Origin of the sequence: Bradyrhizobium jicamae (assembly GCF_001440395.1) — a bacterium.
Classification (GTDB): domain Bacteria; phylum Pseudomonadota; class Alphaproteobacteria; order Rhizobiales; family Xanthobacteraceae; genus Bradyrhizobium; species Bradyrhizobium jicamae.
Genome location: NZ_LLXZ01000096.1, coordinates 1 through 57,671, shown reverse-complemented (window position 1 = coordinate 57,671; position 57,671 = coordinate 1). Strand labels below are relative to the sequence as shown.

The 57,671-nt window shown below is 58.3% G+C and carries 45 protein-coding genes and 5 pseudogenes (1 of these 50 running past the window's edge); 42 read left to right on the top strand and 8 right to left on the bottom strand.

All coding sequences use genetic code 11. The features are described from left to right. The 35 genes and pseudogenes from CQ12_RS15170 to CQ12_RS42270 form a co-directional block, all read left to right on the top strand. Positions 1–980: the 3' portion of an S-methyl thiohydantoin desulfurase family protein gene (locus CQ12_RS15170; RefSeq protein WP_057836112.1), read on the top strand. Its footprint begins 97 nt before the window's first position; 980 of the gene's 1,077 nt are visible here — the last part of the coding sequence; its start codon lies beyond the left edge, outside the window; it ends in the stop codon at positions 978–980. Then, positions 977–2,560: a hydantoinase/oxoprolinase N-terminal domain-containing protein gene (locus tag CQ12_RS15165; RefSeq protein WP_057836101.1), complete on the top strand. Its 1,584-nt coding sequence runs from the start codon at positions 977–979 to the stop codon at positions 2,558–2,560. Before CQ12_RS15170 ends, CQ12_RS15165 begins: the two co-directional genes overlap by 4 nt. Continuing rightward, positions 2,542–2,862, top strand: coding sequence for a hypothetical protein (locus CQ12_RS15160; RefSeq protein ID WP_057836100.1), 321 nt, complete (start codon positions 2,542–2,544; stop codon positions 2,860–2,862). Before CQ12_RS15165 ends, CQ12_RS15160 begins: the two co-directional genes overlap by 19 nt. Positions 2,863–2,924: 62 nt before the next feature. Beyond that, positions 2,925–3,965, top strand: a complete 1,041-nt coding sequence (locus tag CQ12_RS15155) for an LLM class flavin-dependent oxidoreductase (RefSeq protein WP_057836099.1) — start codon at positions 2,925–2,927, stop codon at positions 3,963–3,965. Further along, positions 3,962–4,837 (top strand): FAD binding domain-containing protein, encoded by an 876-nt coding sequence (locus tag CQ12_RS15150; protein ID WP_063799744.1) that lies wholly within the window; start codon positions 3,962–3,964, stop codon positions 4,835–4,837. Before CQ12_RS15155 ends, CQ12_RS15150 begins: the two co-directional genes overlap by 4 nt. Further along, entirely contained in the window at positions 4,834–5,328 is a 495-nt protein-coding gene (locus tag CQ12_RS15145) for a (2Fe-2S)-binding protein (protein ID WP_057836097.1), read from the top strand. Before CQ12_RS15150 ends, CQ12_RS15145 begins: the two co-directional genes overlap by 4 nt. Continuing rightward, a complete protein-coding gene (locus CQ12_RS15140) occupies positions 5,325–7,598 on the top strand; it encodes a xanthine dehydrogenase family protein molybdopterin-binding subunit (RefSeq protein WP_057836096.1) in 2,274 nt (757 codons plus the stop codon). The genes CQ12_RS15145 and CQ12_RS15140 overlap by 4 nt, the downstream gene beginning before the upstream one ends. Then, a complete protein-coding gene (locus CQ12_RS15135) occupies positions 7,595–7,828 on the top strand; it encodes a MoaD/ThiS family protein (RefSeq protein ID WP_057836095.1) in 234 nt (77 codons plus the stop codon). Before CQ12_RS15140 ends, CQ12_RS15135 begins: the two co-directional genes overlap by 4 nt. Positions 7,829–8,017: 189 nt before the next feature. Then, positions 8,018–8,680 carry an NADPH-dependent F420 reductase gene (gene npdG / locus CQ12_RS15130; protein ID WP_057836094.1) on the top strand — a complete coding sequence of 221 codons (663 nt, stop codon included), beginning with the start codon at positions 8,018–8,020 and terminating at the stop codon, positions 8,678–8,680. 29 nt (positions 8,681–8,709) lie between these two features. Further along, entirely contained in the window at positions 8,710–9,186 is a 477-nt protein-coding gene (locus CQ12_RS15125; protein ID WP_057836111.1) for an Lrp/AsnC family transcriptional regulator, read from the top strand. Positions 9,187–9,459: 273 nt separating this feature from the next. Continuing rightward, entirely contained in the window at positions 9,460–10,224 is a 765-nt protein-coding gene (cofE, locus tag CQ12_RS15120; protein ID WP_057836093.1) for a coenzyme F420-0:L-glutamate ligase, read from the top strand. After that, on the top strand, positions 10,221–11,231 hold the full coding sequence (cofD, locus tag CQ12_RS15115; protein WP_057836092.1) for a 2-phospho-L-lactate transferase: 1,011 nt from the start codon (positions 10,221–10,223) through the stop codon (positions 11,229–11,231). Before cofE ends, cofD begins: the two co-directional genes overlap by 4 nt. Beyond that, on the top strand, positions 11,228–11,965 hold the full coding sequence (gene cofC, locus CQ12_RS15110) for a 2-phospho-L-lactate guanylyltransferase (RefSeq protein WP_083519293.1): 738 nt from the start codon (positions 11,228–11,230) through the stop codon (positions 11,963–11,965). The genes cofD and cofC overlap by 4 nt, the downstream gene beginning before the upstream one ends. 43 nt (positions 11,966–12,008) lie before the next feature. Next, positions 12,009–14,468, top strand: coding sequence for a 5-amino-6-(D-ribitylamino)uracil--L-tyrosine 4-hydroxyphenyl transferase CofH (cofH, locus tag CQ12_RS15105; RefSeq protein ID WP_083519292.1), 2,460 nt, complete (start codon positions 12,009–12,011; stop codon positions 14,466–14,468). 563 nt (positions 14,469–15,031) lie between these two features. Continuing rightward, positions 15,032–15,541, top strand: coding sequence for a YybH family protein (locus CQ12_RS15100; RefSeq protein ID WP_057836091.1), 510 nt, complete (start codon positions 15,032–15,034; stop codon positions 15,539–15,541). Between the two features lie 189 nt (positions 15,542–15,730). Then, positions 15,731–16,516: an alpha/beta fold hydrolase gene (locus tag CQ12_RS15095; RefSeq protein WP_198164159.1), complete on the top strand. Its 786-nt coding sequence runs from the start codon at positions 15,731–15,733 to the stop codon at positions 16,514–16,516. Positions 16,517–16,518: 2 nt separating this feature from the next. After that, complete coding sequence (locus CQ12_RS15090) at positions 16,519–17,433, top strand: DUF1028 domain-containing protein (RefSeq protein WP_057836089.1); 915 nt, start codon at positions 16,519–16,521, stop codon at positions 17,431–17,433. A 210-nt stretch (positions 17,434–17,643) separates the two neighbouring features. Next, positions 17,644–18,378 carry a GntR family transcriptional regulator gene (locus CQ12_RS15085; RefSeq protein ID WP_057836110.1) on the top strand — a complete coding sequence of 245 codons (735 nt, stop codon included), beginning with the start codon at positions 17,644–17,646 and terminating at the stop codon, positions 18,376–18,378. Beyond that, entirely contained in the window at positions 18,375–19,163 is a 789-nt protein-coding gene (locus CQ12_RS15080; RefSeq protein WP_057836088.1) for an SDR family oxidoreductase, read from the top strand. The genes CQ12_RS15085 and CQ12_RS15080 overlap by 4 nt, the downstream gene beginning before the upstream one ends. 22 nt (positions 19,164–19,185) lie before the next feature. Further along, the gene (locus CQ12_RS15075; RefSeq protein WP_057836087.1) at positions 19,186–20,064 is read left to right on the top strand and encodes an SMP-30/gluconolactonase/LRE family protein; all 879 of its coding nucleotides are present in this window, start codon (positions 19,186–19,188) and stop codon (positions 20,062–20,064) included. A gap of 105 nt (positions 20,065–20,169) precedes the next feature. Further along, positions 20,170–21,102 carry a 3,5-dioxohexanoate:acetyl-CoA acetone transferase gene (kce, locus tag CQ12_RS15070; RefSeq protein WP_057836086.1) on the top strand — a complete coding sequence of 311 codons (933 nt, stop codon included), beginning with the start codon at positions 20,170–20,172 and terminating at the stop codon, positions 21,100–21,102. A 1,045-nt stretch (positions 21,103–22,147) separates the two neighbouring features. Beyond that, entirely contained in the window at positions 22,148–22,882 is a 735-nt protein-coding gene (locus CQ12_RS15065; RefSeq protein WP_198164157.1) for a GntR family transcriptional regulator, read from the top strand. Between the two features lie 214 nt (positions 22,883–23,096). Next, complete coding sequence (locus CQ12_RS15060; RefSeq protein ID WP_057836084.1) at positions 23,097–24,722, top strand: ABC transporter substrate-binding protein; 1,626 nt, start codon at positions 23,097–23,099, stop codon at positions 24,720–24,722. Positions 24,723–25,074: 352 nt separating this feature from the next. Continuing rightward, positions 25,075–26,130: an LLM class flavin-dependent oxidoreductase gene (locus CQ12_RS15055; RefSeq protein WP_057836083.1), complete on the top strand. Its 1,056-nt coding sequence runs from the start codon at positions 25,075–25,077 to the stop codon at positions 26,128–26,130. 343 nt (positions 26,131–26,473) lie between these two features. Then, a complete protein-coding gene (locus tag CQ12_RS15050) occupies positions 26,474–26,794 on the top strand; it encodes a hypothetical protein (RefSeq protein ID WP_057836082.1) in 321 nt (106 codons plus the stop codon). Continuing rightward, positions 26,791–27,573, top strand: a complete 783-nt coding sequence (locus CQ12_RS15045) for an SDR family NAD(P)-dependent oxidoreductase (RefSeq protein WP_057836081.1) — start codon at positions 26,791–26,793, stop codon at positions 27,571–27,573. The genes CQ12_RS15050 and CQ12_RS15045 overlap by 4 nt, the downstream gene beginning before the upstream one ends. A gap of 545 nt (positions 27,574–28,118) precedes the next feature. Next, positions 28,119–28,385 (top strand): hypothetical protein, encoded by a 267-nt coding sequence (locus CQ12_RS43770; RefSeq protein ID WP_157088232.1) that lies wholly within the window; start codon positions 28,119–28,121, stop codon positions 28,383–28,385. Continuing rightward, complete coding sequence (locus tag CQ12_RS15040; protein WP_057836080.1) at positions 28,382–29,641, top strand: Glu/Leu/Phe/Val family dehydrogenase; 1,260 nt, start codon at positions 28,382–28,384, stop codon at positions 29,639–29,641. Before CQ12_RS43770 ends, CQ12_RS15040 begins: the two co-directional genes overlap by 4 nt. A gap of 134 nt (positions 29,642–29,775) precedes the next feature. After that, a complete protein-coding gene (locus tag CQ12_RS47690; protein ID WP_083519290.1) occupies positions 29,776–30,309 on the top strand; it encodes a transposase in 534 nt (177 codons plus the stop codon). A gap of 16 nt (positions 30,310–30,325) precedes the next feature. Then, positions 30,326–30,853 (top strand): Lrp/AsnC family transcriptional regulator, encoded by a 528-nt coding sequence (locus tag CQ12_RS15035; RefSeq protein ID WP_057836079.1) that lies wholly within the window; start codon positions 30,326–30,328, stop codon positions 30,851–30,853. A gap of 837 nt (positions 30,854–31,690) precedes the next feature. After that, positions 31,691–31,870, top strand: a pseudogene (locus tag CQ12_RS46330) (transposase domain-containing protein); the annotation flags it as partial. An 8-nt stretch (positions 31,871–31,878) separates the two neighbouring features. Next, positions 31,879–32,108 (top strand): annotated as a pseudogene (locus CQ12_RS47685) (hypothetical protein). Between the two features lie 377 nt (positions 32,109–32,485). Then, positions 32,486–33,595, top strand: coding sequence for a hypothetical protein (locus CQ12_RS42275; RefSeq protein ID WP_347337428.1), 1,110 nt, complete (start codon positions 32,486–32,488; stop codon positions 33,593–33,595). 482 nt (positions 33,596–34,077) lie between these two features. Continuing rightward, a complete protein-coding gene (locus CQ12_RS15010; protein WP_057836074.1) occupies positions 34,078–34,764 on the top strand; it encodes an HAD family hydrolase in 687 nt (228 codons plus the stop codon). Beyond that, entirely contained in the window at positions 34,761–35,330 is a 570-nt protein-coding gene (locus CQ12_RS42270; protein ID WP_083519289.1) for an NAD(P)-dependent oxidoreductase, read from the top strand. Before CQ12_RS15010 ends, CQ12_RS42270 begins: the two co-directional genes overlap by 4 nt. Positions 35,331–36,319: 989 nt before the next feature. Here CQ12_RS42270 and ahpD read toward each other — a convergent pair. From ahpD to modA, 6 genes and pseudogenes are all read right to left on the bottom strand, one after another. Then, positions 36,320–36,865, bottom strand: coding sequence for an alkylhydroperoxidase, AhpD family (gene ahpD, locus CQ12_RS14995; RefSeq protein WP_057836071.1), 546 nt, complete (start codon positions 36,863–36,865; stop codon positions 36,320–36,322). Positions 36,866–36,871: 6 nt separating this feature from the next. Beyond that, the gene (locus tag CQ12_RS14990; protein WP_057836070.1) at positions 36,872–37,426 is read right to left on the bottom strand and encodes a peroxiredoxin; all 555 of its coding nucleotides are present in this window, start codon (positions 37,424–37,426) and stop codon (positions 36,872–36,874) included. Positions 37,427–37,790: 364 nt separating this feature from the next. Next, positions 37,791–38,450: pseudogene (locus tag CQ12_RS43765) on the bottom strand (DUF2478 domain-containing protein). A gap of 23 nt (positions 38,451–38,473) precedes the next feature. Then, the gene (gene modC, locus CQ12_RS14980; RefSeq protein WP_057836068.1) at positions 38,474–39,634 is read right to left on the bottom strand and encodes a molybdenum ABC transporter ATP-binding protein; all 1,161 of its coding nucleotides are present in this window, start codon (positions 39,632–39,634) and stop codon (positions 38,474–38,476) included. Next, positions 39,631–40,317, bottom strand: a complete 687-nt coding sequence (modB, locus tag CQ12_RS14975) for a molybdate ABC transporter permease subunit (RefSeq protein ID WP_057836109.1) — start codon at positions 40,315–40,317, stop codon at positions 39,631–39,633. The genes modC and modB overlap by 4 nt, the downstream gene beginning before the upstream one ends. A gap of 5 nt (positions 40,318–40,322) precedes the next feature. Beyond that, positions 40,323–41,072 (bottom strand): molybdate ABC transporter substrate-binding protein, encoded by a 750-nt coding sequence (modA, locus tag CQ12_RS14970; RefSeq protein WP_057836067.1) that lies wholly within the window; start codon positions 41,070–41,072, stop codon positions 40,323–40,325. Between the two features lie 1,550 nt (positions 41,073–42,622). Between modA and CQ12_RS14965 the strand changes: the two genes are divergently transcribed. Then, the gene (locus CQ12_RS14965) at positions 42,623–44,314 is read left to right on the top strand and encodes an outer membrane beta-barrel protein (RefSeq protein ID WP_063799742.1); all 1,692 of its coding nucleotides are present in this window, start codon (positions 42,623–42,625) and stop codon (positions 44,312–44,314) included. A 107-nt stretch (positions 44,315–44,421) separates the two neighbouring features. Then, positions 44,422–44,706 carry a hypothetical protein gene (locus tag CQ12_RS14960; RefSeq protein WP_157088229.1) on the top strand — a complete coding sequence of 95 codons (285 nt, stop codon included), beginning with the start codon at positions 44,422–44,424 and terminating at the stop codon, positions 44,704–44,706. Positions 44,707–45,251: 545 nt separating this feature from the next. Here CQ12_RS14960 and CQ12_RS45680 read toward each other — a convergent pair. Beyond that, positions 45,252–45,614, bottom strand: a complete 363-nt coding sequence (locus CQ12_RS45680; RefSeq protein ID WP_057836064.1) for an ABC transporter permease — start codon at positions 45,612–45,614, stop codon at positions 45,252–45,254. Positions 45,615–46,730: 1,116 nt separating this feature from the next. Between CQ12_RS45680 and CQ12_RS14950 the strand changes: the two genes are divergently transcribed. Then, positions 46,731–47,888 carry a TlpA disulfide reductase family protein gene (locus CQ12_RS14950; protein ID WP_157088228.1) on the top strand — a complete coding sequence of 386 codons (1,158 nt, stop codon included), beginning with the start codon at positions 46,731–46,733 and terminating at the stop codon, positions 47,886–47,888. A 1,467-nt stretch (positions 47,889–49,355) separates the two neighbouring features. Then, positions 49,356–49,518 (top strand): annotated as a pseudogene (locus CQ12_RS46325) (alanine dehydrogenase); the annotation flags it as partial. 963 nt (positions 49,519–50,481) lie between these two features. Here CQ12_RS46325 and CQ12_RS14940 read toward each other — a convergent pair. Next, positions 50,482–50,727 (bottom strand): hypothetical protein, encoded by a 246-nt coding sequence (locus CQ12_RS14940; protein WP_057836062.1) that lies wholly within the window; start codon positions 50,725–50,727, stop codon positions 50,482–50,484. Between the two features lie 2,426 nt (positions 50,728–53,153). Here CQ12_RS14940 and CQ12_RS14925 point away from each other — a divergent pair. The 3 genes and pseudogenes from CQ12_RS14925 to CQ12_RS42255 all read left to right on the top strand — a co-directional run. Continuing rightward, the gene (locus CQ12_RS14925) at positions 53,154–53,663 is read left to right on the top strand and encodes a hypothetical protein (protein ID WP_057836059.1); all 510 of its coding nucleotides are present in this window, start codon (positions 53,154–53,156) and stop codon (positions 53,661–53,663) included. A 108-nt stretch (positions 53,664–53,771) separates the two neighbouring features. Continuing rightward, positions 53,772–55,082, top strand: a complete 1,311-nt coding sequence (locus CQ12_RS14920; RefSeq protein ID WP_157088226.1) for a serine hydrolase — start codon at positions 53,772–53,774, stop codon at positions 55,080–55,082. A 2,447-nt stretch (positions 55,083–57,529) separates the two neighbouring features. After that, positions 57,530–57,671: pseudogene (locus CQ12_RS42255) on the top strand (alanine dehydrogenase); the annotation flags it as partial.

Sequence of the window (57,671 nt, the reverse complement as noted above, 5' to 3'; positions counted from 1 at the left end):
GTTTGCGTCGTTTCTATAATGATGGCGTGCGGATCGATCTGATTGATCCGGATGAGTTGGATGATGGCGATCCGATTGCGGTTGTCTCTGTCATGGGGGCGCCGCTTGTCTTCCAGGAGAGGTTGGTCGACAGCCGCCTGATCGCTCGTGCCGTTTCGGCAATGGAGGAACATATTGGCCGCAAATTCAAAGCCGTGATGCCGGTTGAGATCGGCGGTGGCAACGGGATGCAGTCCTTGCTTGCTGCCGTCCATCTCGGAATTCCGGTTGTGGACGCGGACGCGATGGGGCGGGCATACCCTGAAGCGCAGATGACCAGCTTTGCTGTCGGTAATCTCGCGCCTTATCCGCTGACCTCGATAGACCCGCGCGGCAACGAGGCCATCGTTGGCAAGACTGCATCCTGGAAATGGATGGAGCGCGTTAGTCGTAAGCTTTGCACTGAATTCGGTTCCATCGTTGCGACCTGCAAGGCCCCGCGCACTGGCGCGGAAGTCAAGGCGTGGGGAATTCCCCGCACAACATCAAAGGCGATCAACCTCGGACGGGCTGTTGCCGAGGCCAATCGGAAGCATCTCGATGCGATCGCGGCTATTCTAAAAGCCGAATCCGGCAAGCAGCTCTTCTTTGGCAAAGTCGTCGAGGTGGAGCGACGAACAACGGAGGGCTTTTTGCGCGGCCGCACGGTCATCGAGGGGCTTGGTGGCGATCAAGGTGCGCAGGTGCAGGTCGACTTCCAGAACGAGTGGATCGTCGTGTGGTGCTATGGGCAGCCCATCGTGTCAACACCCGACCTCATTTGCGTTCTCGATAGTGAATCCGGCGAAGCGATCGGAACGGAAACCATTCGTTACGGGCAGCGCGTGACGGTGATCGCGCTTCCAGCCTCTCCGGTCTTCCTTTCGCCGCGCGGCCTCGATCATGTCGGGCCCCGTGCCTTCGGTTATGACATCGATTTTAAGTCGGTATTTCGCTCATGAAACGCATAGGAATTGATGTGGGTGGCACCAACACGGATGCCGTACTGATCGCCGACGGGAAGGTCGTGCAGGGCGTGAAAGTCGCTACCACTCCCGACGTCACCAGCGGCGTCGCCGCGGCGATCGAAGCACTCGATACCGCCGTGGACCTTGGCGCGGGTGTCGATGCCTTGATGATCGGCACGACGCACTTCATCAATGCGGTCGTGCAGCGTCGGAATCTCACGAAGGTTGCGGTCATCCGCATTGCCCTTCCTGCCACGAGTGCTTTGCCGCCCTTCACCGACTGGCCCTCCGACCTGGCTGAACTTGCCAACGGTGGGGTCTGGCAGATCGAAGGAGGTCACGATTACGACGGGCGTAGGTTCGCGCCGCTCGATGTTGCGGCCGCGAGACAGATCGCCCGCGAGATCCGCGATCTCGGCCTGAAATATGTCGTGGTCAATGCGCTGTTCTCTCCTCTTGATCCCTCTGACGAAATGGCGATCGCCGCGATCATGCACGAGGAAATCCCGGATGTGTCAGTGACCTGCGCGCATCTTCTCGGCGGGATTGGGCTGCTTGAGCGCGAGAATGCGGCGATTCTGAATGCGTCTCTCATTGCCCTGGCAGAAGAGACAATCCACGCTTTTGAACAGGCGAAGTCGGAGGTGGGACTGTCGGCGCCTCTCTTCGTGACGCAAAACGATGGCACGGTGGCGGAAGCCGCCCGTGCTGCCGAGTACCCTGTGTTCAGCTTTGCCTCCGGTGCGACCAACTCGATGCGGGGCGCCGCCTATCTCTCCGGCTTGAAGGAAGCGGTGGTGGTCGACGTCGGCGGTACGACGGCAGATTTCGGCCATTTGCGCCAGGGCTTCCCACGCGAAGCCAACGCAGTCGTGCACGTCGGTGGGGTCAGAACGCTATTTCGAATGCCAGATCTCGTCTCCATCGGGCTTGGCGGTGGCAGCCATGTCGACCTCAACTCGGGCGCAATCGGTCCCCTCAGCGTCGGCTACCGCTTGTCCGACGAGGCGCTTGTGTTCGGTGGCAACAGGTTGACCGCGACCGACATCGGCGTCGCCGCCGGATTGATCGACCTTGGAGATCGCAAGCGCCTCGCGCACATCAGTGCTGATCAGGTGCGTAATGTGTTGCGCCGCTGCAAGGAGATGCTCGAAGAGAATGTCGATCGCATGAAGACCAGCGCCGGCGACGTCACCCTCATCGCCGTCGGTGGCGGAGCGTTTCTCGTCCCTGAAGAATTGCAGGGTGTCGGACGTGTTGTGCGCGTTCAGCATGGCGGTTGCGCCAACGCAGTGGGTGCGGCAATCGCTCAGGTGAGTGGCGAAGTCGATCAGGTGTTTCAGGGTGTGACTCGTAGCGAAGCGATCGCATCGGCGCGCAAGCTCGCAGAGGCTCGTGCAGTGGAGGCCGGCGCGGACTCCGAATCGCTCGCATTAATCGAGGCAGAGGACACGCCGATCGCCTATTTGCCCGGAAATGCAATGCGCGTTCGGGTCAAGATCGTAGGAGACATTCGATCAACACGTATTAGGAAATCCAACAAGGAGGAAGTCACATGCCAGTCCGCTTCTTGATTAGCACGCTCAAGGCCGGAGTCGATCCGGCCGAATACGAGACGTGGGTACGCGAACGCGACTACGCTCTCGTCCGTAGCCTCGAGAACTTCGTGAGCTACAAGGTGCACCGCATTCGGCCTCCCATCCAGGGTGCCGAAAATTCAGGCTGGCAATATGTCGAGCGGATCGAGGTGAAAAGCCTCGAGCAGCACGACAAGGACCTGGCCTCGCCGGCCGGCGTGAAGTTGCGCGAGGAGCTTTATGGCAAGTTTCTCGATCGCTCGAAGAACATCTATTTCGTCACCGACGAAATTGAATGACTTTATCGATCGGTTGAGATCTGCCTCACCCATGACGTAAGCGCCAACAGGAAACCCAAATAATGACGATCGATCTGCTAATCCTCGGCAACGCACCTATGGTCAAAATGCTTGATCGCGTGAAGCTCGCCGAGGCGAGCGGCTACGATACGGTCTGGCTTGCCGATGAACGGTTCTATCGGGAGGTCTATTCCTGCCTGAGCTATTTTGCTCAAAACACGTCCCGAGTGAGGCTCGGACCTTGTGTAACCGACCCCTATGCAAGGCACCCGGCCTTGACCGCCATGGCAATCGCGACACTTGACGAAATTTCCGACAAGCGCGCGATCCTCGGTATCGGCGCGGGCATATCGGGCTTCGCGGAGCTTGGCATCGATCGCAAAAAGCCCGCGCGTGCCATAAGCGAGGCGATCGAGGTCATTCGCAGGCTACTGCGTGGCGAGACCGTTACGTACGAGGGAGAGGTCATCCAGTTTAAGGAAGGCAAGCTGAACTTCGACCCGATCCGGGCGAATATTCCCATCTATGTGGGGAGCAACGGGCCGCTCGGTCAGCGGACCGCGGGCGCCGTCGCTGATGGCGCGCTCATGGAGGCAGGCGGCAACGCGGCGGAAGTAAAGGCATTTCGTGCGACATTGGATGATGGCGCCAGAAAAGCAGGCCGTGATCCCAAATCCGTCAAACTGATCGTCCGACTTAATGCTTGTATTGCCTCGGATGGCCAGGCTGCCCGTGATGCTCTGCGTCCGACCGTTGCGAGGTTGCTCGGCGCGGGTCGCCTTAAATTTGTGACAGCTGAACAGCAGGGCCTCACATTGCCGGACGACCTAGTCGCTTCCGTTCAGGGGGCGCACTACGCGTCTGGGGTGGCGCCCTATCTTCCTCTGTTGCCCCACGTAACCGATCGCCACGTCAACGCCTTCACTCTCGCCGGCAACGTCCAAGAAGTAACTGCGCGTGTGATCGAACTGCGTCAGGCCGGCGTCGACGGCATAATCATCATGCCTTTTGCCGCAGACGGAGGTTCAATTGAGGACACGATCGCCAAAATGGGGCGCGAGGTGTGGCCCGCAGTGCAAGTGGCAGAAGGGGCCAAGCCATGAGCTTTGATTTTCATCGGCCTGCGACGGTCACTGAAGCCGTCGATCTTGCTCAACGGTTGTTTCCGACAGCACGCTTTATTGCCGGTGGGAGTGACATAGTGATCCAAATCAATCGCAAGAAAATCGATCCCTCGCATTTGATCGATGTCGCTTGCCTGCCGGGCTTGTCGGGTATCGCCGAGACGTCAGACGAGTTCACGCTCGGCGCATTGACCAAGTACCACACTATCGAAACGCACCCTGCGTTTGCGGGCAGCCTTCGGGCGCTCATCGAGGCCGCGAGCGTGATTGGCGGACGTCAGGTCCAGAACATTGCAACCATCGGCGGCAATATCGTTAACGCATCGCCGGCCGCCGACTTTGTGCCCGTTTTGCTCGCGCTCGATGCCGTGCTCGACATCACAGGCCCGAACGGAAGCCGCTCTGTTCCCTTGCAGGACTTCATCGTTGGCCCGGGAAAAACCAGTCTGTTGCCGGTGGAGATCGTGACCAGCATCCGACTTGCCAAACTTCCCGCCAGGTCCGCGACTGCCTTCGTGAAGGAAGGACGCCGGCGAGCGATGGAGATTTCCGTCGTTTGTGTCGCTGCCTGTTTGACGCTCGAGGCCGGCGGCTCGCGCTGCGCTTCAGTTCGATTGGCTATCGGCGCCGCCGCCCCGAAGGTGTTCCGGGCGAAAGCGGCCGAGGCCTATCTGGAGGGCCAGCTTGCCGACCAAACCAGCTTTGCCGAGGCCGGAAAGCTCGCTGCCGAAGAGTGTGCGCCTATCTCTGACGTCCGCGCCTCGGCCGACTATCGCCGCCGGCTTGTTTCGATCATGGTCGAGCGCGCGCTAACGGCTTGTTTTGAGCGAACTGGGGAAGAACGCCGATGAACCGGAAGATCCTCAACATTGTTGTCAACGGCGAAAGCCACCAGGTGCTCATCGAGCCCCATTGGACCCTGCTACAGGTTTTGCGAAACGAGATCGGCATGATGGGGACCAAGGAGAACTGCCTCGAAGCCGAGTGCGGCGTCTGTACGGTACTGCTTGACGGAAAGGCAGTAAATTCCTGCATCCTGCTCGCGGGCCAGGTCGAGGGATGCTCGATCACCACAATCGAAGGCATCGGCGATCCCGAGCATCTGCATCCGCTGCAGCAGACATTCATCGAGTGCGGTGCCGTGCAGTGCGGCTATTGCATTCCCGGAATGATTCTGACTGCAAAGTCGTTCCTCGATGAAAATCCCGGCAGTCGGCCCTCGCGGGACGAAATCAGGGAAGCAATCGCTGGCACCCTGTGCCGTTGTACGGGCTACAGCAAGATCATCGACGCGGTGGCCACCGCGGCAGAACGCATGGCAATCTCGGGAGGCAGCCAATGAACGCACAGAATCATAGCGTCGCCGGTCGTCGACTCCCCCGCCTCGATGGCGTCGGCAAAGTCACGGGAAAGCACGTTTATGCCGCGGACTTCAAGCTGCCTGGCATGCTCTATGGCAAGGTTCTACGCAGTCCTCGAGCGCACGCGCTCATCAAAAAGATCGATACCTCACGAGCTGCATCAATTCATGGCGTGCGGGGTATCATCACGTCGGCCGACATACCGGCGATTCGTTACGGGACGGCCGTACGCGACACGACCGTGTTCGCAGTCGATCGCGTTCTGTTTGTGGGACATGCGATTGCAGCCGTTGCCGCGACTTCGCTCGAGATTGCCGAGCGTGCGCTCGAGGCCATTGAGGTCGAATACGAAAATTTGCCGACGCTGTTCGACCCGGAAGAGGCTCTCAATAGCAATATCCGCATCCATCCAAATTGGGAAACCTACAAAGCGCTCCCGATCATTGCGAGAAGCGGCAATATCGCAGGCCAAGCGCGTATCCGTGTCGGTGATGTCGAGGCGGCGTTCGCAAAATCTTACAAGGTCTACGAGCATCGGTTCACAACGGCTTTGCAGCATCCCGGATACACCGAGCCCCGCGTCGCGACCGCCGACTGGGACGCAAATGGTAACGTGACGGTATGGTGTAACACGCAATTGCCGTTCGATACCCAAAATACGTTGGCCGAAATCCTAGATCTCCCATCCGCGCGCGTCCGCGTCACCGTGCCTGGTATCGGCGGCGGGTTCGGCGGCAAGCTCAGAATCGGCGTCGAGCACTTTGCCGCTCTTTTGGCGCGAAAGACCGCGCGCCCGATCAAGGTTATGTCGACGAGCGAGGAAGAGCTTACAGCCGCGCTGCCCCGGCAGGCCTCCGTTGTTCTGGTTAAGACGGGTGTCGACAAGGACGGGCACCTCTTGGCGCGAAGCGGCAAGATCATCGTGGATTGCGGCGCCTATGCGGGCTCGGGGCCGGGCACAGCTGCAATCTCGCTCCAAGTGATGGCAGGTCCTTACAAAACCGGCGCGCTCGAGCTGGAAGGCATCGCCGTCTACACGAACAAGGTTCATTCGGGCTCTTTCCGCGCCCCTGCTGGCCCGATGGCAAACTTCGCCATGGAATGCCAGATGGACATGATCGCGAAGGATCTCGGATTGGATCCTCTCGAAATTCGCCTGCGGAACGTCGTTAAGGAAGGCGACCCAGGTCCTTCTGGCGAAATCCACAAGTCGGTGAGCATCGAGGAATGCCTGCGCAAGGCGGCGAATGCGATCGGCTGGCACGATCGCAAGCCGGAGCCGGGACGCGGCAAGGGCATTGCTTGCAGCTGGTGGATGACGACGGGTGGTTCGTCCGGTGTCTACGTAAAGATCAACCCGGACGGAACAGCCACCCTGGTGAGCGGCGCCGTCGAAATCGGCACGGGCGCCATCACCGGAGCCGCGCAAATCTTGGCCGAGGAGCTGTCGCTTGATCTCACCGACGTCAATGCGACTGGTGTGGACACCCAAGCCGCGCCATTTGACTACGGCGCTCAGGGGAGCCGTACTGCGTTTTCGGTCGGAAATGCGTGCCTTGCGGCCGCCGCCGAGTTACGGCGTCAGATGTTTGAACTTGCGGCCAAGCAGCTCGATGCGCCGATTGAGGGTATGAGTCTGCAAGACAAGCATGTAATTGCCGGCAACAAGTCGATTTCGATTGCGGAACTGGCGCGGATCTCGCGTCTTGCAGGCGGTGGACTCATCGCGCATGGCACGGCCATTTCGCCCGCGCCGCCCTATGACCCAACGCGCGTTCAGAATCATCCGCTCCCGGTCTGGAATACTCCAAGCTATCACGCGCATGCCGTCGACCTGTCGGTCGATCAAGCGACCGGAAAGGTGACTATCAACCGTTATGTGGTGGCGCAGGACGTAGGCTATGCGATCAACCCAACCTATATCGAGGGCCAAATCGAGGGCGGAGTGGCACAAGGTATCGGCCAGGCGCTGTCGGAAGAGATTGTTTATCAGGATGGTCGTGTCATGAATGCGAACCTGACCGACTACAAGATGCCAACAGCGATGGATGTCCCGGAGATCGAGAGCATCATCGTCGAATGCCGCTCGGCTGCTGGTCCTTACGGCGCCAAAGGGGTCGGCGAGCCACCCTGCATCGAGCCTCCGGCGGCAATCGGCAATGCGATCGCAGCGGCGACGGGCTGTTGGCCGAATTCGCTGCCCATGACAGCTGAAAAGATTGCCGCGGCTTTACGAGTGCAACAGTCATGATCCGCGTCGAGGTCAATATGCATGGAAATCTCCGCCGGTTCTTGCCCGACGGAGTTGGATCCATTCAGCTTGACCTGCCTGACGGAACGACGGTCATCAACGTAATCGACTCCTTGAGCGCTGAGCACGAGGTCTGGCTGGCGTCGATTGGCGACATGGTGGTGCCCTTGTCCGCCGAAGTCAAAGACGGTGCCGAGCTCAACTTCTTTCCATATCTTGAGGGCGGCTAGCATTGAAATCCTTTTGCCCAGGAGGGACTCGATATCATGGACCTGCCGGCGATCCCGTTTTGAACCGCCTGTGCGCGTGAAGGTGTGGCAGCCACTCACCCGTTGAGTACCGGTGTGATATCGCCACAGTCGAGCAAAGCAGATTTTCGCGGAAGACGTCATGCCGCAAGCAAAGAAGGTGTAATCCATATGTCGAACGCTACCCGTCTTATTTTGTCAATCGTCGGCGGCACCGGCGATCTCGGATCTGGCCTTGCCCGCAGCTGGAGTCGCGCCGGATACTCCGTTATTCTTGGATCGCGCTCAATTGAGCGCGCTCAGGATGCCGTCTCGCTGCTGAGGTCGGAAGGGTTCGGCAATATCAGCGGAGATACTAATCCTGCCGCCGCTGCGAAGAGCGACATTGTCGTCGTTGCCGTGCCTTTCTCCAATTATGAAGCAAGCCTCGCCGAGATCAAGGATGCTGCCAAGAGCAAGATCGTCGTCACTGCGGTCGTGCCGCTCGTGCCGCCAAAGGTGTCTGTCGTTCAACTCCCGAGTGCCGGTTCGGCAGCTCTGATCGCGAAATCGCTGCTTGATCCGAGCTCGCGGGTTGTCGGCGCCTTCCACAATGTCGGCTCGCAGAAGCTTCATGCCGGAGGCAAGGCGGACTGCGACGTCCTCGTGTTCAGCGATGACCCCGATGCTCGCAAGGAGGTGATGCTGCTGGCGGATGCTGTGAGCAATCGCGGCATCGATGGCGGTGCGCTTGCGAACTCGGCCGCAGCCGAGGCTCTTACCTCTGTCCTGATCGCGATTAACCGCAAATACAAAGTGAAGGGCGCCGGAATCTCGATTTCCGGCCTGACGTGAACGGAACAACGACATGGGCGTTCGCCACGATGCTCACAGCCCTCGATCCTCTCGACCGTAAAATCTTGCGTGAACTCATTCAGGATGCCCGAAAAAGCCAGTTGGCGCTGTCCGAACGGGTCGGCCTCTCAGCGACCTCCTGCGCAAGACGCGTGCTGCAATTGGAGAAAGCCGGCATCATCAGAGGTTACTCAGCCGACATCGATGCAACTTCGCTTGGCTTTCCGCTGACGGTGATCGTTCACATCACGCTTAATCGCCAAAGCGAGGATGCTCTTACGGTTTTCGAGACTGAAATCCAGAAGTGCCCCGACGTCGTCTCGTGCCACCTCATGTCTGGTACGGACGATTATCGGCTTGAAGTGCTAGCACGTGACATGGAGGACTACGAACGTATCCATAGGCAACACCTGTCGCGGCTGCCAGGTGTGGCGAGACTGCAATCCAGCTTCGCAATGCGCACCGTCGTGAAGCGATCGATTTCTCCTGCGGCGCTTCGAGGCTAGACCGCCCGGAGCGCAGCGTAGGTTTGCAACTCGGCAGGGGCCGACGGTGCAAGCGCGCGCAAAGAGTTCGTAAGCACTCCTGCAGGACGATAGCATCGACAGCTTATCTGGGCGGTTTGTCACCTAGAGGCTGTCTAGGGAGAGAAGTAGATGAGATATAGTACGCGTTCGCAGTAGGCACCGTCGGTAGACATCGATTTCAAGGCGAGATGCTCATGTGCCAGAATAAAAAACAAGTTCCGGAAATGGGCAGCCGAGAAGGAAGGAAGACCGATGACTAGGAGCATCACTTATACTGCCCTTCCCGGGATCCCTCGCGTGGGGCCGGACGACGATCTGGTTCGTATCATTGCGGATGGCGTTACCCGGGCAGAAATCGCCGTCGCCTCAGGTGATGTCTTTGTCGTTGCACAGAAAATCGTCTCGAAGGCAGAAAATAGATACGTCTATCTTGATGACGTGAGCCCTTCCGACCGGGCCTTGGAACTTGCAAAAACGGTCGGCAAAGATCCCCGACACATCGAGGTGGTGCTCTCGGAATCAAGCGAGATCATCCGCTCAAGGCAGAATGTGATGATCGTTGCCCACCGCCTTGGGTTCGTGATGGCGAATGCGGGAATTGATGAATCCAATATCGAGCAGGATCGCGGCCATCGCGTGTTGTTGCTGCCAGAAAACCCCGATGACAGTTGCGAACGTCTGAAGGCCGGGCTCGATCGACATTTCGGTGTAAATGTCGGAGTTCTCGTGAACGATAGCTTCGGCCGTCCTTGGCGCAACGGTGTCGTTGGCGTGGCGCTCGGAACTGCTGGGCTGCCTGCGCTTCAGAGCATAATCGGCAAGCCCGATCTGTTTGGACGGCCAATGCAGGTGACGGAGATCGCCGTGGCAGATGAACTGGCAGCTGCTGCCTCGCTTTTGATGGGGCAGGCCGCCGAAGGCCAACCCGTCGTCCACGTCCGCGGATTCTCGTCTCCTGCGCGGATCAACGCTGCATCGGCTCTTGTGCGTCCGAAAGAACAGGATCTGTTCAGATGAACGGACGGTCGCATCATCTGTCTCAGGAAGGCCGTGTGGTGGCGCTCTGCGGGGGCGTCGGAGGGGCAAAGCTTGCCCTCGGTTTGCAGCACGTCCTTGGAGAACGTCTGACCGTCATCGTCAATGTCGCCGACGATTTCGAGCATCTCGGGCTCAATATCTCCCCTGACCTGGATACAGTTCTTTATACGCTCGGTGGTTTGAGCGACCCGCGACGTGGTTGGGGTCGCTCCGATGAGAGTTGGAACTTCATGGAGGCTTTGAAGGAAATTGGGGGCGAGACGTGGTTCTTGCTCGGCGATCGCGACATGGCAATGCATGTGGAGCGGACCCGCCGCCGGTTAAGCGGTGAGAGTCTCACGGCCATTGCGATCGATGTTGCACGTCGATTCGGCATTCGTTCAAACGTGCTGCCGATAACCAACGACAAGCTTTCCACAATCGTTGTAAGTACGGAAGGTGAACTCGAATTCCAGCGCTATTTTGTTGGGCGTCGCTGCGAGCCAGCTGTCAAGCAGATCCGGTTCAGAGGTGCGGAAAGCGCCCGTATGACAGAGGAGGTGCTTCAGTCACTCGATGCTGAGGATCTCGGCCTCATCATCGTAGGTCCCTCCAACCCCTATCTCAGCATTGATCCGATCCTGGCTGTTCCAGGAGCAACTGAAAAGTTGCGCGCGGCCCGTGTTCCTGTCATCGCCATTTCCCCAATTATCGGCGGCCAGGCAATCAAGGGGCCGACGCGAAAGATAATGGACGAACTCGGCCTGCAGGCGACAAATGGAGAGATTTCGAGACATTACGCCGGGCTGATCGATGGCTTGGTCATAGATACGACGGATGCCGCAGGGGCTGCCGACCTGGGGATCGATGTGCATGTAGCACCTACGCTGATGACAGACTTGCAATCAAAAATCACCCTCGCGGAGCATGCGCTTGTCTTCGGCGAGAGCCTTCGAACAAAGCGCAACCGGCAGGAAAGACGACCCTCGAGCGGAGGCGCACCGTGACCAGTCCGGATGCATGGGTGATTGTCCCGGCGAAGACATTCTTGTGCGCAAAGCAGCGGCTCTCACCATTTTTGACCACGTCCGAGCGCGCCACATTGGCACGAACGATGCTGGCCGATGTTCTTAAGGCGGCATGCAGCGCGCCGAGATCGAAGAAAGTCGCTGTCGTCACCGGCGCAGACGATGTAGCACGAGAAGCAGCCCATTTAGGTGCTGTGGTCATTGATGACGCCGGCGCGAACGGAACGAACGAGGCAATAACGGCGGGGCTCGCTGAGGTCGAAAACCGTGGAGGCCGGCTTGTCATCGCTCTGCCGAGCGATGTGCCAGCAATCTTGAGCGAGGATGTTTCAGCTCTCTTGGACGCTGCGGGGCGCGGTCGCGCCGTCCTCGTGCGGGCGACGCGCGATGGTGGCACAAACGCGCTTGCGTCAAGCTTGGCAGGCTTATTCGCACCATGTTTCGGCCCTAATAGCTTTGCCCGCCACATCGCCGCTGCAAACCGCATTGGCATTAAGCCCATCGTGTCCCGCAATGCAAGGATTGGGCTTGATCTGGATCGTCCCGGCGATCTGTTTGAGTTTCTTGACCTGAACACTTCCACCGCGACGGATTGCTATCTACGTTCGATCAATTTGGCGGAAAGGCGACGCGGCGGAGGTGCTGGACAAAGCGGTCGCTCGATCGTTGATGCGGCAATCAGAAGTGAGTTCGAGGTCAGTTGCGCAAAGTGATGGGAGCTCCGCCGTGCATAGCGGAGCATGAGGAGTTCTGACGATGACAAATCGGATGCTTCAGGATTCGCTTAGGCGAAGCGATATTTCGGCCTCCGAGGTCTTGTCCCTCGTCCGTGATGTATCTCATTCCGATATGATGAGGATGGCGGCAAGTACGCGGGATGAGCTCCACGGCAGAAAAATCTCCTATTCGCGAAAAGTCTTCATTCCGCTTACGCAGCTATGCCGGGATGTCTGCCATTACTGCACATTCGCCCATGCGCCTCGCAAAGGGCAACGCGCCTACCTCACCATCGATGAGGTGCTCGCGATCGCGCAAGCCGGTCGTGACGCTGGATGCAAAGAGGCGCTGTTTACGCTGGGCGACAAGCCTGAGCTGCGGTACCGCCATGCGGCGAACGAGCTGCACGAGATGGGCTTTGCAACGACGCTCGCTTATCTCAAAAAAGCTGCACAAGTCGTTTTCCGCGAGACGGGCCTGCTGCCCCATCTCAATCCGGGCTTGATGGAAGCCGATGATATCGCAGCCTTGCGGACGGTTTCCATCTCGCAAGGAATTATGCTCGAAAGTGCATCCGCGCGGCTGTGCGAGCCTGGAGGACCGCATTTCGGTTCGCCCGACAAAGATCCGGCAAGGCGGCTGTGGACGATTGAACTCGCCGGCCAGCTTGCTGTGCCTTTTACGACTGGATTGCTTGTCGGTATCGGCGAGACGCCGCTTGAGCGCATCTCGTCGCTGTTGGCATTGCGCAATCTGGACGAACGCTACGGGCATATTCAAGAGATCATTATCCAGAACTTCAAGCCGAAGCCGAATACCCGGATGAGACATGCGCCGGCGCCGGCGCTTGAAGAGCATCTCTGGACCATTGCATTGGCGCGATTGCTGTTCCGGCCCGATATGAACATCCAGGCTCCGCCCAATCTCAGCCCGGGCGTACTCGACATGATCGTAGCCGCTGGCATCAATGACTGGGGCGGCGTTTCCCCAGTCACGCCGGACCATGTCAATCCCGAGGCGCCTTGGCCGCATCTCGCACGTCTTGCGGAGGCCACCGCCGCATGCGGCAAGAAGCTCGTCGAGCGTCTCGCAGTTTATCCTTCCTATGCGCGTCAATATGCACGCTGGTCTGACAGATCGCTGCAGCAAACCTTGCTGCGGCTCATCGATGGAAACGGCTGGCCACGTTTGGACGAGTGGTGCCCGGGGGCGAGGTGCGACCCGCCTGCCGGCGACCTTGCGATCCTGTATGAAGAAATTAAGATGCCTGCCATCATCAGCCCCGTTGGGAGAATTGTCACAAGGGCTCAATCGGGGACACAACTTGACGAAGCAGAGATAGTTTCCCTGTTCGAGGCCGAGGAGCGCGATTTCACAGCCGTGTGCCGCGCCGCCGACGAGCTGCGCCGCGACGTCAACGGCGATACCGTCAGCTATGTCGTCAACCGCAACATCAATTACACCAATATCTGCTACTTCAGGTGCCAGTTCTGTGCGTTTTCCAAGGGCAAACTCGCGGAGAATCTCCGAGGGCGGCCCTACGATATTTCGATGGACGAGATCGGGCGTCGCGCGCGCGAAGCTTGGGAGCGCGGCGCGACCGAAGTTTGCATGCAGGGTGGGATCCATCCGTCTTATACCGGCGCGAAGTACCTTGAGATTTGCCGGACGGTAAAGCAGTTCACGCCCGAGATGCATGTCCATGCCTTTTCGCCGCTCGAGGTATTCCAGGGTGCGAAGACGCTCCGGATTTCGGTCGATGAATTTCTTCGCAAGTTGAAGGAAGTCGGTCTTGGCACATTGCCCGGGACAGCCGCGGAAATCCTGGATGACGAGGTCCGCGCTATTCTGTGTCCCGACAAGATCAACACGGCGCAGTGGCTGGAGATCATGGGAGCGGCGCATCGAGCCGGATTGCGCAGCACCGCAACCATCATGTTCGGCCATGTTGATCGTTACGAGCATTGGGCGAAGCATCTCTTGCACATCAGAAATCTTCAGGCCGACACCGGCGGCTTCACTGAATTTGTCCCATTGCCGTTCGTCCATATGGAAGCACCGATCTATTTGAAGGGGCGCTCGCGCAAGGGACCGACGTTTCGCGAGGTCGTTCTCATGCATGCGATCGGACGGCTCGTATTCCACGGCATGATCTCCAACATCCAGGCGTCGTGGGTGAAGCTTGGGGAAAACGGCATCCGCGCCTGCCTTGATGCCGGCGTGAACGATCTCGGCGGCACGTTGATGGATGAAACGATCTCGCGTTCAGCCGGTGCCCAGCACGGCCACGAAATGCCTCCGAAGCAAGTGGAAGAGCTTATCCGCGACATGGCACGCCTGCCGCGCCAACGTACGACGGTCTATGGCGATGTTGCGGATGATCGCTATGTCGCTTCGTTGAACCCTCCTGAGCTGAAGCCGATTGTTACTGGACTGGACGACCGCCGCGATGGGGCAGGCGTACCCGAGCCCCGTAACAAGGCTGTTGAAATGACCTAGCGGAGGGCAGGCGTCCACGCGCCAGGTTAAGCGCCTCTTCCCGACATGCTTGACGCTTATTTTGATTTGTGATCACATATCTAAAGTGGAGGAAATCGAGTGAGTCGCATTGTCGCGCCAGCCCACGGCTGGCTATTGGTCGCCCAACACGGCCACCGCTTCGCGCTGCTCGTTGTGGCACTCGGTTCAAGTTTGATGCGGGTGCGCGACGCGCTGTGTCGCGGGGTCGATTGGATCAACAAGTCCACCGAGTTGGTGGCGGTGCTTCGCGAGCTATGCCCGTGCTGCCTTGGCGTGATTGACGTCCTGCGAACACGAGGAGCGGCATCATCGTCTCGATTTGGGTCTGGCTGTGGGCTCGCCATCTCGCGCTTGGCGCCGCGCCCGCTCAGCTGAGCCGCTCAGAACTGCTGTCCAGGGCGTCTGGAGACGACCATGGCTTCGGGAGCACATCCAGTAACAAACGAAAATCTGCCCTGGTCGTTGGACCAGAGGTCGATGAGGTCGCCAATCTAAGGGGATCCTCGGCGACCAATTTCACGATCACACCACTAGGAGCATCCATGCCGACTGTAGATGAGGACCGAGCAGCCATTTTGAAAGCGCACCGCAACTGGTGGGTCGCCAATTACAAGTGGGATATCCCCTTGATGCGAACCTGCTTCCCGAGTGGGACCGCATTCTTGAATTTCAACCTGAGCGGTGATCCGTACTTCGGGCGGGAAGAGCTTACCGCCTTCTGGGAGTGGTTCAAGGACACGCCGCGATCGAAACCCGCGGTCATGCACATCTGGCGTCTGGATGTGCACGGAGACATGGCTTACCTGCTTTGCGAAGGCAACTTCGAGACCGTCGAGAAACCGGAACAGTACCTGCGCAGCACGGAGATCTACGTGCGTAATGACGGAGACGGAAAGCCGGAGTGGAAGATCTGGCACTTCCACTGCTCGGAGATGGCGCCAAAAGATAAGGTCCGGCAGCCGTTCGGCGATAGCTATGCCTCGCGCGGCGTCGGCTATCTGCCGCCCAGTTTTGGCAAGAGCTTCTCGGTCACGGACGACCAAAAGCCATAGCCCAGGCAACCAGCCTGTCTGCAAGGAGATCAGAACAGATTTTCCAGCGGAAGCTGCTGTTCCATGTGCCCGCCGCGCGCGCGAGAAGGCGGATGGGCACATGCTCGAGCGTTCGTTGGAATCGACGAACGAGCCGCATTTGAGCGTCCTTGCGGTCGTTTGGGACGTCGTGCCCGTGGAGGAGAATTTATGAGGCGGCTTACTATCAAACGACCGGTCGGTACGATTGCCGTCTCTTACCATGGCGAGATGGACGCGAGCAGGTCGCCGCTTCTGTTCGTGCATCCCATCAATCTCCGGGGTGCGGCGTGGGCCGAGATCGTACCGGCGTTCGCTGACCGGTTCGCGATTGTCCCTGACATGCGTGGATTCGGTGACTCGCCACCGGCCGAGCACTACGACCTTGCAAGGTGGGCGCAGGACTGCATCGACGCCGTCGACCGGGCGGGCGTCGGTCGCTTTCACGCCATCGGCGGTTCGCTCGGCGGGGCGATCTCGGTCTATCTCGCAGCCGCCGAGCCGGATCGGGTCATCTCGGCTGTTGCGGTAGGCAGCCAGCTCTACTCGAAGGATCCCGACAATGCGGCGGTGCTATCCACCCTTGAGCATCACACCGTCACCGAGATGTTTGAGCTCGTCCTGCCGAAATACGCCCTCGGTCCATACGCATCCGCCGAGGTGGTGGCCAAGACCATGGCATTGCGCAATCCCAACGGCAAGGACGACATCCGTCGGGTGTGGCGGGCCGCCTGCGCGGCAGATATCAGGGCCCAGGTTGCTAGCGTAAGCTGTCCTGTGACGGTTCTGACCGGCGAGTTCGACCTTACCTGCCCTCCCGCGGCCGGCGCCGAAATGGCAGCCATGCTGCATGCTCCACACGTTCTCCTGCCAGGCATCGGTCATTTGCCGATGCTGGAAGATCCGCCGACTTTGATCGCGGCGATCAAGGCGCACCTCAAACATGTTGAGGTCTGAACATGACGTGCTCGATCGTCGCCAGAGACGCAATCACCGGCCAGTTGGGTGTGGCAAGCCAGTCGCATTATTTTGCACTCGGGCGCGTTGTGACGTTTGCGCGAGCCGGCGTTGGTGCAGTTGCGACCCAGTCCTTCGTCGATCCAGCGTACGGGCCGAATGGGCTAGACCTCATGGCTTCAGGCGCATCGGCGGAGTCGGCGCTCGCGAGTCTGCTCGCAAAGGACGCCGACCGAGAACTGCGCCAGGTCGCCTTCCTCGATGCCGCCGGCGGCAAAGCCATGTTTACTGGCGATCGCTGCGTTCCGTATCGTGCTCAACTTCAGGCCAATAACGTTGTGGTGCTGGGAAATATGCTCGCCAGCGACGACGTCGTTTCTGCCATGCTCGCAGCGTACGAGAACACTGCCGGCCCACTCGTCGACCGTATGCTGGCGGCCATGGATGCAGGTGAGGCCGCCGGCGGTGACGCCCGTGGCCGGATGTCGGCCGCGCTCCTTGTGGTGTCGGCCGACGCCGGTCCAGCGCTTTGGAGCAACCGGGGCATCGATGTGCGAGTCGACGACCATCCGGCCCCGCTCGTCGAATTGCGAAGGCTCGCTAAGCTCTGTCAGGCACACACGATCTTCGGTGCGTCTGTCTTCACACCCGGGCTGCTCTCGCGCGCTGCGGTAGCGACAGGTCCGCAGCTTGCGGAGGCACTGCGTACGCTCACGGACGCTCAGGCACTGATCGGAGCTGACCCCGAGCCAACGTTCTGGAAGGGCGTGCTGCTGATCCGCGCCGGCGAAATTGGCCCGGGAAAGAAACTCGTTGCCGCCACGGTCGCGGCGCGACCGCAGTACCGGGCCCTGGTGGACGGCCTGCACGCGGTCGAAATCCTACAGCTGTCATCGAACGAACTGCTTGATGCGTGAAACCTCTAACCCTATTGCCTTCGGTCCGAGGCTCATTGCTGCTGCAGGCTCTCGGCGCTCTGAATCGTCAAGCTCAAGCCGAGCCGTTCGACAACACCGGGCCCGCTGCCCACACCGCGCGGCTCGGAATTTCGGTGAGCCAGATAGACCACCCATCGAGGCGACTCTTGACGCTTCTTATGTGATCACATATCCAAAGGGGCCTTGAAATTGCACAACGTTATTACTTTGCCGCCATCGCCGTCGGTCGCCCAGGAGGCGGTGAAGGATCAGGTTTACCGGCATTTGAGAGATGGTCTGATGGCCGGCCGTTTTGCGCCGGGCCAGAGGCTGACAATCCGCGGCCTTGCCGAGGCGCTGGGCTCGAGCCCGATGCCGGTGGACGAGGCGCTCCGCCGCCTGCAGGCCGAAGGGGCCTTCGAATTCAGCGGTACGGCGCGGTTCAGCGTGGGCCAGCTATCCGAGCCGCAGCTGCGGGATGTGCGCGATGCGCGGGTGGCGCTGGAGGGGCTGCTGGCTGAGCGCGCAGCCTCGCGCATGACGCGCGTCGACGATGCAGAGGTCACGCAGCTCTACGGTCGCCTTCAGGTAGCCGCTGACGCAGTGGATGGGTCCGCTTATCTGTGGATGAACTTCGCTTTTCACCGGCGGATCTACCAGATCGCGCAGGCGCCGATGATTCTCGGTGCCGTCGAGAATTTTTGGCTGCTCATTGGTCCCTGCTTCGTACTCGTGGCGCCCGACGCTGCCCACCTGCAGCGTTCCATGGACGCGCACCGCCGGATCCTCGATGCTCTGCTGGACCGCGACACCCCCGCCGCCCGCGCGGCCGTGACCGACGACATCATGCAGGCGGCCAATTGCCTGTCTCGCCTTCTGGACAAAGCGGCCAAGGAGCGTTCCGTTGCTGCTCCAAGGCGCAGGCGCAAAGATATATCAACATGAGCGTGTTGCAGCGTCTTGTGCCTTATCCCGAGCTGCGCGTCCTGATCTCGGCGGGCGCGTCCGGCATTGGCGCCGCACTTGCCCGTGCCTTCGTTGAGGCGGGTGCGCACGTGCATATCTGCGACATCAACGAGGATGCGCTTGCAGACTTCCGCGATCAGCATCCACAGGTGCTTGCCACCAAGGCCGACGTGTCAGATCGCGAGGCGGTAGCCACCCTATTTCGCGCGCAGGCTGCGCGTTGGAGCGGTCTCGATGTGCTTATCAACAATGCGGGCATTGCAGGACCGACCGGCGGAATCGACGCTATTGCAGAATCTGACTGGCAGCAAACAATTGATATCAACCTCAACGCGCAGTACCGCTTCGCCTCTCACGCAGTACCAATGCTCCGCCAATCGCGCCATGGGCAAGTCCTCTGCATGGCCTCCGTTGCCGGCCGGCTCGGCTATGCTTGGCGTACCCCCTATGCCGCAACGAAATGGGCCATTGTCGGGCTCGTCAAATCGCTCGCCGCCGAACTCGGTCCCGAGGACATCCGCGTAAACGCGCTTTTGCCGGGCATCGTCGAGGGTCCGCGCATCGAAGGCGTGATCCGCGCGCGCGCCGAGCAGCTAGGTACCAGTTATGACACGATGCGCCAAGAATACCTCAAGAAGATCTCACTGCGTCGCATGGTGACGGCCGAAGACGTTGCGGCGATGGCCCTATTCCTCTGTTCGCCAGGTGGACGCAACGTGACCGGCCAGGCGATCAGCATTGACGGGAACGTGGAATATTTATGAACCGTAAGAACGGGGGGGTGACTTGCAGATCGAGATCGTAGCGGATCTGAAGACGACGCTTGGCGAAGGCCCGCTTTGGGACGTCGAGCAGCAGCGTCTGTACTGGCTAGACAGCATTGATGGCCGCGTTTTTCGCGCGACCGCAGATGGACGCGAGCTTCGCGCCTGGGATGTCGGGGCGAAGATCGGCTCGATGGCGCTGCGGCGCGACGGTATGCACGCGCTCGTTGCGCTCCAATCGGGCGTGCATGATCTCGATCTGGAGAGTGGCGTCCTGACGCCGATCGCGACACCCGAGACACATTTGCCGCGCAATCGCCTGAATGACGGTAAAGTCGATCGCCGCGGACGTTTCCTATTTGGCTCCATGGATACGCTGGAAGACGAGGCCTCCGGCCGTCTCTATCGGCTCGATCCCGATCTCTCGCTCCACGTCTTGGATGAGAAGATCATCGTCTCCAATGGCCCGTGCTGGAGCCCGGACGACCGGACCTTCTATTTCGCCGACACCTGGACGGGAGAGATCTGGGCCTACGACTATGAAATCGAGACCGGTGCTGCGACGAAGCGGCGCCGTTTCGCGACAGTGGATCGTTCGAACGGCGGTGCCGCGGACGGCGCTACCGTCGATGCAGAAGGCTTCCTATGGCAGGCGCTCGTCTACGATGGTAAGCTCGTGCGTTACGCGCCGGACGGCAGCGTTGACCGCATTATTGAGATGCCGGTGCGCAAGGTCACGAGCGTGATGTTCGGCGGTCCCAACCTCGACATTCTATACGTGACGTCCATGGCGAAGCCACCCTTGCCACGCTTCCCCGATGACGGCCAGCAGCGCGGTGCCCTGTTTGCAATCACGGGGCTAAGCGTCAAGGGCATCCCGGAGCCGCGCTTCGGGAGCTGAGCCGCAAAAAAACAGCTTCATCAAAGGGCAGGCAAGGCAGCTTAACGGTGTCCTCGCCACCAGGGTGCTGCCCCTTACATCACCGATTTTCTCTGGAGATTTTCGATGGCCAAGACCGGCAAGGTCATTCTCACCTGCGCGCTGACCGGCGCGATCCACACGCCCTCAATGTCAGAACATCTTCCAGTGACGCCGGAAGAGATTATCGAAGAGGGGGTACGCGCCGCGGAAGCGGGTGCTGCCATCCTGCATGTGCACGCGCGTAACCCGAAGACCGGTCAGCCGGACCAATCGGTCGAAGGGTTTCAGAAGATTGTCCCAGAGTTGAGCCGCCGGTCCCGCGCCGTGATCAACATAACGACAGGCGGTAGTCCATTTATGACGGTTGCCGAACGCGTGGAGCCCGCCCGTCATTTCCGGCCTGAACTCGCCTCGCTCAACATGGGCTCCTTCAACTTCGGCCTCTTCCCGATGCTCGATCGCTATCACAATTTCACCCATCAATGGGAGCGCCAGCACCTGGAGTCTTCACGTAACCTCGTTTTCCGCAACACCTTCGCCGAGATCGAGGAGGTTCTCTCGCTGTGTGCGCCCGGCCGCACGCGATTTGAGTTCGAGTGCTACGATCTTGGCCACCTCTACAATCTCAAGCACTTCGTCGACCGCGGTCTCGTCCGGCCGCCATTCTTCATCCAATCCGTCTTTGGCCTGCTCGGCGGGATCGGCGCGCATTACGAGGACGTCGCCACGATGCGCCGCACCGCCGATCGGCTGTTCGGCAACGACTATGTCTGGTCGGTGCTCGGCGCTGGCGCGGCGCAGATGCGGGTAGGCGCCATGGCGGCCGCGATGGGCGGCAATATCCGCGTGGGCCTCGAGGATAGCCTTTGGGCAGGGCCCGGCAAGCTCGCCAGCTCCAGCGCGGAGCAGGTGAGACTAGCCCGCTCGATCCTCACAGGACTCGGATTGGAGCTGGCGACGCCGGACGAGGCGCGCGCCACGCTGGAGCTGAAAGGGACCGGCGATGTCGGCTTCTGATCGTGCGGCTGCTCGGTTGCGCAGACGAATGAGGCTGGCGATAGATCGAGAGACGACCCAATGACCCATGAACCGGAACCACTGCGAACCGCGTCCGGCCCATTGCCGTTGTACGAGCGCGATTTCGTCGCCTTGCATTCAGCCGAGCATAGTCCAACACTCAATGGTTTCGCCTGCCTCGGCCCATAGCTCTTCAAGCTGGCACACTGGTCCAATTGTAGCGTTCTCTGGTTTGACCATGGTCTCGAATAGAGCGCGGGCTGGACCATATGACACATCGTCACGCGCCACTTCGGTGCCGGGATGAGAAAGGGTGATCGACCGCTGAAGGTCGGACGTTCTGTGCGACTTTTTGAAGGGGAGGGCAGCGTGATGCAATACAGGCGAGAAGTGTCCGCTGTTTGCCCAGATATGACGAAGACGGCTGGACCCACTGGCCGGATTATGAGGTCGAGAGCACCCAGCTGAGACCATGCTGCGCATTTGTCGGGGGCTTTGCCCTCTCGAGTGGCGTGGCCGGCTGTAATCCTGCCTTCAACTATGCCGTCGCCGGCGTGATCACGCGCTGGCCCCCGGACTGATCTTCTCGGCCGGTCTGGCTGAAGGCATGCTTGACCAGAAGTACGCGGCTGGTAGCACGGTGGTGTAGCCGACGCAGACCGGTATCGCCAAGCCCGGTTCTACCTACGAGCTAAAGGACCAGAGCACGGTGAGCTTGCTCCTGCGAGCTCAGCGTAACTGGTGATCCCTTTTGGAAACTAGCAGGAACGAGAAAGAAAAGAGCTTTTTAGAACCGATTTTGACAAGAAGACCTCCGGCATGCCCGTCGGAGGTCTTTCTAAGCAGAGCCGGCTTCGAAGTACTTGCGGTCCATCCGCGCCACTGACGGCTACTCTGGTGCATGTCGTTCGCATCATCTTCTAAGTCTCTTCGCGGCTAAGTCTCTTCGCGGCGCCTTGCGTTCAAGAGGAGCGGTTAGGATTAGCTTGACGGTGTTCGCTATTTGTGATCACATATCTCGAACAAGACTGGAGAAAATGTGCAGGTGAGGAAGACCAAACCGCTGCCGCCACTTCCGTCCGTCGCTCGGGATTCGATGGCGGATCAGGTCTACCGGCATTTGCGCGACAGCGTGATGGCCGGCCGCTTCGCGCCGGGCCAGAGGCTCACAATTCGTGGTCTTGCCGAGGCGCTGGGCTCGAGCCCGATGCCGGTGCGCGAGGCGTTGCGCCGCCTGCAGGCTGAAGGAGCATTTGAGTTCAGCGACACGGCGCGGCTGAGCGTGGTTGAGCTGTCGGGGTCCCAACTACGCGATGTGCGCGATGCCCGGGTGGCGCTTGAGGGGCTCCTGGCCGAGCGCGCAGCCTCCCGCATGACGGGTGTTGATGATTCCGAAATCACTCAGCTCTATGATCGCCTCCAGGCAGCCGCCGACGCGGTCGATGTGCCCGGTTATCTATCGGCGAATTTCGCCTTTCACCGGCGGATTTACGAGATCGCTCAAGCGCCCATCATCCTTGGCGCAGTCGAGAATTTCTGGGTCCTTATTGGTCCTTGCTTCGTGCTCGTTGCACCGGACGCCACGCACCTGCGGCGCTCCATGGACGCGCACCGCCGGATCCTCGATGCGTTAATGCATCGGGACGGCCCCGCCGCTCGCGCGGCTGTGACCGATGACATCATGCAGGCGGCCAACAGCCTGTCGCGTGTTATCGACAAACCGGAAAAGGCGCGATCGGTCGCTGCTCCAAACCGCAGGCGCGAAGACAGATCGGCCTGAGGGGCGTGCAGCGTCTTGTCCCTGTCCCGAGTTGCTCGTCCTGATCTCGGCCGGGGCACCTTCTATCGGGACCACCCTTGGTGCGTCTGTACTAGGCGGTGGCGAACTTCGCCGTCGCCCCCTTGCAGGAGACGGCCTGAGGCTCGCCACGGGGGCGGGACTATCCACTTCGAGCTTGTGCACTCAAATCGACAATTTAGGCAGGGGGACTTGAATGTTTGGAAATCAGTCGCGCCGCAACTTCCTCAAGCTGGCGGCGAGCGGAAGTGCGATGTTCGCGCCAGGCCTTTTTGCCGGGCCTGCAAATGCACGGGATGCTTCAACGCTCACGGTCGCTTGGGGCTCGGATATCGATTCCTTCGATCCGGCGCAGTTCAAGTCCGATGGCGCCTACATCGTTCAGGCAAACATCTACGACACGGTGCTGGGCTGGGGTACGGAGCCAGTCACCGGATCGCCTAACCTGTCGATCTCCAAACCTGGTGTTTTCGTCGGCGGCATCGGCGAAAGCTGGAAATATGAGAACGACAACAAGGCCCTTGTCGTAAAGATCCGACAAGGCTTGAAGTTTCCGAGCGGACGGCCGGTCAATGCCCAGGCGGTGAAATACTTGTTTGATCGCGGACTGCAATCGCCCGGCTATATGCGACTCATCTTTCCGACCATGATCGGGGTGACGCAGGCAGATCAATTCGAGGTTCGCGACGACAGCACCTTTGCCATCAACCTGCCGGCGCCAAGCGCCATGTTGCTTGACGTCCTGGCCTTGTCCAACAACGCACTCCTGGATCCCGACGAGATCAAGCTACACGCGACCGCCGACGATCCCTGGGCCGCTCAATGGCTCAAGCGCAACACAGCCGGACTTGGGCCCTACAAACCCATCCGCAACGAGCCGGGCGTCGAGGTGGTGCTGGAAGCGACCCCCGGCTATTGGGGGCCTGCGCCGTATTTCAGGCGCATCGTCATCAAATCTACGGCCAATGAAGCGGACCGGATTCTGCTGCTCAAACGCAAGGCCATCGACATGGTGGTCGGACCCAACTCGATGTCGCCGAAGAATCTCAAGAGTCTTGAGGGTGAGCCGGGCCTCAACGTGGTGTCCTTGCCCGACACCAATTGCAATTTCCTCTGTATGAATCTGAAGAAGAAGCCGTTCGACAACCTGAAGGTTCGTCGGGCGATCAACTACGCGATGCCGATCCACGCGATCATCCCGAACGTCCTTTATGGCTACGGAGAGCAGATGAAAAGCCCGATCGCAGCTCAGACCCCCGGCTATGACGGTTCGCTCTCACCGTACAAATACGATGTGGCCAAGGCCAAGTCATTGATGGCCGAAGCCGGGTTCGGCTCAGGAACAATCCCGGTAAAGCTTGCGGTTCGTGTGGGTTATGCGCCCCACGAGCAGGCAGCGATTTGGATTCAGCGCGAGCTGGAGAAAATCGGCTTTCAAGTCAGCATCGAAAAGGAGACCGACGCAACCTTCCGCCAGCTGTCATCGAGCGGCGGGCACGAGCTGTCGATCGAATCTTGGCAATCCTGGATCAACGATCCAGTTTATCACCTCTATTGGAACTTCCATAGTAAGGCGATGGCGACCAATAAGGGAGCCTACGCCAATCCGACCCTCGATAAGATCATCGACGAGAATATGCGTGAGGCCGATCCTGCAAAGCGTATGGCTGGGGTCAAGGTGGCGCAGAAGATCCTTCTGGATGATGCGACCTGGGGTCTGCTTTGGTACGACAATTGGGCCAGAGTGACGCGGTCCGAGCTCGTGAGCGTTGGGAAGTATTGGGATTCCTTTGAGCGCTTCAACAAAATGAAGCTGGCTTGAAGCGTAGCCCGGGTGCGCTGGATAAGTCATGTCGTACTTCGATTTCGTGCTTCGTAGGACAACTTTGCGGCCGCCGATCTCGTTCAGCGTCAGCGTGATCGGATTTCTCCTGGTCGACCTCTTACCCAGTAATCCCGTCCTGCCGTCGCCTCCATGACGCGCATCAGCCATCGTACGGCGTGGGCTTCCCGCAGCCGGTCCTTAAGGGAAAGCTCTTCTTCAGATCGGCGTATCCTTGAGACTAAGCGAGATGTTCTAACGCCGTACGCCTTTGCCCAAGCTTGGAGACCACCATCACCCATCGTCCGGATCAGCTGCCCTGCGCGGCCGAAGACAATAATCGGAGAAGTTGATGTCGATAGAACTGTTGATGCTTGGCGACCAGCCCGTGGCTGGCCTCGCGGCTCGCACTAGGCTTGCCGAAGAGAGCGGGTTCGAGACCGTCTGGCTCGCTGATGAGCGCTTTTTCCGGGAAACCTACTCGTGTCTCTCGTTTCTGGCGGGGCAAACCGCGCGCGTCAATCTCGGTCCCTGCGTCACGGATCCATTTGCGCGGCATCCAGCTCTAACCGCCATGGCTTTGGGCACCCTCGATGAAGTTTCGAAGGGGCGCGCCATTCTCGGCATCGGCGCCGGCGTATCCGGCTTTGCGGAGCTCGGGATCCAATCGCGCAAGCCCCCGCTCGCCATTCGCGAAGCCGTTGATCTGATCCGTCAGCTCATGGCCGGGCAGGAGGTCGACTACCAGGGCGAGATCATTCAGTTTCACCGCGGCCGGTTGAATTTCACGCCGCTGCGATCGCGTGTTCCTGTTCGCGTCGCCAGCAACGGACCGCTGGGCCAGAAAATGGGCGGAGCAATCGCAGACGGCGTGATGATGGAGGGCTGTGGCTCCGCCGAAGAAGCAAGGGCTTTCGCATCGACAGTCGCCGAAGGTGCGCGGAAGGCCGGCCGTCCTCCGAACGAAGTTAAGCTTGTCGCGCGACTCGATTGTTGCATCACTAACGACGGTAAGCAAGCGCGGGATATATTGCGGCCTTCGGTGACACGGATCATCGCGCAAGCCAATTCGAGGTTCTACACGCTGGAAGCACAAGGATTGACTCTGCCGAAGAATGTCGTCGAAGCCATTGGTCCCGTTCCCTATGCTGCCGGGGTTGCCCCGTTCGCCTCTCTTTTTCCTCTCGTCAGTGACAGGCATGTCGACGCTCTCACTCTTTGCGGGACTGTGCAGGAGGTGTCCCAACACGTGATCGACCTTCGCCGCGCCGGCATTACGGGCTTCAACATCTTTCCGGTTCCGGCTCCTGGCACCACCTACGAAGACGTTATTGTGCGCTTCGGAACGCAAGTCTGGCCCGCTGTCGAGGCGGCTTTTGCGAAAGAACCCGACAATCGGACGGCTTAGATCTTAAGGCTCGTTCATTTGAATGCTGATCGAGGGCGGCACGCGTATTTTCATCGAGGTGCAGTGCAGACATGAGCGAGATATTGGAGATGATGAGGTCGTTCGACGGGAAAAGGCGGGGGCGCGACAGATCAGCCCCTCCCGCGCATTCGCCGAGCCACCGCGATGAACCAATAGAATTGCTGACATTCTGCCACTCCGAAGCCCGACCCAGGGCAAGTCCCCGATGCTCGTTCTGGAAGAGCGAGCGCCTCTCAATAGCCCGAACTAAGGACCAGGAAGCATTCGCAAGCGAGAGTTCGCCAGCTTTCGTTACGTACCAGTAGTTCACAAGGAGCAGACTATGGCGAGGGTCGTTAATATCCTGACCGCATTGAAGCCCGGCGTCGACCGCGACGAGTACGAACGATTCGAAAGCGAGGTCGATTATCCGTTCACAGCAAAGCTCAAGACGATTACCAGCTATCGGATTCATCGTCTGACCGAGCCGGTGCCGTTCGAGGGCGGTGCATGGGACTACATGGAACGGATCGAAGTGACGGATCGCGCCGCCTACGAGGCGGAGCTGGCCACATCCGCCAACGATCTGATTGAAGTGATACACAGTAAATATCTGGATGAGTCAAAACTGAAGCCCATCTGGTGTAAAAGGATCGATCCATGAGTGCGGGTGAAAAAGATCTTGAGGGCAAGGTCGCCCTTGTCACCGGTTCTTCGTCCGGCGCGGGCGCTGCAATCGCCATCGAGCTCGCTAGGCGTGGGGCGCGCGTCGCAGTGCACTGCCGACGTGCATTAAGTGACGGCGAAAGCGTTGCCGCTCGCATCGCTGCGATCGGTGGTCGGGCGGCGGTTTTCTCGGCTCACCTCGGCGATCCAGAGGCGCCGACTGCGCTCGTTTCGCGCGTCGCGGAGCGGCTCGGAGACGTCAGCATTCTGGTAAACAATGCAGGCCCCTATGCGGATGCGCCGTTTCGCTCGCTGCCCCTCTCGGACTGGGAGACGGTCATGGCGATCAACGTAAGGGCGCCGTACCAGCTTGCTCAACGCGCGATCGCGGGCATGGAGCGAATGGGCTGGGGGCGGATCATCAATGTGAGCGCAACCTCGGCTTACGCGCGGTCGCATTCAGTATACGGTCTTGCCAAACAGGCTGTTATCCATTTGACCGAATGTCTCGCGTTCGAATTTGCGCCGCTCGTTACCGTAAATGCAATCGTACCCGGCCAGATCGCCAGCGAGTGCACCGACACGATGATTGACTACAAGAACTCCGTGATCGCGGAAACGCCCTTGGCAAGACTTGTGACGGAACATGAGGTCGCCCGAATGTCAGCCCTTCTCTGTACTTCGGATTTTTCTGCTGTGACGGGACAATCGATCGTCATGGACGGCGGCCGATCACTGCCACGCGCGCTGAAACTCAATCTCACGACGGCCGGCTGATTTTCCGCAGGAGAAAGGGCATTGCTCCCGCAAAATGCATCGCTTCTTGCGAGACTGCGGCATGGTCAAAATCAGACAGCAACTTTTGCCGGGCGAGGACCAACCCTCGACCGTTTAGGGAAAATTGCCCGACTCGTTGGCCGCGGTGAATCGATTCGATCTTCCTTCGGTGGCACCTGGAGAAATGCCCCGAAAACAGGCGCTTCCGCGGTGAATTTCACCGGAATGGTCGAGGATTGCCGGCTGTAACGCCGAGTATCGATGCGCTAGCACTGCTATTCTGCCACTACCGAGGGAGGTCGAACGTGAGGGGTAGAACAGCATTCGACTCGCCGGATCCAGTTGCTGCGTCGAGAAGCGATGTTGATGCGGTCTACCGCATCTGTCGTCAGCTTCGACCCAGCCAAGCGGCCGGCTCCTCCTTTGCGAGCCCGATCGACGCAACTTCAAGGCCTGTACGCGCGGTCGAAACGCTCGGTTTTAGCGGCGTGAGCAGTTCTGCTCTAATGCAGGTCTGTCTCTTAACCCGCGCATTTGGAGTTGACTTGAATGCCGCCGCTTTGGGTCGACACGTCGAAGGACGCTCTCGAATTTTCGCCCGCCGCGATTCGCTGTTGGGCCTTCGTGGCGGCCTTAGTCAATCTCGCTTTCATCGCATTGGTCATATTTTTGGCGTGACGCGAGGGGCGGCCTTACTGATTGATCAATATCTCCTCCACATGTGGAATGCGAAAGCGCGCATTCGGGTGTCAAAGGTGGCCCTGGAGCATGAGCATCCGATGTTTCATATCCTGCCTCAGGAGCTAGCGTGACTACATACCGTGGGCCAGTATTTGAGATGGCCGCAAAGCAATTCGAGGTGATCGCCAATTATCTGGACATACCGGATGACGCAAGATCCCGCCTATTGCTGCCGAAGCGATCTGTCACGGTGTCGTGTCCAATTCACCGCGATGACGGCACAACGGCGGTTTTTGAAGGCTACCGGGTGCAACATCATCTCACACTTGGCCCTACAAAAGGGGGCACCAGATTCGCGCCGACCGTCGACCTCGGTGAAGTTGCCGCGCTCGCGATCTGGATGAGCTGGAAGTGTGCCTTGGTCGGATTGCCATATGGCGGCGCCAAGGGCGGAATTAACGTCGACCCTTCGAGCTTGTCGAAGCGTGAGCTTGAGGCCCTATCGCGCCGCTATATGCAGGAAATGATCCCCTTTGTCGGGCCGCACACAGATGTCATGGCTCCCGACCTTGGGACAAACGAGCAGATCATGGCGTGGTTCATGGATACATACTCGATGTATCAGGGCCAAACCGTCACCGAGATTGTGACAGGCAAACCTGTCAGCGCCGGCGGAACGCTCGGTCGCCGTGAAGCGACAGGCCGGGGTGTAGCTCATTTGGTTCGCCGCGGCGCGGACGAGCTCAAAATCCGACTCAATGGCGCAACAGCCGTTGTTCAAGGCTTTGGAAATGTCGGTTCGATCGCTGCGCTCGAGCTGCACAATATGGGAGTGAAAGTGATCGCGGTCAGTGATCACACGGGCGCGCTTTATCAACCTCGGGGCCTCGACATACCACAGCTGGTCAGACATGCGGCCTCGCAAGGTAGCCTGGATGGCTACTCGAACGAGCTCGCTCTAGACCCAGCAGAGATGCTGACGATGCCGTGTGACGTGCTTGTTCCGGCTGCCGTGGAACGGGTCATCGACGCCGAAATAGCCGGTAAGCTGCGCTGCCGTATCCTTGCCGAGGGCGCCAACGGCCCGACGACACCGGAAGCCGATCGGATCCTGGAAGGCCGTCAGGAGGAGATCTTCCTCATCCCCGACATTCTCTGCAACTCGGGCGGTGTCGTGGTCAGCTACTTTGAATGGGTGCAGGACCTCCAGCGACTATTCTGGGAAGAGGAGGAAGTCACGCGCCGGGAGTATCAACTCTTGGACCGTGCTTTTGAGCTTGTCCTGACGCGCAGCAAACGTGAAAACCTGTTCAATCGCACCGCAGCCATGGCGATAGGCGTCGAGCGTGTTCGCGGAGCAAAAGAAACACGCGGACTATTCCCGTAGACGTCGTCTTTTTCGCTCGCCACCGCTTCGGGGACTGACATAATTCGGATGCCGGCCAGGATTCGAACATCATCATCGATCGAACTGCGCCGCACAGCTTCTTTCGCGCCTGCCTGGGCGAAATTGGGTGACACATGCCGAGGATGTTAGGCATGCGAGCAATGCGGTTGGACGGCGTCGGGGTCGCCGTCGAGGGACGGCAAGTTGGACATTGGCAGCAATCGGTGCGGCGATTTAGCGGGCAGCTTATCGCCCGCCGCCGAGGGGAGGGCAATGGCGTGGTGCCTGGTCTCAAGAGAGCGCAAAAAGCTTCCTGCGGCGTCAAACGGCGGCGGCGCTGGAGTTACGACGAGAAGGTTCGCCAGATCGAGGAAATCGTGCAGGCCGCCGAGACTGTTTGTGGGGCGGCGCGGCGGGATCGTGTGACATCGAGCCCATTGTTCACATGGCGCCGGCAGGCGCGCCAGGGCCGCCCGGGCGGTGATGCCGTGCCAGCTCTTGTTCCTGTCGAGATCACTCCAGGGCCGGATCGGGTATCGATCAGCGCGCCGCAACCGTCGTCTTCACCGCTTGCGCGGCGATGCCGGTCGGCCTTGTCACTCAGTTTTACTTCGCACTGCTTGCGCTCATTGCGCAATACTCGGGTGACGTTCGTACACGAATGGTGAGGAGGAGGTTTGTAAAATGACAGGTCCGCTCGCCGAAGTAACTTCGTCTGCCAGGACTGGGCGATCGCATGTTATTGAGCGAATCGATGCTCGTCTCCTCGATCTTGTGCAACGCAACAATCGTCTGACCAGTGAGGAGCTCGGCGCGAAGGTCGGCTTATCCGCATCTGGAGTTCAGCGCCGGCTGAAGCGCTTACGATCGGACCGCATCATAGAAGCAGATGTTTCAATCGTGTCTCCAAAAGCGATCGGACGAAACGTGACCGCCTTGGTTCACATTTCGTTTGAGCGCGATCGGGCCGACATCCTTGATCGTTTCAAGCGGTCAATCCGCAAGATGACCGAGGTGATGAGCGCATTCTACGTTACCGGCCAAGTCGACTTCGTGCTGTTGGTGACAGCGAATGATATGGAAGACTACGCCCATTTCACTCGGTGCCTTACACACGAAAATCCAGACATTAAGCGCTTGGAAACTATGGTCGTTTTGGATCGAGTCAAAGCTGGCTTCACTTTGCCAATGGCTTCCATCGCATGTTGGTGAGCAAATCTAGACGTGACGCTGCGAGGCTTATTTTTGAACAGGCATGAGTCCGGCTGTGCGAGCGGTGGACGATTAAGCTCGCATCATTGGCGACCACCGGCGGGTGCGGTTCTGAAAGAACGCGTGGCAAGGAGGCGGAACCCAGTACATTAGCCGCGGTGGAGTGGTCGTTGACATTGGGGCAAGCAAGTTGCGGCGTGCCGAGATCTCGTCGCGATCTTCCGCCGACCATTTTGGTCGACCATGTCCTCCCCACAGGAGGCACATGCGCCGAGCGATCCTCTCATCCGGTGTAAGAGCAAGAATAGGCACGCGCGGCTTTCAATTACTCATAACCTTGACCACTCGGAGTGATCGTAGGCGGGGCGTTGCCCGCACCTTGTCAGGCGTGAGCTGATCAGCAAGATGTGAGCCGTCCTATACAGTTAGGTTCGCATATATGGTTGACCATATTATTGACGCTTCGAAGCACGGGGCCGGGCGGATATTCTGGTCGGAGCGTGGCGTCGGTGGCGGTGGAGTGACGGTGTCAAGGGGGTGGATCGTGGCGGAGTCGTGTGCTCCGGGCGCTGTTGTGTCCGAGGTGGCGCACCGGCACGACGCAACACCTGTTCGCTTGGGCAAGGCGGCGCGTCCGGTTTGCTGAGCTTGCCGACGGAGGATGCGCCACTCTTCGTTCCGGTGGCGTCGGAGCTTCGCTCCGCTGGGACTGTGGGAGGGGCGGCAACACGGAACTCGATATCGATCAGCATCGAGTTTGGCGGTGCGGCGGTTTGCGCAGCGGCCGGGTCGATCCGGCCTGGCTGCGCGATGTGCTGTGGGCTGTGAGGCGATCACATGATCGGGACTACGGCGGGTGTGAAGATCATGGTCGCGACGAGGCCGGTCGACTTCCGCAGAGGTGTAGTTCGGCAGTCGGCACAAACCTGCAAGATCAACGGCGTCGATCCTCTCGCGCACCTCACCGACGTCCTGACGATGAACGTCGCCGGACATTCAAATCGCGATATCGACCAGCTACTGCCTTGGGCCTACCGCACTCAAGCCCTCAAGGCCGTGGCCCGCGAACGACGCTTACAGATTGGCTACGAGACGTCGCTGATGAAATGGAATCGTTGACGGAGCCATATGGGTCTATGGCGTTGGCAAAGACGGTGTTCAGGCGTTCACCGACTTCGGCATCGAACGCCTCATCGAACTCATCCAGATTTACAAGGAAAATCCCGAGTCGCTTAAACGCTGGCCGTCTGAATAATCCAACCGAGCCCGGGGGCTACGCCGGATGCGTACGGATCAGGAGGCCTGGCGCAGCTTAAATCGTCATGCTCGCTCATGTGAGCGGACTGCGTCGCATGCAAGCTTGAGCGCGAAGGACTCCGTGGGACGATAAGACGACGACCAACAGTCAGAGCTTGGCTCATTTCGTACTAACGCGTCCCGCTTCAGACAACGTGTCGGGAATCCGACGCGAGATCATCAATGGCAGCCAAATGGCTAACTTTTCCGAATTCCGTCGCTCTGGCGGCGCGAGTTAAGACTTCTAAGGACTGGTACGGCGCTTGCTTAAAGAGAGGCGCAACCACGTCTTGATGGTCCCAGGACATTGGTTTTTTGAAAAGAAGGGCTAATAGCATGTCCGGTGTCGCTGCCGCCTTTCTATGCTCTTCAAGCAATTCACGGGCGACTGTTTATGATCGGCTCAAGCACATGGTTCCGAAACTTGCGCTCCGGGGGCAGGCGGGGGTCAACGTTGCGGCTTTCACGCACAAAGAAGGTATTCGATATGCGAGAGCGCTTCAGTCATCATGCGATTTAGTGCGCATTGAGCACGATGTCCGAGATCCGAGTTTTAGGCTCCATGTTGCAATCGCCCATATCCGTAGCCGATGCCGTGGAATTGGGGAGGGGGGCGACCTTCAGCCAATTCACAACAACGCGGGCACCAGCCGCTATTTGGCAATTTCTCTGGATGGAGCTTTGGTCAATGCCCGTGAACCCACGGGAGAATTGCTTGCCCAGGGTCATAGGTTAGGCGGCAACACAGATGCTGAGCTCTTGCTCAAGTGGATTGAACGCTCTTGTGAAAGAGACTATTGGCGGCACGGCCTGCCCGTCAATTACGAAAACGTCTTTCGCGACATTGATGACCGTATTGAAAGCGCTATTTGCGCGCTTTTGCTGGACGGAGAAGGAAATCTAGTTGCATACCGCAATCGATGTGGTTCGCGACCATTGGAAACGATGCAAACACATGACGGGTTCGTGCTCTTTGCCTTGGAAAATTGTGCCTTTGCCGGTCTAGAGGGTAAGACACAGCAAATCCTTCCAGGCCACATCAAGTATGTAGACGGGAAACTGGGGTGCTGCGTTGATCGTTCAGTGAACAACAGACGATACAATGGCAAACTTTCCGCTCACGAAACTCTCTACTTAGGAAATCCGAACACATCGATCGAAGGCCAATCATACTTCGAAATCCGTCACAACATTGGGGTCGCTCTTGGTGGCCTTGTTGCTCGGGGACTGCAAGCAGCACCAGGCTCGACACCCACAATCGTTTCCTCCATGCCAGCATACTGGGGGCCCGTACGCCGATGGTCTGTTTGCGTCTCTCGCCGAACACGGCGTGTTCGCCGAGCGTCGGGAAGTCGTCGCAACGCAATTTTTTCAGCGAACTCTCATCGGTACACCCAGCGAGCGAAAGCCTCGCATTGCTCAAAAGTACCGCGTGTTGGAAATTAGCCTTGCTAAAGCCACGATAATAATTGTCGACGAGGCCCTCATTCGTGGCGATACCAGTCAGGCTATCACGAATACGCTGCTTGCCGCTGGGGCCAAAGCCGTGCATTGGGCGATCGTTTCGCCGCCTATAGTGGCTCCGAACTACTATGGATCGACACACTAGATGAGTTGGCATTCTGCAGGTATGGAAACGATTGCCGCCCGAACAGCGCACGCAAATCCTTCGCTTCCACAAGATGGACTCCCAAGTTCTCAAAATCATCGAAACTAATATTGCGGCATCGATCAACGCGGCCACGATAAGGTATCTACCGTTTCCAGTTCTGGTATCGTTGCTGTCCTGCAGGCAAGAGGAGTTCGATTTGTCACCGTTTACTTTCGAGATGCCAACCCCTGCGGGGCAGAAGCGCGCGAATACGAACTTGCGCGACTTAGTGGCCGATCGCCCCAACTCGAAATCAATCCCTGCTTGAGGTCAGATCATGAAACCCGTTCTCGTCTTTGATTGGAATGGAACGCTGCTCGATGATGCGTACACAGTGCTCCAAGCGACCAATGCCATACTAGATCGCTTTGATCATGCAACGATCGACATGAAAACGTTTCGGGAACATTTCGACGTTCCGCTATCTCTTCTTTATCGCAGTCTCGGAATGTCGCACGAAGAGATTGAGACGGTGGATCGCGATGGGAGTGCAATCTTTCACGACACTTACGAACCTCTTGCGGGTAAAACCGATCTGCGCGAGGGCGCGCGCAGAGTATTGGAGTTAGCGCACCGAGAAGCAGCTTCGTGCATCATCGTGAGCAACCATATAGTCGACCCTCTGCGCTCCCAACTGAGAAGACTTGGAATCAATGACTACATCAACGATGTGCTCGCCTTTGAAAGTCGCGCCACACAATACAAATCGATGAGCAAAGGAGAACGGCTTCGTCTGTACATGCAGAAAAACAATCTGAAGCCAGCGTCAACCTTCATCATCGGCGATATGCCGGTCGAAACGGATATTGCACGCAATCTCGGACTCATAAGCATATCCATTACCGGAGGATTTGTTTCGGATTCGCGCTTGCGGGCGGCGCACCCAGATTACACGATTTGCAACCATCACGAGCTGTTGCCAATCTTACAAAGGCACGGGTTTTTTGGAATGCATAAATCATGATTGGCGAGGAATCATCACCCAACGTCGTTCCAAAAACGACGAAGCAGAGAATAGGCCTCATCGGAGCTGGACGCATAGGAACCGGTATCGGTATCAGCCTGTTGCGTCACCAGCTCGAGCTGTATATCAAAGCCAATAGAAATCGCTTCGGTGCGGATCGCTTGAGTAATGCAGGTGCCCATGAACATCCTTCGATCGCTGAGTTGGCGCAGCATGTAAGTGCCGTGGTGCTATCCTTGCCTTCAAGCAACGAGGTTGAGGCAGTTTGCCTCGGGCAAGATGGGCTGTTTGTCCATATGCCACGAGGAGGTTTGATAATTGACTGCTCGACGGCTTATCCTACCTCGACGGTCGCGCTGGCCGATGAGGCGCGAAAACGCGGCGTAGGCTTTATAGATGCGCCTATAACACGGAGCCCCGAACAAGCAGAGCTAGGCCTTCTCAACGCGATCGTTGGATCGAATGAGAAGCGTTTTCCTGTGGCTGAAGGCATTCCTGCTGCATTCTGTGAGACGGTTCTTCATGTCGGAGAGGTCGGACAAGGTCACAAGCTCAAGCTTGTTTAGAACAGCATGACAATGGGGATAGCGGCGGTAGCCGCGGAGGTCTGCCAATTTGCGAGCGGCCTTGACATCGATCTCGTAACGCTCCGCTCTCTCGTCAGTCGCGGCTCCAACAACAGCGGAATATTTCAAGCCTTCGTGGCCTTTTTGTTGGGCGGGAAACCTGATGTTCTGGCAATCTCAATGGCGAATTCCGCCAAGGATATCGGTTGCGCTGTGCGGCTGGCAGACGAGAGCGCAGTTTCGGTGCCGGTCCTAGTTGCCGTCGCGAACAAGTTGAATCTCTCAGTTATGGCGGGCAAAGGCAAACTGACACGATCTAATCTGTCTCGCCCATGAAGCCTTCGGCCTATTGATAGCGATTTAGAATGCGCTCTAACCGCGGAGCGAGTTCAGATCGATCGTGGTCGTGTCTCCATTGCGATGCCATCGAGGCCTTGGTGTTGAAGGGTATCGAGGAAAACCTGGCTTCGCCCGGGCTGATCGCCGAGTACGTCCGCGAGTATCCGCTACATAGCGATGGTGAAGACCTTTGATAACCAGTGAAATGCAACACAAGCTCGCGACATGGGGCCGCAGCCGATTCTGCGGTGGCCAGTTGCACCCAACTTGACCTCCGGACGTGGCGCCAGCCGCGGCCGGATCGAACGGCTGATGCGCCGGCATGGCATCCGCGCCATCACGGCGCCGTCGCGTCGGGTTCGCACCACCGATAGGCGACATATGAGCGAGGGAAGACATGAGCGGTCGCTTGACCGGTGTCGGACAATAGCTGCCGTCCAGCAGGGTCACGCGCAACCGATCCGAACGGCTGCGCATGGAACGCCGTGTAGGCGGAGGCGACGTTTCAGCTGTCAGCTTCGCCTCGCAACGCTTGCGCGGAGAGAGCGAATGCGAAACCGCAACCCTGGGTTAGGAGCGTGCTGCGCTCTCAGACGTGGATACTGCCCTTCACGCCGACCTTCTCCCGGCCAGGAGCGGGAGAGGGGGGATCACTTCACTGCCTGGGCCACGCCGTGCCCGGCCGCCTCGATCGCAACCGCAACCGACTGCACGATCGCAGCAAAGCGCACCGCGGCCTGGATCGCAACCGAGCCGACGCCGGCTTCCTGCAGTGCTTTCTCATGGGCATCCATGCAGGCACCGCAGCCGTTGATGGCGGAAACCGCCAGCGACCACAGCTCGAAATCGGCTTTGTCAACCCCGGGATTGGCGATCACGTTCATGCGCAGCCGCGCCGGCATCCTCTTGTATTCCGGATTGGAAGCGAGGTGAGCGAAACGGTAATAGACGTTGTTCATCGCCATCACCGAAGCTGCGGATTTCGCCGCCGTAAGCGCCGCGGGCGACAGCACCTCGGCAGCGGCAGATTCCATTGCGGCGGTCACGGCCGGATTGCGGGTAGCGATCGCGGTCGCCAGCAATAGCCCGTATTTGCTCTGCGGTGAGAACGTCTCATCCGCCACCATCGATGCCAGATTGATTCTGACGTCCTTGGCGAAATCCGGAATCTGGTCCTTCAACTGTTCGATAAACATGATACCTCAGGCGACTTTCAGAGTTTCGCCGCCGATCTCGCGGTTGCAGGGGCAGAGCTCGTCGGTCTGTAGCGCGTCCAGTACGCGCAGCGTGTCCTTGGGGCTGCGACCGACATTCAGGTTCGTCGCATAGACATGCTGGATGATATTGTCCGGATCGACGACAAAGGTATAGCGATAGGCGACGCCGTCAGGGGAGCGCACGCCCAGGCCATCGACCAGCGCGCCGTTGGTGTCGGCAAATTGCCAGATCGGCAGATGGTGCAGATCCTTGTGCTCGCGCCGCCAGGCGAGTTTGCAGAACTCATTGTCGGTCGAGCCACCCAGCACGACGGCATCACGGTCGACGAAATCCTTGGACAGGCGCGCGAACTCGGCGATCTCGGTCGGGCAGACGTAGGTGAAATCTTTGGGATAAAAGAAAATGATTTTCCATTTTCCAGAGAAGCTGTCTTCAGTCAACGTCTCGAATGCGCTCAGCCCTTTCTCTTCCTGCACGTGGAAGCCGGGCTTCACGCCTGTGATTTCGAACGACGGCAACTTATTTCCAATTCCAAGCATATTGTCCTCACAAGTTTACTTCGAGCGTGGAGTGACGAGACCCCCATCAGCGAAGCAAGCCATATGCCATCTCGAGACCTTCAACTGCCGGAACACAAAGCAATCGGATGCTTGGCATGCAAGCATCCGAAGGCCATCGTTTCGGCTGATTGCTCCCATTGCCTTCTCGCAACAAATCATGCTGTGTGCATGCGGCAGGTGTGTTCAACGACTGGCCAAGCGTGTTCGGCTAAGTCGACGCCGATGCAATTTGGGACTTGGCAAGGTGAAACTCATCGCTGGCGGCAATTGGCCGTCACAAAGCGCCCCACGATAGCTCATGTGAAGGTGGAGGGGGGACCGGAACTAACGGTGTGTCCCCCGATCACCATGAGGCGGTGGACGATCTCGGGCTCAAGGTCGGCGATGCCCTCTCGGCTCTGATAAAGTCGTCGGATGTGATGGTCGGTAGATAGCCGTAGCCGCTGCCGCGATGCAACGCGCGCGGATCCGTGGCAGGCGCCCAGCGATGCCGCGCTACCATCCCACCCTGACTTTGCGCTCGCACAGCAGCATCGTGCCGACATCGCCGGTGAAAGTCCGTCAGTCGGAAAGGCATTTTTCGGGACGGCGGTGAAGAGCGGCACGTCACGGATGATCGCATCAATAATTCGTCACGCAGGTCCTGTCCGGACGCCTCCTGATTGGAGAACTTGTTGATCACGAGGAGATCGACCTCCTCGTTGATCGCGCGGGCGACAATTACGGCGTCGGCAAGCCCATCAGTATCGAGCTTGCAGGACATGGCGCCGATGCCGAGTGGCTGGCATATCGAAATCTCGTGCCCCCGTCGCAACGTCGAGCGCGAGCATGGTCCTCTGCCTTCCGCGTCTCTAAAGTTTCACTGGATAATGCCGCCGACTAGCACGCCTTGCTGCGCGAGATCCTGGGTGAAGTCGGCGAGCAGCGTATCCACATCGTGTTCCGGCCTATAAAGGATTGCCGCGAGGAGGTTGGGATCGATCTCGGCGATGTTGGCGATCATGGCCTTGATCCACTTGTTAAGGTTCAGGGAACGGGGCTTGGCTGTCCGGCATCTCCCGCTGGTGTGGAAGCCACTATGGTCCGCAGTGGCGGTTCAGAGGCCGAGACCAGCATGACGCCCTCGACCTGAGCGAATACGTCCATTCCATCCTTGAGCCCTAGCGAGTCAAAGGAGAAGCGCGTAATGCGCGCCAAAATCTCCGTGCCCGAGCCCCCGAGTGCAAGCACAAGCGTAATCTCACCCGCGCCGAGCGGCAAAGAGGCCTTTATCCGCGCCGGAAAAACATTGACGATGGAGTTTGCGCGCGGCGGCTCGCGTGCGACGCTGACGTCGCGGGCTGCGACGCGCAGCCGTTGGTGCACGCCCGGTGGAAGCGGCGCCGCCGGCACCAACACGCGCGCACCTTTGACGCGAAGGATGAGTAGCCCATAGCGTCCGTCATAACCGCCTACCACGGCATCAAGACTGACAGCGGCTTCGCGGCTTGCCGCAAGCGGCAGCGCAGGATCGGTCTGCAAGACATGCAACGGCCCGGCCGCGGTCACCGTGCCACGCTCCATGATGACGAGATGATTGGCAAGGCGTTCGATCTCAACCATGTCATGGGTGATATAGATCATCGGCAGCGCGACCTTCTCATGCAGGCGCTCGAGGAACGGCAGAATCTCGCTCTTGGCGCGGCGATCAAGCGCGGCAAGCGGCTCGTCCATCACAAGCAATCTGGGCTGGGACAACAGCGCCCGGCCGATGGCGATGCGCTGCTGCTCGCCTCCCGTGAGGAGCGCTGGCGAGCGGTCGAGCAGCGGTGCGATGCCCATCAATTCGATAACCTCCTCAAAGGCATTCGGCGTCGGTTCGGCTTTGCGCGCGCCGTAAAGCAGGTTGCGCTTGACCGACAAATGGGGAAAAAGGCTCGCGTGTTGGAACACATAACCGATGGGGCGCAGATGCGGCGGGCGGAACGTGGTCTCATCCTGCCACACCTCGCCATCGATGGCGCAAAAACCGGTCGGCAAGTGCTCGAGGCCGGCGATGCAGCGGGCTACCGCGGTTTTACCGCAGCCTGTCGGCCCGAAAATTGCCGTCACACCTTTGGCCGGTACGCTGAAGTGCGCATCGAGCGGAGAGCTGCCCGGCTGGCCCTTGAAGGCGATTTCGATCTGGCCCGGTGTGGCTGTCCTCACGTGCTCCTCCTTGCGCTGTATTTCTCGATCAAGGTTAAGGTGAGGATTGCCGCAAAGGCGAACATCACCATGCCGCCGCCAAGACTGCTCGCTTCGCGCCAGCGCGAGGCTTGGACATAGTCGAAGAGAAAGGCCGGCAGCACTTTGGTGCGCCCGGGAACGTTGCCGCCGATCATCAGCACAAGGCCGAACGCGCCAGTTGTATGCGCGACGCCAAGCACGGCGGCTGTGAGAAGTCCCGGTCGTGCCAAGGGCAAGGCGACCGTGAAGAAGGCATATAACGGAGAGGCGCGCAGAGTGGCTGCTACTTCCAGCGGGCGGTTGCCCATCGTAGCGAAGGCATTGCGGATGGGCTGCACCACGAAGGGCACCGCGCACAAAACCGATCCAACCACGAGCCCTGCAAAGGTGAAGGCGAGCGTGCGCCAGCCCCAGATAGAGGCGAGAAAGCCGCCGGGGCCGTTCGGGCCGAGCATGAACAGCAGATAGAGGCCGAGTACCGTTGGCGGCAGCACCAGCGGCAGCGCGATGATCGTGCCCACCGCCTTAGCCCAAAGGCTCTTCGAGCGTGCTAGCCACCACGCGAGCGGCGTACCAACGATTAGCAGGACCAAGGTCGTCAGGCTCGCGAGCTCGATCGTGAGCCCGAGCGACTGCCAAATCTCGGCCGAAAAGAGTTCCATGCGCGTCAACTCTGCTCGCCGCGGACGTAGCCTTCGCGCGCGATGACCGCGTGGGCTTGCGGCCTTCTGAGGAAATCGAGGGAGGCGCGTCTGGTTTTGCCATCGGTGCAAATCAAGACCAGCACGGGACCCACGGGGATGAGGACATGAAGTTCCTGCGGAATCATTCGACGCCAATCGTCGATGGTGACTATGAGCTGTGACGGCGCGACAGAGAGCTCGGCTTTGCCGGTCTCGATGAATTGATAGGCTTGCGTCATAGTTGCGCCCTCGACTAGGTTCGGCTGCATTGCCTCATAGAGGCCGAGCGTGCTTATTGGCTGGACCGCGGCTGCGCCATCAGGCGACGGGACCAGATTGCAGATCGACAGGTTTGCGAAACACGTCGTCTTGAGCGTCACCGCGCCATTCACAAACGTCGCAATCGAACTCCGCAGCACGAGCTTGCCGATCACATAGCTGAAGCGGCTTTCCTGGACCGCGAGACCGTACTCAACTCGGTTCTTCGAGCAGGAGCGGCTGGTCGATAGAAGCACCTGAAATGGTGCGTCTTGGGTGATCTGGCTGCACAATTCTCTGCTCGCGCCAAAGAGCAACAGACCCTTGTGCCCGGTCGTCCGCTTGAACGACGCTGCAATCTTCGCCGACTCGGTGAAGTTCGCAGCGCCCGCGACATTTATGCTCGCCGCCTCCGCATTTCCGAGCATAACCAGCATCAGAGTTGCGTTGATCAGGATAAATCGGGCAAGTCTCATCGGGAACGTCCTGGAATGAGCCGCTGCGACCTTCTTTTGCCACGGCGGCTCTTTGCTGCTCTTCCCAGCAAACGGCGTGCCGCTCGCGCATGTTGCGTGCCTTGCTTGACAGGAGTGAAACCCGCATGGGTGCTAGCGCGCCCTGTGGAATGGCGGGCTCGCATTGTCGGCTTTCCGACATAGCCGTCTTCAACTGGACACGGCTGCCGCGACAAGATGGATGCATCATGTGATGCCGGTCGCCTCTCGCGCTAGCGTGGCCGACCGCTTGACAATGATGAAGGCGGCGTCGGGACCAATCGCGTCACTCCAACGCTTGCCCCTTTCGGCGAGATCCGCGACGCACTTCAACGAAGAAGCGCGGGATACAAGTACGAGCGCTACCATCCTTTGCGGTCCCCTGTTGCCCGAAGAGAAAACTACGGGAGGCGACGGACAGCTCATCCTCGAAGGTGGCCTACTAACCGCAGCCGAGCCCGCCGGCCTTCGCTCCCGCGACAGATCGTTTCTCGATCTCGTCATAGAGCTAGGACTTAATGCGACCGCAGCCATCTCGGCTCATTGGCAGACAATTACGCCAAATGTCGACAATCGACGCAATGATCCGGCTCGTTAACTGGAGCCTATACGACTAGCTGCGCATCCAATGACTAGGTCTCGGGCGCCTCCAATGCGAACCAAAGCCTTTCGCGCCACGAACCGTTCTGTCGGTGACCGAGCGCCGGTCGATGTTGCCATGGTCAATTCCGCGCAACGTCAACGGCGGCCGCCTATTAATTTTTCATCAGCCTGCGTGGCTCGAGGAGAGACATTGGCACGTCTCTCGTATGCGGCGCGGAATGCCATCCGCGAGAATCGTGCCAAGCCAAAGTTCGTCTTCGCTATCCGTATAGAAGTAGGGATCAGCCGTATCCAGATGGCGACGAGCAAGCTCCAGCGTCGCTCAGCCCTTGCGCATGGAGAGTCCGTGAGCAATCTGCCAATGCGGCGAGCTCTGGAGACTGAGCACATATACCGTGACACTGACACACCATCTTGATTGTAACGCTCCCATCCAGATCGCCGCGCATATACCGGCGCTTCTCGACGACAGCGCTCTCACAGCCTGCAGCCGGCCGGCAAGCTCCGCCGCATTCGCTGACCAGCCTAACCGGTGGCAGGAATTTCGCGAAAAGTTGTTTCCAGGAATCTATCGGGCATTGAAACGACTTCCCGAAAGATCGTGTGGTACAGCTAAAGGCTCATAATTTCATTGCATGGTTGCGAGGAGACTGGACCAAGAGACGAACCATTCGCAAAAGAGCAGTCACCTATTCAATCCGCCGGAAATGCCGAGCAGCATGCGCTTTGTGTCCGACATCAAACCCGCGTTGTTTTAAAATCCGCTAGTCTTGTTGCGAAGACGACATCGCGATCAAAAATCGCAGAGATGCGCATCGCCTCCGCTGGCCTGGATCCTGCACACCACAAGCGGCGTGGAAGCGGCCAACAACGTCGGCCATTCGGCCTTCGCTGCAACATGGCGCGCAAGTTTGTGTTCCAGAGGTGATATGCGATCTAAACTTCTTTTTTGGGGTGCCGCAACAGCTGCGCTCGTTGCAAGCGGTGCCGTCAAGTCGGCGGATCTCCAGCCGGCAGTAAAGGTCCCACCGGCACTGTGGAACTGGACCGGAGGATATATTGGCGGGCACGTCGGCGGGGGCGGCGGCCGGACATCGTTCAGTGATCCCTATGGTCCGTCGATTTACGGCGATGTCGTCGATACCCCTGTGTTCCTGGCGGGAGGTCAGATCGGCTACAATTGGCAGAGGCACCGCGGGGTTTTTGGCCTCGAATTGGATGCCAGTGGCGCGGTCGCGGAAGGTACAAACACCTGTCTTGCCTTCTCCGGCATTGTGGTGAGCGCAAACTGCAAGGCGGGGCCAGACGTCTTCGTCACGGGAACGGGCCGCCTGGGATATGCGTTTGGCCCGCAGGGGCACACGCTGGCCTACCTCAAGGCGGGCGTGGCTTGGCAACACAATCGCGGCGATGTCGTCAATAACAACGAATTCGGTCGCTGGGAGCTACAGAATGCCACCCATTTCGACTATGGTCGTATCGGTGGCATAATCGGCGCGGGCGTCGAGCAAGCGCTCACGCCGGCATGGTCCGTCAAATTCGAGTACGACTATCTGAGGTTCGGCGGACCAAGCGTGGCGACCCCTCCGACCATACAGTTTCCGCCATTGGCAACGGTCCCAGCCAACATCACTGGCCTGTCCAGCAGCTATCACATCGGCAAAATTGGTCTGAACTACCATTTTGACGCCGACCCACGGACGCCGGGATGGCCCGATGCGTCGCTATACGCCACAGAGCCGACTGTCAGCGCACCGCCGATTGCCTTCATTCGAGGGTGGTCGCTGGAAAGCGGCACAAGGCTCTGGCTGAGCCGAGGAAGATTTCAATGGGACAACGGTCTGAGCGATCTTGTATCAAGGCTCACCTATCACAAGATGGATGGGATTTCCGGTGAGTTGTTCGAACGGCTTGACAGCCCCTGGGGGATCTTCCTGAAGGGCACTATCGGATTCGGGCGCTTCAACAATGGAAATCAGAACGACGAAGATTGGGGCCTGGTAGGCTTCTCCAAGGATCCCCTGGCCTATACCAATACGAGTTCGGGCCAAGCCAACGGAAGGTTTATGTACTACACGGCCGATGCCGGGTACGATTTCCTGCGTGGCATGACCTACAAGATCGGTGGATTTATCGGCTGGAGCTATTACGGCCAGAAGTCTGACTCTAAAGGATGCGTGCAGATTGCCTCGTTGCCATGTCTTGCGCCGCGTGAAAGGACAATCGGCAGCCAAGATACCGACTGGAATGCGGTGCGTATTGGCGTCAGCGCTGAGACCATGTTGCTCGACCGTTGGCGCGTTAGCGCCGACGTTGCTTACCTGCCCTGGACGGATTTCCAGGGGCGCGACAGCCATCTCATGCGCAATTTCACGACCTTCCTCGATCAGCGCGGGACTGGTGGCGCTGGTGTGCAGGTGGAAGGAGTCCTATCGTATTTCGTCACCGACAATTTCAGCATCGGCGTCGGGGGCCGCTATTGGGCGATGTGGACTCCAAGATACAGCGAGTCAATCTGCACCGGCTGCATTGGATCCGGCATCGTTACTTTGCCTGCGCCTGCGAAGTACAGCATGGAACGGTGGGGCACGTTCTTGCAAGCCTCCTACAAGTTTGACTGAAACTGCTCGCTCGTCGCTCTAACCTTCGGGCGGTCGCGACTAAAATGACGAAAGACTAGGTCCTGTGGCTCTAGTCAAGCGGAGGTCGGGAACAAAGCTGCAAGCTTTTGGGTCATCAAGCCCAAAAGCTTGCATTCATCAACCCTGGAAAACCCTTCCTGTCTTGTTTGATGTTGCGCAGGCAGCTCTACCAGCTAGGGAACTATCAAGGTCTCCTGACGCCGATCACTAACAGCGTCGTCGGCGAGGATTTGCCGTGCCAGGGCATATCGAAGCCGTTCGATTCACTGATGCCGGGCGTCGAGATCCTTTCCGCCGCGATCACGCATTTGATAGCCCTCGGCTCCCTAATGGCATCTCTTCTTGCGGGAGTGCCTGCCGGCTACGGCTAGCTAACGATCGGTCCACTCGACGCCGAGGCGTCCACCCATACGCAAAAAGGAATACATCCTTTAAGAAGACATTTCCTTCTTCATCGTCGGACTCCGCTTCATGCCGGTGGTGTTGGTCGTCATCCCACTGTTTAACTTCTTCAGTGCGCTTCGGCACATATTGTGTCCAGCAATGTTTGAAGCGCTTGCGCGCCATGCCTTTGTGTTGAATGGCAAACAGCGCCACCAAGACCGTCTATGGCAGGCGATTCGGTGCACGTGTGCGGGCTCGTGTCGATCGTCTTCGACACGACTAGGCCGCCCGCGAAACCAATAAGACCCAGAGTTGTGACGAAGAATGCGATATCCGCGGCTGATCTGTAGAGAAAACCGACAATTCTCGAGAATCGGGTTCCGGAAGGCTGCCAGCTGAACGGCTGGATTTGGCGCATGGTAGACTCCGAAGGCACACAATTATCCACGCAGCGGGGCGCTAAAGAAAGCCTATATCAAGCGCTCAAAGACTTGAAGCGTGCTTGACTTCCTCGCTAAGAGGAGAATGAGTTTTATCTTGAGCGCGGAGTCGTCCGGACTTGTTCGTGGGATTTGACTACTCGATGACGCAGAAACCGGTCGCCGAGGCTCGAGGCCGGCAATGCAGCGCGCCACAGCGGTCTTGCAGCAGCGCCGAAAATCGCGCACCTTTGGCCGGAACGCTTTCCTGCGCGTCGAGCGGAAAGCAACCAGCTCAGGGTGAGGAGCACCGCGGCGAAGACGACCATGCCCGCGGCAAGCCAGCTTGCCTCGCACCGGTGCGACGCTTTCACATAGTCGAAGATTGCAAACAACAGCACGCTGACGGTCCGGGAATTGCCGCCGATCATTAGCACCAGGCCGAATTCGCCGATCGTGTGCGCTAAGCCGAGCACGGCGACGATGAGAAAGGCCGCGCCGGGATTAGGCCGTCAAGAAGGCACGCAAAGGAGAGGCACACGGTGGCCGCGACTTCCAGTGAGCGCTGGCCCACGGCTGCGAAGGCGTTGCGGATCAGCTGCACCACAAGATAGCCCAACATCTACCGGTACTCAAACGCGGCGCAATTTGAACACGCAAGGTCGGAGTGGAGACTTGTGTGAGGACGGCCGGGCGAAGAGGTAAGCCAACCGAGGTGATGGCTTCATGAATTGAAGTTGGACAGCCCGGACGTTGTGCAACTTGATACTGGGTATTTGCGTCGCTCATCCATGCCATAAGTTGCCCCAGTTCACTGGCCCTGCATCGCGCGCGAGGCATGCCTGTCTTCAAGGTAGTGAATCCCGCAATCTTGGCGGGATCGACGCAAGCTGTCCGTGCGGGGGCCGCCGCTTGGCAAAGCGTCCACACACTGCGATGCCATATCGAGCAGAGTTCTGTCGACATCTTCGTTCCCGAATTTTGCCAGCGGGCATGAAAACTCGCGACGGATAGCCCTTTTGTCGCAACTGATAGCTCCATTTGTAATGGAGCAGACGAATGCGAACGTCTGGCGGGGACGCGCAACAATCTCGCCGATTCACTCAACTGCTCGACCAGTTCGAGGCGGCTTACTTTCATGTCGCCACTTCTCATTAGGTTCAAGCTTCTGTTGGTAGTGCCGGTAGTTTTCACGCTCGACCGAAACGGCAGGGCTTTAGCACGAATCTCTTCGCATCGAGCCTGACAGACTTTGTCAATGAGCTAGCAATTTCGCTTCGCCAGCTGCAGCGATAATCACCGCAAAAGCGGCGCCGTTTCGCGCGCCAAGACCGCTGGTGCTTGTCTGGTTTGTGACAGCGGCACTGAGCTCGTCAGGTTCAAAACACCGCCGTCTTAGGCGTGGAGGCGTTTTCAAAAGGGTAATCAAACGCGTAATGCGCGGACGGCGTTGGCACGGTCATTGCTTTTGAGATCACGCAGGAGAGCAAAACGAGCGATGCTCTCCTTCCCGTGGATCCGTGCGTCGCTTCTTACAGGGAGACAAGCTCGCGCATAAGCCCCGCAACTTGGCAACGGCTTTGGAGAGCAATATGGTGCTGCGCATCGGGTCAGAGGCTCCTCCGATCAAAGTGGAGAGTTGGCTGCGCGGCCAGCCTCTCACGAACTTCCAGCCCGGAAAAGTCTACATCGTCGAATTTTGGGCAACGTGGTGCAAATCATGTGTGGCGGCGATGCCCCATCTGGTGCAGCTGCAAGAGAAATATAGAGACAGCGGACTTCAGGTCGTCGGAGTCGCAGCTCGCGAAAAAGCTCCAACGGCGGACGAGGCCCGAGTAACATTGGACGCGTGGCTGACCGAAAAGTTCGCCAACCTGAACTTTCGGATCGCGATCGACCACACAGGTGAAATGAACAAGCTTTGGATGGAGCCCAGTTCTTATTTGGGGATTCCCAGCTCCTTCGTCGTCGACTGCAATGGCCACATCGCCTTTATCGGTCATCCGATGCTACTCGATGACGTTTTGCCGAGAATGTTCAAGCGCACCTGGCGCCCACGCCATGAAGCTAAGGCCACTAATACGAAGCGGATCGCCGGGAATCAGGGCGAAGCGCGTGAACGAGCGCTGACCAAGCCGATCTACGCCAAACTTCGGCCGGCGATGGAGGCGGGGGATTGGAAAACAGCGCTCTCGGCCGTCGAAGAGGGCCTCGCCTTGATGCCGGACAAAATCGAGTTCCGCGTTACTCTTGCTAATCTATTGCTTCATAAAATGCACGACACGCGGACCGGCTTACCGGTCATGCGGCAATTGGTTCGCGACGCGATCGACAAAAGAGACGAGGGGTGGATGGCTATGGCTATAAGGCAACTCTTCGATCCGGCGAAGGACACCTCCCACCTCCCGCGTGCCGAGCGCTTTGCGATGGGCAAGGATTTGTCCGAACACATCCTGGCCCTAAATCCGCCGAAGGGCGACAGCCATAAGTTCCTGTCGTATGGGGCGGTGGCTCAGTATTATTTTGAGAGCGGCAATAAGGAACGCGCGATCCAGTTGATCGAACTGGCACTGAGATCGCTGGACCATCCGAAGCCTATGCAGGAGGAGGCGAAACAGTACTTGGTGCCGCCGTTGCTGCAGGCGCTGGCCAACTACAAGGGTGAGAAGGCTTGTTACGGAGATCTTTGTTCGGCTCCGCAAAACCAGTCTCCTGAAACTGTCAAAGCGCGGCCGCCGAAGGAAACGTGAAGAAGGAGTGACAAGAACAATTGGTTTATCCGCTAATTAGCCCATTCTCTTTGGCGAGCCAGGGGCAAGTAGAATCCATCCAGTCAGTGATGGATCGTTTGCAGCAGGCTGAAGGTTCGAATCGTGGGATGAACCGGGCCGGCTAGCGGCGGAAGCGCTTGACATAATGGAGGCGCGCCGCGATCTCGTAAGGGGGGAATAATCTCGCATTCTACAATAACCTACCGAAGGACTCAACTCGTCATCGTCAAGGATTTTCAAATCCAAGCACATGGCGGCACTGATGCATGCAAAGTCCTTCTCGCCAATCCGCCCCCGCTCGTCTTCATTGCCATGCGGAGCGCTTCCCGCAAGCAAACCATGTTCCGATGCTTACCCTCAGGAAGTTTCCGCGATCGCGAGAAGTTTTGCAGCAAAGTGTTCCCTTGTTAGGTAAGTATCAATTCCGGGTGGAGCTGTCCGCCATACGTTCGTTGATGCGATGGGAGAGGGCCATGATCTCGCCGTCCTCCGAACGCGCTGTCACCGCGAGATGCGGCGCATGACTTGTCGAGCTTAACAAACAAGGGAAGGGTAGCCCCCGACGCAAAGTGGGACACTGACCTTTAAGTAAGAAAAGCAATTTCATTCCGCCTGCGGCCGCGACAATCGCCGCGAAACAGCGGCCTTTCGCACGCCAATACGGGTGATGCTTGTCAGCTTTCTGACAGCGATACGCGGCTGTCGGGTTTGCCGGGGTACCAATCTTCAAAGAGAATCAGAAGACTAATGCATTTGAACGCCGATGGCACGGCCGTTGCTTTTGAGAGGCCGCAACACTGAGTGAGACGAGTACATCCAGACGCGCAAGACGAGCGATGCTCTCCTTTCCATAAGCACATGTGTCCATTTATGAGAGACAGCAACGAGCGCGCGCCCGAGCTGGGCTCATGGAGTACAGCATTAGGGTTGAGGTCGAAGGAGTTCACTATCGGCAGACAGCCGCCGAAATCCCCGCTTGATGGAGAGTTAAATGACTTCCCGGGTAGGCGTATTCCGGCCACCATTGAAATGCGGCACGTCCGCATTGTTTGAGATCCCTCTGCTCAGATGTCGTGCCAAATCCCTTCGCGCGCGCACCGCTGGATCGGCGTTTGCGGCTGCTCTTTCAGCCATCTGCGATTTCGCTCAATGTATGGGTGCCCACGCCGAATGAACCTGGGATCTCCTGCCGTTGTGTCGAGCGACGGCGTGAACACGACGAACGTCGGCGCGCGATCGCGCGATAGTGCCATCCGATTGGAGAGTCTGGCTAATGCGCGCGCTGAGCTCGCGAGGGAGTTTCATACCGATCCGTCGGCGTTCATTCGTCTGAAGTACTGCGCAATAGTGTCAAAATCGCTGGATCTCTGCGCCATTTCGCCGGCTGCTTTGCAACTTTGCGTTGCCCTACGATTATGAAAGGCTGCCAGTTAAGGAGATTTGCGAATGAAGGTCGGTGTTCTCATGGAAATTAAGGCGCACAACTACCGTATGGGCCTTACGCCTGGAATCGTCCGCGAATATGTAGTGGCTGGCTACGGGGTGATAGTCAAGATAGATGCAGGCGCCGGGATTTGGCGCAACGGACAACAATTATCGTCAGGCCGGAAGGGGCGCAACTTCGAGAGAACCAGTTCCAATTCAGTTAGCTTTCATCCGGCGCCGGACCCGAAGCATGTGCGTGGCTCAAGCAGGAATAGCGCGGAGTGCCTTTGAAGGATCCAGACGCCGTAGCGGCAATCGTCTCAACGTTGCGTCGCGTTCACGGCGACAACATTGCACGTGTGTTACTCGCAGACGGCGTGAGCTTGGCGGCTCTTATCGATGCAGCGTTCTCCTTGCCAATAAGGAACAGTGATGCCGTCCGAATGATCGCGAGAGCGCTTGACTCTGGCGACTTCAGCTTCACACCGGACATAAGGCCGCTCTGGCGCGTGCGGTACATTTATGAAGATCGACCTGCATCGATGCGCGTCCTAGATATGGAGATATTAACGCCCGACAGGACCTTCGCGAGCACTGAGATTTCGTTGCGGCTGTCTGTATGATACAAAGTCCAAGTCCCTCTCACGTTTTGAGCTTGGCCCGCTAGCGTCACCACTTCTGTCCCAACGGATCCTTCAAGGCAGCGTTGTCAGGATGCGTCGGCCAGAAGCCGTTTAAGCCGCGCGTTCTCCTCCCAACGGTGAGCCGCTGACCTCCGAGACTTCAGCCCGCCGAACACGGCTTTCCATTTGTAGGTGCCGGCGCCGTTAACGCCACTTCGGGCATAAGTCGGAAACCGATACGTCGGCCTCGTGTTGCTCCGTGAAACCCGATGATCGGCTCACCCGAAGCGGGCGCGCACGCTTCCGAACAGGCGCAATGTGCCTGAGCAGTTTTCGATGTTATGCCACATTTATCTAATCACGGGAAATGCGCAACTACTGACCATGAGCAGGGCACCGCCCAATGAAAGAGCGACACTGTTTTCTCCTCATCATCAGGTGCTTCGTACTCCTTGCGCCGTTCACGGGACCAAAGCGTGCGCAGAGAATTGCGTGAAAAGGAGTCTTCCTTCAGGGGGGCGACACTACAGGTCCGAACGCTGTCCTAGTTCGATGCGCAGCTTCCAAATCGCGCTATTTGCAAGATGCAATATGTCCTGCTCGCCGTTTCTCAGTGAGAGTTCCAGATAAGCTCGTAGCCGGCTGCGCAGCAATTCCTTAGTATTATGCTCCAGCAATGGATCCGTCTCGACAAAGCGCCATGACTTGTCAAATGCGGTGCTCACGAGGCTGTCAGAGGCTTGGCGCCGCTCGGGTGAAGTCTGTTCCATGATTAAGAACTCCAGCGTGACATCCTTAGATCAAAAGTCGGTATGACGATCGGCCGGCTCGCTTTCTAGCAAAAAAGAAAGCACAGCCTCATTAAATCCACCGTCCAAGTACTCCTGCCAGACAGATGCCACGGGTTGCAAATCAGATGGTCATAAGGAGTTGGAATGCGCTTGGAGTCTTGTTGAAAGCACCCTCGATGGATCCAGGAAGCTAATAGAGACGTTTGGTGAAGCTGAGATGACTGCTGTCGCTTTCACGTCCATTTAGTGCCCGCGCAATTTGGTAGGTTTGGTGGCTCGTCGCCAAGCATGCGTTTCCTTGACACCACTCTGCGGCTCAGTCACTCCGCGACGGGACAGTCGTGTCCTTCTGCTCAGCAAGAATGGTGATTAAACGTCAGCACGTGCTAGCGTCTGGATCATCGTGTTTGGAAGGTGAGGTGCCGGGAGACATGCATCGCTTTGACAGGTTCAATCCACGGCAGTTCGCGTGCGTGCATCAGGCTGTCAGTCACCGACAATCCGCGTGCGGTAGGAACGCTCCGATTGTGGTCCCCACCTCGACGACAGCGACGCGCGTGACGCCAGATTGTTGGGATTGTCTCCAAACTAACAAGTCGCCGCTTCAGGTGTCGTACGTCTGACGAGATCGGCTTCGCATGTGTAAGGCCGGATGCAAAACATAATAGCAAAATGCGCTCGACAAGCTTGCAAGAGCGTCGAATCGTTTACCGAGGGCCGGACTGCGATGTGATCGACAGCCTTCCGTTAACGAATAGCGCTAAGACCTGTCCGTCATTCCAAGCAAGCACGTGGAACTTGATCCCGTCGACGATCTTACTTGAAGTGATAGTGCCAGCGCAGCCGAACACGTAAACGACGTCCGCGTAGTTTGCGCCCAACGGAACACTGCTGAGCTCCGAGTCCTTGACGCGACAATGCCCGGCCGGGATTGAGCGAGCGTCAACCGACTTATAATCCGCATCCAGGTCATCAGGGGCAACCGGATTGACGAAGGCTCCACTTGGCGGAGCGCTGGCTTGTGCAGTCGAGGGCCCGCTCGATATCTGGGCTAGCTGCACGAATAGCCACGCGGAAGCCAGTATCGTTGCGCTCCGTAGGGCGAGTCGCCAGTTGATGGAACGGCCTGTCAGGGCGAATGCTTGAGAGATATTCATCAAATGCCAGATGCTTGTAGACTTCAATACTCACCGCTCAAGTAAAAGAGGCGGCAGAGGTCGCCTGCGATTCACGATCAAACGCTGTATGCGAGGTATGCGTCGTCTTTGTAATCAAACATGTGGGCTTCATCTCGCGTTACTTTCCACTGAGAAGTAGGATGGCGTGTCGTGGTCAAAGCCGCTGTACACTCCCAAGCCATTCAGTGCGAGTACTGGGTGTGACGCTTCACCGGGGTGGTAAAGGTTCGGTAACTCGCCGGGGATGTGGAAGTGGCTGACATAGTCGTATCCGCCAACTACGCCGCGGCGTACGAACACGCCGATCCCGCAATACACACACCTATCGGATTCATACACTCCGACGACAAGACTAGGAGGCAACGTGACCGCAGCTGCCCGAACGCGCGGTTCCATACCGCACGTCTGCCGATTGGCCGCAGAGAGTTGGGCGGAGCGGAGCCGGCGGTGGCCGAGAACGCGGAGCCCCTATATGTGACGGGCGCGTTGGCGATGCTGCCTGAATAAGCAGGCAATGTGCGGACCTTATAAACGTCAGCTTCTGCAGGCGCTTCGCACTGAATTTGTACAAGTGGCTTGAACCTTACGTAGCGTCAGGGTGTAGAGACTGACCAAGCTAACGAACCAGGGCTGCCGGTGTTCTTACAGAAAATCTGACGAGACCCGCGGTCCGCAAACAAAACGAAGTGTGCTGCCGATGCTATTTTTCATTTTTCTGTCGATCTTCTTCGCTGTGTTCGGCACAGTTTACGCCGTGAGCGCATGGCTCTGCCATGGGCAGCGCGAGCGCGATGCGCGTTACGCTCGCCCCATCCAAAAAACCACGCGGCGAGCATTCTAATCTGAAATCAGGAGAGCGCCTTACCCGGTGGGCCGCGCGCTTTAGCGCGGCTCGCCGCAGCCTCTAAATCCATCTGGAGCAAACACACAGTGGCAGGTTACATCAATTTGTTGGATGGCCGCCTGTATTGAATTCTCTCGAAGGCCTTTGGATATCACGAGCCAGAACTATAAGGAGATAATCGCTTGCCGACATCCTTTCCATTCACGGAAGAAAATCAAAGTTGAGGTGGTGCTCCCTCCCTGCTGCGTCAATGATTGCACCTCGACCGCTCGTCCTAGCTACGGGAAGCACTCACGCGACAAGCCCTCGAAGGGCCTTGAATCGCACGTGGCGTCAAGTTGTACGTACCAGGCGAAGAATCCATCCGCGAAGGCGTAGCCAAAATGACGAAGCCCTTTCTCGCTACTGCACTATGTTCTGCGCTCGATTTGATTGGGATAAGCGGGGTTACCCTCGCTGACACAATCGGGCGCTACGAATGTACCGCCATAGTCGCTGCTCGAGAGCCCTTAGGTGATCGGAATGAACACGACATTGTCAGCTTTCAGTATACCTGTCGCGGCGTGGATGGTCTCTTGAAGGAAGCCCTTGTTACAGCAGTGTCGGTAAGTGAATGGGATGGTCAGAAAGGAACGTATTTGGCTTCTCTCGACCTTCACCACGCGCCTGACGGATTTGCGGTTGGGCAGGTCTTGGAGGGCACCGGCTCTACTGTCATGGAGGACGGTAAAGCTGTTGGCGTCGACGCTTCCGGTAAGACCGTGTTTAAGTTCGCATCCGGCACATTGGCGGCCCTCTCAGGAAAGACCGTTAAATTCACAACCAAGCCCGCGGGTTTTGGTCGATTCGAGCTAGAGTTTACAGATTGGCGTGAAGCTGAACAACTGAAGTGAGACGCGTGCTCACTTACAACTAGGATTACTGGGGACAAGACCTCGCTGACCGTGCCCGCGGGCTTAACCGGTTTGAAGTTCGCTCTCGCCCAAGACAACGATCAGAGCATGAAGCGCAATCGCTTTTCGGAAGGACAGATCATCGAGAGTTTGAAGGAGCATGAGGCCGGCGTTTCGGAGCCCGATCGTTGCCGCAAGCATGTCGTCAGCGACAATAGCATCCACACGTGGCCAAGTGCCCAACCCGAAGCCGTCGGTGTTTCGCCAGAGCGGCTCTCCCGAATTCGCGCGGTGCTGCAACAGGAAGTCGATGCGGAGCGCATGCCAGGCGCCGTCGTTATGATCACCCGGCGAGGCAATCTGATCTATTCAGAAGCTGTCGGTTTCCTCGATAAGGCGGCGGGCAAGCCGATGACCGAGGACGCGATCTTCCGCCTCTGTTCCATGACAAAGCCACTCGCTTCAGTTGGCGCCATGATGTTGGTCGAGGAAGGCAAGGTCCAGCTCAACGATCACGTTTCCAAGTTCCTGCCGGAGTTGGCCAAAATGGACGTCCTGGCCACGGACAAAGACGGCAAGACGACCCGCGAGCCCGCCAAGCGTCGGATGACCATCCACGATCTCTTCCGACATACGGCTGGGCTTACTTACGGAAAGTTCTCAAAAATTCCGGAGATCAAAGCGGCTTACACCGAAACAAACCTTCTTATTGAGCCGTCACGCTTGATCACGCCTGAACAATTCACGGCCGGGATTGCCAAAGCGCCTCTGGTCCGTGAGCCCGGCACCACCTTTGAGTACGGCTTGGCTGTAGATGTGCTCGGCCACGTGGTCGAGGCGGTTTCGGGCCAGCGCCTATCGGCGTTTCTTGATGAGCGGCTATTCCGCCCGCTGAAGATGGCTGACACTGGGTTTAAGGTTCCTCAGGCAAATTGGACTCGAATTGCCGAGCCGCTGCGTAAGGAGGAACAATTTCTCGACATGAAGATCGATCCGTCGAATGACCTTGCCGGAGAAGGCGGCGTATCGACAGCGGCCGACTACCTGCGCTTTTGTCAAATGATGCTGAATGGCGGAACTCTGGACGGCCGTCGGTATCTAAGCCCAACCACGGTTAAGCTGATGACTTCAGATCACCTCGGCAATCGTCCCGGGGTACCAGCATCACCCGGAATCTCTCTGATGGGTTTGGATGGTTATACGTTCGGACTCGGCTTTTTGGTTCGGCAAGGGCCAGGACTGGCAGGCGTACCGGGTTCCGAAGGCGAGTACATGTTGGCAGGCTACGGTGGAACGTTCTTCTGGATCGATCCAACGGAGCAACTAGCAGTCGTTTTCATGGCGCAGACCCCAGGATCTACTCGCACCTACTACTACCGCATGATTAAGGCGCTGGTCGCGCAGGCACTTGGCAACTGATCCCGAAGTATTGTTGCCGTCTTCGTCGAGAGCAGAACGAGGCAAGCGAGGCTTTGCTCCTACATTTCGTGTGTCGCCGATTATCGCATTGGACCATTCGCGTGTCATGGCCGTAGGGTACAGAGCGGCCGGATCTCGTGCGGAGAGCACTGATTCTATCACACCCACGGGTTTCGTGTTCGTACACGCTGAGGACATCACGGCGGAGACCGTGAGCGAATGCGACGGCAGCCGCCCGCAAGTGCGGTTTCATATTGCCTTACAAATACACACGCAGCCAATCGCCGCCGAAGCTGGGCGGAGCGAACCCGACCCGCTGTCAAGCGCCGGAGGCCGCCCTACATCACCGCGACGGCTATTGGCGATGCTGCCTTGAACAATGCAAAGCAGCCTATTGAACGAAAAATGGCAGCGTCTGCAGGCACCTCGCGCTGGCTGTGTTCAAGGCTCGAAACCGCACGTGACATCAATTGTTGGGATTGTCTTTAGGTTAACAAATCGGCGCTTCTGGTATCGTACGCCTTGCGAGATCAGCACATGTGTAAAGCGGTGATGCAAAAGGATAGGAGCAAATGCGCTCGCCAGGCTTACGAGAGCCTCGAATCGTCTACCGAAGGCCGGACTGCGATGTGATCGACAGCTTTCCGTTAACGAATAGCGCTAAGACCTGCCCGTCATTCCAAGCAAGCACGTGAAACTTGAATCCGTCAACGGTCTCATGTGAAGTGATAGTGCCTGCGCAGCCGAACAGGTAAACAACGTCTGCGTAGTTTGAGCCCAACTGAACGTTGCTGAGCTCCGAATCCTTGACGCGACAATGCCCCGCCGGGAGTGAGCGAGCGTTAACTGACTTGTAATCCGCATCCAGGTCATCAGGCGGGGCCGGATTGACGGGAGCTCCGCTTGGCGGAGCGCCGGCTTGTGCCGATCGAGGGCCGCTCGATGGCTGTGCCAGCTCCACGAATAGCCACGCGAAGGCCGTGATCCGCAGGACTACTCGCCAGTTGATGGAACGCCCCATCAGGGCGAATGGTTGATAGCTTTTCATCGAACGCCAGATGCTTTTAAACTCAGCCACTCACGTAGGAAGGCGGTAAGCCACCTGCAACGATCAAACGCTGTAATACCAACATGTGGGCTTCACCTCGCGTTACTCACTGAGAAGTCGGATGACGTGTCGTGGTCGAAGCCCCTGTACTCCCAAGCCAGTCGGTGTGAGTATTAAGTCCGACTTTTCACGTACAGGTTAGGTTGCTCGCCAGCGACGTCGCAGTGGCTGACATCATCGTATCCGCCAACCACGCCGCCGTGGAACAAGCCGATCCCGCTACATGCACATCGTTCGAGGTCATACACTCCAACTACAAGACGACCGAGGGATTATGAGCCAACGCGAACGCAGCCACAGCTGCCCGAACGTGCAGTTTCATATCGCACCTCCTGCCGATTGGCCGCAGAGAGTTGGCGGAGCAGGCCCGACGGTGCCGAGGACGCTCGGAGCCCCTATATCAATGATGTATCGGTGATACTGCCTGAACAAGCAAGCGACGTGCCGAACTGAAAAACTGCAGCTTCTGCACGCGCTTCGTACTGAATCTGTTCAAGTGGCTTGAACCTTACGTAGCGTCAGGGTGTAGAGATTCTCAGCAAGCTGATTAACCGGGGTGTCCGACAGGAAATCTGACGAGACCCGCGTTCCGCAAACAAAGCTAAGTGTGTCGCCGATGCTAATTTTCACTTTGCTGTCGATCTTCTTCGCTGTGTTCGGCATAGCTTACGCCGTGAGCGCATGGCTCCTCCAGCGCGAGCGCGACGCGCGTTGCGTTCGCCCCACTCAAAAACCCAAGCGGCGAGCGTTCTAACCTGAAATCAGGAGAGCGCCTCACCCGATGGACGGCGCGCTTTAGCGCGGCGGCGTCGAGTGGATCGATCCAGTTCTTGGGCCTCTAAATCCATCTGGAGGAAATACGCAGTGGCAGGTTACATCGATTTGTTGGATGGCCGTCTCCATTGAATTCTCTCGAAAGCCTTTGGATATCACGAGCCGGAACTGTGAGGAGATAGTCGCTTGCCGACATCAGAAACCAACGATTCACTGGCAGGCATTTGACAATGCCGGTTTCGAACAATTCAGTGCCTCGATACTTTAGCTGTCCAACGTGACTCTAACCAGCATAGTAGTGTTGAAGCCTGAATGGGTTCAGGTCAAGCATCGCCCTGATACCCAATGATATATCTTCGTCTTCCAGGGCGCGTTGCCAGCGCGCGATCGCGATGCTGGATAGATCGGCGCTGGTGCTGAGCTCGGCGCTGGGGTGTCATTCCGATGGAATCCTGCGTGATGCTGCTAATGATCGGTGAATTTAGGCGGTGCTTGGCCGCCGGCGTCGCAGGTTTGCACCGCTCTTTCGATTATAAAAGCGTTTGTCCAAGTTAGGAGATTGCAATTGAAGGTCGGTGTTCCCAAAGAAATCAAGACGCACGAATACCGTGTGGGCCTGACCCCTGGAGCGGTCCGCGAGTATGTGGCCGGAGGCCACAGCGTACTGCTCGAGACCAATGCCGGTGCTGGTATAGGCGCTACAGATG

Excerpts from the sequence above, each read along its gene's own strand:
- CQ12_RS15165 (WP_057836101.1), top strand. The coding sequence starts at position 977 with ATGAAACGCATAGGAATTGATGTGGGTGGCACCAACACGGATGCCGTA.
- CQ12_RS15160 (WP_057836100.1), top strand. The coding sequence starts at position 2,542 with ATGCCAGTCCGCTTCTTGATTAGCACGCTCAAGGCCGGAGTCGATCCG.
- CQ12_RS15155 (WP_057836099.1), top strand. The coding sequence starts at position 2,925 with ATGACGATCGATCTGCTAATCCTCGGCAACGCACCTATGGTCAAAATG.
- CQ12_RS15150 (WP_063799744.1), top strand. The coding sequence starts at position 3,962 with ATGAGCTTTGATTTTCATCGGCCTGCGACGGTCACTGAAGCCGTCGAT.
- CQ12_RS15145 (WP_057836097.1), top strand. The coding sequence starts at position 4,834 with ATGAACCGGAAGATCCTCAACATTGTTGTCAACGGCGAAAGCCACCAG.
- CQ12_RS15140 (WP_057836096.1), top strand. The coding sequence starts at position 5,325 with ATGAACGCACAGAATCATAGCGTCGCCGGTCGTCGACTCCCCCGCCTC.
- CQ12_RS15135 (WP_057836095.1), top strand. The coding sequence starts at position 7,595 with ATGATCCGCGTCGAGGTCAATATGCATGGAAATCTCCGCCGGTTCTTG.
- npdG (WP_057836094.1), top strand. The coding sequence starts at position 8,018 with ATGTCGAACGCTACCCGTCTTATTTTGTCAATCGTCGGCGGCACCGGC.
- CQ12_RS15125 (WP_057836111.1), top strand. The coding sequence starts at position 8,710 with ATGCTCACAGCCCTCGATCCTCTCGACCGTAAAATCTTGCGTGAACTC.
- cofE (WP_057836093.1), top strand. The coding sequence starts at position 9,460 with ATGACTAGGAGCATCACTTATACTGCCCTTCCCGGGATCCCTCGCGTG.
- cofD (WP_057836092.1), top strand. The coding sequence starts at position 10,221 with ATGAACGGACGGTCGCATCATCTGTCTCAGGAAGGCCGTGTGGTGGCG.
- cofH (WP_083519292.1), top strand. The coding sequence starts at position 12,009 with ATGACAAATCGGATGCTTCAGGATTCGCTTAGGCGAAGCGATATTTCG.
- CQ12_RS15100 (WP_057836091.1), top strand. The coding sequence starts at position 15,032 with ATGCCGACTGTAGATGAGGACCGAGCAGCCATTTTGAAAGCGCACCGC.
- CQ12_RS15095 (WP_198164159.1), top strand. The coding sequence starts at position 15,731 with ATGAGGCGGCTTACTATCAAACGACCGGTCGGTACGATTGCCGTCTCT.
- CQ12_RS15090 (WP_057836089.1), top strand. The coding sequence starts at position 16,519 with ATGACGTGCTCGATCGTCGCCAGAGACGCAATCACCGGCCAGTTGGGT.
- CQ12_RS15080 (WP_057836088.1), top strand. The coding sequence starts at position 18,375 with ATGAGCGTGTTGCAGCGTCTTGTGCCTTATCCCGAGCTGCGCGTCCTG.
- kce (WP_057836086.1), top strand. The coding sequence starts at position 20,170 with ATGGCCAAGACCGGCAAGGTCATTCTCACCTGCGCGCTGACCGGCGCG.
- CQ12_RS15060 (WP_057836084.1), top strand. The coding sequence starts at position 23,097 with ATGTTTGGAAATCAGTCGCGCCGCAACTTCCTCAAGCTGGCGGCGAGC.
- CQ12_RS15055 (WP_057836083.1), top strand. The coding sequence starts at position 25,075 with ATGTCGATAGAACTGTTGATGCTTGGCGACCAGCCCGTGGCTGGCCTC.
- CQ12_RS15050 (WP_057836082.1), top strand. The coding sequence starts at position 26,474 with ATGGCGAGGGTCGTTAATATCCTGACCGCATTGAAGCCCGGCGTCGAC.
- CQ12_RS15045 (WP_057836081.1), top strand. The coding sequence starts at position 26,791 with ATGAGTGCGGGTGAAAAAGATCTTGAGGGCAAGGTCGCCCTTGTCACC.
- CQ12_RS47690 (WP_083519290.1), top strand. The coding sequence starts at position 29,776 with ATGCCGAGGATGTTAGGCATGCGAGCAATGCGGTTGGACGGCGTCGGG.
- CQ12_RS15035 (WP_057836079.1), top strand. The coding sequence starts at position 30,326 with ATGACAGGTCCGCTCGCCGAAGTAACTTCGTCTGCCAGGACTGGGCGA.
- CQ12_RS42275 (WP_347337428.1), top strand. The coding sequence starts at position 32,486 with ATGTCCGGTGTCGCTGCCGCCTTTCTATGCTCTTCAAGCAATTCACGG.
- CQ12_RS15010 (WP_057836074.1), top strand. The coding sequence starts at position 34,078 with ATGAAACCCGTTCTCGTCTTTGATTGGAATGGAACGCTGCTCGATGAT.
- CQ12_RS42270 (WP_083519289.1), top strand. The coding sequence starts at position 34,761 with ATGATTGGCGAGGAATCATCACCCAACGTCGTTCCAAAAACGACGAAG.
- ahpD (WP_057836071.1), bottom strand. The coding sequence starts at position 36,865 with ATGTTTATCGAACAGTTGAAGGACCAGATTCCGGATTTCGCCAAGGAC.
- CQ12_RS14990 (WP_057836070.1), bottom strand. The coding sequence starts at position 37,426 with ATGCTTGGAATTGGAAATAAGTTGCCGTCGTTCGAAATCACAGGCGTG.
- modB (WP_057836109.1), bottom strand. The coding sequence starts at position 40,317 with ATGGAACTCTTTTCGGCCGAGATTTGGCAGTCGCTCGGGCTCACGATC.
- modA (WP_057836067.1), bottom strand. The coding sequence starts at position 41,072 with ATGAGACTTGCCCGATTTATCCTGATCAACGCAACTCTGATGCTGGTT.
- CQ12_RS14965 (WP_063799742.1), top strand. The coding sequence starts at position 42,623 with ATGCGATCTAAACTTCTTTTTTGGGGTGCCGCAACAGCTGCGCTCGTT.
- CQ12_RS14950 (WP_157088228.1), top strand. The coding sequence starts at position 46,731 with ATGGTGCTGCGCATCGGGTCAGAGGCTCCTCCGATCAAAGTGGAGAGT.
- CQ12_RS14940 (WP_057836062.1), bottom strand. The coding sequence starts at position 50,727 with ATGGAACAGACTTCACCCGAGCGGCGCCAAGCCTCTGACAGCCTCGTG.
- CQ12_RS14925 (WP_057836059.1), top strand. The coding sequence starts at position 53,154 with ATGACGAAGCCCTTTCTCGCTACTGCACTATGTTCTGCGCTCGATTTG.
- CQ12_RS14920 (WP_157088226.1), top strand. The coding sequence starts at position 53,772 with ATGAAGCGCAATCGCTTTTCGGAAGGACAGATCATCGAGAGTTTGAAG.